Below are 57,671 nucleotides of genomic sequence, written 5' to 3'. Positions count from 1 at the left end.
ACGCCTAACGTGTCCCATCATGCCACTACAGTCGATTCCCTTCGTGCCGGCAAGCAAGTTCTCCTAGAGAAGCCGATGTCCGTAACCTTGGCAGAAGCTGTTGACATGGTGCAAACCGCCCGCGAAACAGACCGTATGCTGACAATCGGCTTTCAGCCGCGCTATGACCCTAACATGAAGCTGGTTCAGGACATCGTGCAATCCGGCAAGCTCGGCAACGTCTATTACGTCGAAACCGGCGGCGGACGCAGACGCGGCATGCCTGGCGGCACGTTCATCAGCAAAGCGCTCGCCGGTGCTGGCGCAATGGCGGATATCGGCTGCTACTCGCTTGATATGGCCTTGAACGCACTTGGCTACCCGCGCCCGCTTACCGTTTCGGCATTTACAAGCAATCATTTCGGTACCAATCCGCTCTATCATCCCGAAGCAAGCAAGTTTGAAGTGGAAGACTTCGGCGTTGCGATGGTCCGTTTCGAGAACGATCTCGTGCTTCAGTTCAAGATTTCTTGGGCGATGCATATGGATTCGCTCGGTTCCACGATCTTCCTTGGCACCGATGGCGGACTCAAAGTCAACCCTCACGGCTCGGGCAACTGGTCCGGCGTATGGGATGGCAAAGTCGGCAGCATGACTTTGTACCATGATTTCATGGGCCAACAAACGTCTACGCCTGTACCTGCCATTGAACACAATAAAGACCTGTTCTTCGAGAAAGTCCGTGACTTCGTGGATGCGATTCGCGAAGGCCGCCCTGCCCCGATTCCGGGCGAGCAAATTATGATTCAGCAAGCGATTATTGACGGCGTCATTCGTTCCGCGGAACTGCGCCGCGAAGTTGAAATCACACTGCCTTGGTAAGCTCATAAGCTGCCTGCGCATGACAAAAAAGCCTGCAAGCCAGGTACCCGCTCTACTTCAGAGCGTGCATCCAGCTTGCAGGCTTTTGTCTTACTTGCGGAATCCAGGCAATGGCAGGAACAGCATGGCAACAGGCAAGTTGCTGCCCGCAGCTAACGTGAATACCATCTCGACAGACTCTTCCGAATTGCCGGTGCGGTATAGAACGACCGCTTCCTTATTGTCCTTCAGAATCGTCTCGTTCGCGACGGTGACCACCTGACCATTAATCATAAAGGCTCCGGTATAGTACCCGCCTCTTGCATTCAAAGCAATTAGTGTATTAGGCGCTACATGCGGCAGACGCAGCTTATAAAGAACGCCGAAATTGCCGATGTTGTACTCTAATTGACCGCTTGTATCGTCAATGCCATCCAAATACGTATCCAGTTTCTTATCGCCGAGCATAATACGCTGCGGCGTTTCCCCTAGCGTATCATTCAGATCGATGTCGCGGTCTGCGTTGTAGAACGTCCCTCTGACATGCTTGCCGTCCCGCGGCATAATGGACAAGTTCGGCAGCTCTGCAATCGGGTTCTTGCCTGCGGCTACGACGACGATTTGGAATTTCAGCTCTTGGTCGGCGTAGATATCTGCATAAGCCGACAGAACTTCCATGATTTTCATCGGCGTTTTCGAAATTTCAGGAAGAATCTCTTTCGTTTCATGCGGTCTGATCGTCATCCATCTCGGAGAAGGATTCTCGCCGATTGACTTCAAGTAACGCACGGTAGAAAGCTTCCCGGTATTCACTACATACGGATCCGGACCGCCGATTCCGATCGAGCTGGTGTTTACATTAACCGGCGTGCCGTTGTTGTTTGTTGCAAGCAGATACATTTTGACCGGATAACCGATGTTGTTCACGTTGTGGAACATGAATCGTACTTGCCCCGTTAGCTGAGCCTCGTAAGCAATGCCCTCTTGAAGCAGCGTCTCCGGGCTGTTGCTGCGCACCATCTGAGCCGATTCCGATTGGAAAGTATACGTCAATGCCGGAATATTCAACACGGAATTGCTGTCTATACTGAATTTATCGCCAATTTTGGTGAACAATTTATTATATTCATCCCGTGTGTAGAGCACTTCCGACGTCACCGTGACCGTCTTCGTAACCGAATGAACCATGCCATGACGATCCTCTACCTCAAGCGTAACCTGCTTATCGCCTGCTTCGAAGAAGGCCTTGTCATTGCCTGTCCATGTACGACGAACAATATCGTTCTCGTCATCGGTACTTTGATCGATATAGGTGATATTCTCACCGATCCGATAGCTGGACCGCTCTGTGGTAAAGTCGGCAACGGGCGCCTCATTCGGCGGTCTGACATCGACGGTTACAGAGAATGGATCGCTCCATAAACCGTTAACATCTTGAACCTGTCTCGTAATGGTGTAGATCCCCGCTTCCGGGAATACATCCATGCGACCTTCATATCGATCATCGACGAATGGCGCGTCCGTATAGTTAATCGAACGATCGATATAAGCTACCGTTGTTTGTCCTGCGTAAATTTCAGTCGGCTGTACTTCGAAGAACGCTTTGGGCTTCTTCGGTACGACAACGGTGTTCCAAGATAATGTAATTTGCTTCCCTGCTGCTGCAATCGCGCTGTCCGTAAGTACGCCCCATGAACGAAGCGGTACCATGAGGGAACCATTCAGAATATACGGCTTCCCCGTTAACTTAACCGGCGTGCCGCCGCGATAAGCATACATGCTTCCAATCTTAAAACGAAGGACATTCGAAGAACCGGTTGCAATCGATTCCTTCTTCTTCGCATCATACGAAATGGTGTATCCGTAACGGGATGCGATGGAGCTAAACGGAATAAAAGTTGTATCTTTCACCGCGGTTACCGGTTGTGACGATTTGTATGACTTCCCATTATGCTTCATTACGTTACTTCCGATTTGCAAGATAAGCGTATCTGAAGCACCTTGAGCCGATGCCACTTCGCTAGTCAAGTTGGAGAAAGGGAATATCAGGAACGATAAGATCAGTATCCATTTCAACGATTTCATGCTGCGTCTCCTTTGTTCTCTCTTAGTTGCAGACAGCGTGTGTCGACGTGCGTGCTGCTGCTGTTTTGCCAGCCGCTCTTGTCACGTTAAACGTAACCCAGACTGGAAAAGTTGCGGGAGATTGGGAAGAGACAAGCTTTAGACACATCTGCGGAATCGTCGTTTAACCATTTACTCGCATGTTTATTAAGAAGAAAGTTGCCATTACTACAAATGCTATACTGGTAAATATAGCAACGATCATTCGGACTCTCTTGGCTTTGGCAAGCTTCATTTGATCCGATTGCTCCTTAGCTAACGTAACTGAACGATGAACAAATAAAAATACGATTGCGAGCGTTACAAATACCATGTTGGTTAAAAACCACAATTGCTGCCACATGCCTATACCTCTCCTAACCTTTCGCTTATGCATACTAGAGTAGACTAACGGAATCGGAGCGAGATTGCAAACATAGGCGGCTGCGATTATCATGAAGAAACGGCAATAATTGAAAAGGATGATGAATGAAATGGTGCTGCAAGCAACTTCAGAGACCGAGGTATTCCCAGGCTTTACCGCAACTGATTTTGATGTATTCGAGGTTCCGGGCTTAGAAGCCCGCATGTCGTTATTAATTGAACGGATCCGGCCGAAACTCCACGAGCTCGGCGAGCGGCTGTCGCCTTTCTTAACGGAGCTGTGCGGCGAGCCGATGTTCCCTCACGTTGCCAAACATGCCCGCAGAACGATCAATCCGCCGAATGATACATGGATTGCGTTCGCGCCGGGCAAGCGCGGTTACAAGATGTTCCCGCATTTCCAGATCGGACTGTTCGGCTCGCATCTCTTCGTGCAATTTGCCATTATTTACGAGTCGGATAACAAGTCAGTGTTTGCCGAGCACGCGCTGAACCAATTGGACGACATTGCCAAGCATATCCCCGCCCATTATGTCTGGTCCGGCAATCATATGGTGCCGGGCGGCGATACACAAGGTGAACTTGGCGCTGACGGCCTTGTACAGCTGCTCCAGCGTCTTCGCACGGTAAAAGCCTCCGAGGCGCTCTGCGGCGTCATTATCGACCGCAACGACCCTCTGCTGCTAGACGGCGAGGCGTTCATTAATAAAGTGAAGGAAACATTCACGACGGTACTGCCGCTTTATAAAATGTCCTTCTAAATCCGTTTAACTTCAACTTCAGGGCTGATTCCATCCTGTTCATCTCGATCGGGCCGGAGTCAGCCCTTCCCACTTCTCCTACGTCCCAGTCGGTATTCCTGCGGCGATAATGAGGTCCATCGCTTGAATTGCCTGCTGAATGCGCTTAATGAGGCAAAACCAAGCATTTCGCCGATCGTTTCCACAGCATGCCTGGATTGCACCAGCAGTTCCTCTGCTCTCCGCTGTTTCATCAGTCCCAAGAAGCGTTTGGGCGCAATGCCGTACACCTTCTTGAATACCTCGTTACAATGACTTCTGCTTATGAACAGTTGCTTCGCAATCTGATTTATTTCCAAGTCGGTGCCTATTGCCTCAAGCAGCTTCTGTTGAATCACATGGGCCAGCTCTACCTCGGAGGCGTGAAGCCGTTTGCGATTCGATTGAACGCCGTTGCCCGTCTGCATTGTTGTCAGTTGCAGCGCCTGCAGCACCAAGCGCTGAACAGAAAGTTGAATGCCGTACTTTGCGAGTACGCCGAAGCCATCTACATTCACGGGGAGTGCAGCGAGTTCAACGTCGGTTTCGGATGGGTCAATTCGCTTGATAAGGCCGAGAAGATCAGCGAACTCCTCCTGCAATCGCCCGAATCGCTGTGTCAGATGGACATAGTTCATATCTTTCAGCGCATGGGTCAGCTCCGGGTCTTCAATGCCGAAATGGACAGAGAAATACACGAACCCGCTGTTCGTTTCATTAATGGTACTGTGTTTGACCCCAGGACCGATCAGCAGCCAGTCCCCTGCAGACATCACCACAGACTCCCCGTGTATCCACTCCGAAAGCTGTCCGTTATAGCAATGCAGTAACTCATACCCGCTGTGCTCATGGAGCTGATAGGACCAACCGGCATCGACTTCCCTTAAATGGCAATCAGCCACCGCAATAACGCTGCGCAGCGTATGATAGTAAAATGGAATTACCATGGATGATCGACCCCTTTATCGTAAAATGATCAACTTAATGTATATCCGATGCATCGCACTCTATATTCTAACGACAAATGGTCAAATTGTAACGTGATATCGCCATAGTCTCCTCTCCTTCCATGACCGTACAATAGATGTATCAAGCACTAAGGGGAGAAGCCGCTATGAAGGTTCGTCTAAGTGAGGAACAGCTTCGATTTTATAAACGTCATCATTATGTTCATCTGAAGCATGTAGTTCCGGAGCCGGCTCTGGTGCTGGCAGAACGGATCATTAGCAAATGGGTCGATGAATTGGTGGAGTCCTGGTATGAACGCAAGCTGATTACCGATAAGAAACAAGAGCTGGACTTTCAGCATCGTCTCGTTCAGCTGTGGCATGATGCTGGCAAACCAAAGTACGGACGCAGCCCTCGTCGCGATCTTGTGGGCAGAGACATGTACGATTTCTTGAAAAATCCCGCGCTGCTCGATATTGCTGAGCAGCTGCTTGAAACGGATGAGGTATCCGTCCATGGCATTTTTAATGCCAGACCGAAGCTGCCCGATCAGAAGTGGACGGATACGCCGTGGCATCAGGACGCCCAATATTACCGTGACGCCGAGAATACCCATGTTGTGTCCATCTGGATGCCATTGCAGCGCGTAACCGAATATAACAGCTGTCTGCAGGTCGCGCCGGGATTCTTCGACCAAACGCTGCTGGATGGCGTTATCGACGAGGAGACGAACTTCCTGGGGCTTAAACGCGAGGATGCCGCGAAGCTTGTTGCGCTCTCCGTGGAAATGGAGCCTGGCGACGCCCTTTGTTTCACCCAGCTCCTCCCTCACCGGGCACTGCCGAACAAGTCGGATGCCGTGCGCTGGTCTATGGATATTCGCTATGAAGCAACTGCGTTGGCAACCGAGAGCGGCAAAGCGCAAGGTTTCATTGCCAGAAGTGCGGTGCAGCCTGAAAACGAAGCCTCTTATGAGCAGTGGTTGAGCCAGTGGACGGAAATTCCTGCGGGAAGCTATTGACCGAAACGTAAAAAAGCCTTACGTCTATGCAAGACGTAAGGCTTTTCCGGTTAATCGCTAATTAAGCAGCTTTCGTCATCTTAGCAGCCAAACGTTGGCGTTTCGCTTTGCGGAAGAAGAACAGCTCATAGATACATGGGATGATAAGCAGTGTAAGCAAGGTTGCAGCAGCCAAACCACCGATAACTACGATAGCCAAGCTTTGCGATACGATGCTTCCGCTCTCCGACGATCCGAATACGAGCGGCAGCATAGCCGAGATCGTAGCGATAGCCGTCATAAGAATCGGACGGGCACGCGTTACTGCGGCTTCTACCAATGCTTCGCGGATTCCCATCCGTTGTTCGTTCTGTTTCACGCGGTCGATCAGAACGATCGCGTTCGTGACTACGATACCGACGAGCATGAGCGCTCCGAACACCGCCGTGAAGTCAGGCGATACGTTGGATACGAGCAGGGCTACCACAGCGCCGATTGCCGCAAGCGGAAGCGAGCATAGAATAGCAAGCGGTGCACGCAAGGTTTTGAATGTGACTACCATGATCAAGTAAACGATACCGATCGCAACCAGCATAATGATACCCAGATCAGCGAAGTCTGCCGATTGGTCCGCAGAAGCGCCGCCAACCGTGAACGTTACGCCTTCAGGCGCTTTAAGAGCATTCACTTGCTTCGTGATTTCTTTGCCGACGATCGACAATTGACTTGGATCGACGTCAGCCGTTACGCGAACATAAGCTTTGCCGTCTTTATGATAGAACACGCTGGCCTGCTCGCTCTTCACAAGCTTCGCAACAGATGAAACCTTAGCAGGACCTTGCGCTGTCATCACGATCAGCTCATTCAGGTCATTCTCCGATTTCGGATCCGCAAGCGGCTGAAGAATCACGTTCGTTGTACGATTATCGATGTTCACGGTGCCAAGCGGAATTGGATTCATCATGCCTTGAAGCTGCTGGGCAACCTCTTGACCTTTCGATTTCAAAGGATCCAATTGGAACGTATACACAGGTTTCATTTGTTCTTGATTCGACTTCACTTTAATAACGTCTTTTACCGGTTTAACGGCAGCCATCACTTGCTCTGCACCTTTGGAGATCGCATCGAGATCATCGCCGGATACGTCAACCACAACCTGAGTGGAGCTTCCGCCGCCGGCAAAGTCCATGGCGCCGGCATTCAGATCGGCTCCCGGATAAGAGGCACGCTGACCTTTCACGTCGTTGATCAGCTTCTCAGCATCTGCGCCTTCCTTCATGTCAACCAAATATGTGACCAGCGTAGGGGAAGTTACCTCACCGTATTGCGCCCCGTCTGCGCTGTTGCCGTTCTGCATGAGAACCCAGTCGATATCGTTGCGATCGTTCAGGAATGCTTCCAGCTTGCGGCCTTCTGCGATTACTTTATCCGTCGGGGTATCGCTTGAATACTCCAAGGTCACGGATAAGTTGGCTGCGTTGGACGAATCGATGGCCCCTTTAGGCATCGACATGTAAGCACCGACGGAACCGACAAGCAACAATACGGCAATGACAAGCGGAACCCATTTATGCTGCAAGTTCCAGTTTAGGAAATTGGCGAAACGTTTGGAGCCTTCATGCTCTTTCATCTTCGTGTTGCGCAGCAGCACTGCGCTGAGAATCGGCACTACGGTCAGCGCAACAAGCAAGGATGCAAGAAGCGAGTAGGTTACGGTCAATGCGAATGGCAGCAGGAACGCTTGAAGCGAACCGCGCAGCAGGCCCATTGGCAGGAATACGGCAACCGTTACAAGCGTGGAAGACGTAATCGCTGTTGCGACTTCTTTCGTTGCGTCCATAACCAAGCCAACCGAGAACGTTTCTTTCTGCAAGCGGCGATAGATGTTCTCGATGACGACGATACTGTCATCCACGAGACGTCCGACCGCGACGGCCACACCGCCGAGCGTAATAATGTTAAGCGTTACGCCGGAAACTTGAAGCAGGTAAAGTGTAATACCGAGCGAGAGCGGGATCGATACGATCGTTACGAGCGTAGCTCTCAAATTACGCATGAATAGCAGAATTACGATAGTTGCGAATAGTGCGCCCATCAAGACTTCACGAAGCATCGAGTTTACGGAATGCACAACTTGCTCCGATGTGCTCGAAAGTACTTTGATTTCAACGCCTTTCATCTCTTTGTTTAAACGTTCAACTTCTTCTTGAACGCCATCGCCGACTTTAACCGCATTGGCATCCGCCGTTTTGGAAATCGTGAGCATGAGGACATTTTTGCCATCAAGGCTGCTGATGCTCTCTTGCTCGGTTTGCGCTTCCACTTTAGCGACATCGCCAAGCGTTACGCCTTCAGCGACCGGAAGCTTGCGAAGCGTATCCAGATCATTAATCGCCGCTTCAACATTGATGTTGCCGGATGCGCCGTCGATTGTTTTCTCGCCGATGGAAGCAGCAACGCCGCGGCCTTGAAGCACGCCCATCAGAGAAGCGAACGGAACGCCTTTCTCAGCCAGTTTAGCCGAATCCGGAATAACGGAAATGTTCGGGTTCGATTTGCCGCCGAGCGATACGTCGCCTGCGCCATCTACCTTCTTAAAGGCATTGATCAGATCTTTCTCCATTTTCTCGCGGTCTTGCGCGGCTACACCGTCTAAGTTAATGGAAACCCAAGAGATTGGGATCATGGATGTGTTGAATTGTACAACATACGGAGGCATAACACGTTCAGGCAATTGAACCGAGCGAATCGCTGCCTCAACCTCCGCTTTTGCTTCCTTCATGTTTGTCTTCGAATCGAAAGCTAAGTCGATTTTGGAAAATCCATTACCGGAAGACGACGTCATGAGGCTCTTGCCTTTCACGAACTGTACCGCTTCCTCCAGTTTGGCTGTTACGCCGGTCTCCATCGATTTGGCATCATAGCCAGGTCCGATTGCTGCAATGGTAACCATCGGATTATCAGCTTCAGGCAAGAACTCCATCGGAAGCCTGTAGTAACTGATTACCCCCATCACGAGTGCCATTAGCACTACGAGTTTCATTGCGGCCTTATTGTTAAAAGCCCATTTGGTAATAAACTGCATTTCTACCTTTTCCCCTTTCATATGGTTCTCCTCAGAACTCCTTGTTAAAGAATACCTTTTTCCGATAGGGGATGTAAACGTCTGTAGACCAGTATTTATCCCCGACCTAAGACGGAGGCGAACGTACGTCTTGGTACAAAATGAGTGATTACTCACTTTACAGCATGAGGTTCGAAACGGTAAAATAAATGTGAGTAATCACTCATTTTCTGACGAGGATGTGAGCCTAATTGACTAATTTATCAACCTCCGCTTCACCGGCTCCGGTTGTCGACGTGCGCTCCGTTACACGCCGCTTCGGCAGCAAGACCGTTCTGGACAACATTTCTTTGCAAGTAGAACGCGGCGAATTGTTCGGCCTGCTCGGTCCATCCGGCTCCGGCAAAACAACGCTGATCAAGCTCATCACCGGTATAGACAAAGCCGATGGCGGCTCTGTCTACATGTTGGGAGAGCAGATGCCGAAACTGTCGATGCTTCAGCGCTTCGGTTATATGGCGCAGTCCGATGCGCTGTATAACGAGCTTACGGCCAAAGAGAATCTGACGTTCTTCGCTTCCTTGTATGGACTTAAGGGCCAGCATATGATGCAGCGAATCGAAGCAGCGATGGCGATCGTCAATCTCCAAGATGATCTGAACAAGACGGTGGCTGCTTATTCCGGTGGCATGAAGCGGCGCTTATCGCTTGCTCTCTCCTTGCTGCATGAGCCGGAGCTGCTTGTACTCGACGAGCCCACGGTCGGCATCGACCCCGTCTTGCGGCAGTCCATCTGGAAGGAGCTCGGCGAAATGCGCAAACGAGGGACGACGATTGTCCTTACGACGCATGTCATGGATGAAGCCGACAAATGTGATCGCCTGGGCCTCATCCGAGACGGCAAGCTGACTGCACTCGGCACTCCGGAAGAGATCAAGACCAGCAGTGGAAGCGCGACGATTGAGGAAGCTTTTATTGTCTATGGCGGAGGTGTTCGCGAATGAGAATCAGAGCGCTTGCCATTCGGATCATCCGCCAATTTGTCCGCGACAAACGTACGCTGGCACTCCTGTTCCTAGCCCCGCTGCTTATTCTTACATTAATGAAGCTTGTATTCAACGGTAACACGGTAGAACCTCAGATCGGCGGTGTCCAGATCCCGGCCGCTCTCGTCGAGCAGCTTGAGAAAGCCGACGCAGACGTCATCAATTACGATAACGCCGCGGACGCCGAACAGGCGCTCCAAGACGGTGATTTGGACGCGGTGCTTTCCCTTGGCGGCGGAGGAAAACCTTCCATTACGTTGGAAGGAAGCGACCCTGCTTCAAGCAAAATGGTCCTGCTCCTGCTGCAGCGCATGATGGGTGCATCGGATATGCCTACTGTTCAGCCGTCGATTACGTATTTGCACGGCAGTGCGGATATGGCCTCCTTCGATTCCTTTGGACCTGTATTGATCGGCTTCTTCTCCTTCTTCTTCGTCTTCATGCTGGCCGGCGTTTCCTTCCTGAGAGAACGAACGAGCGGCACATTGGAACGGCTGCTGGCTACGCCGATTCGGCGCTCTGAAGTTGTATTCGGCTATTTATCCGGTTTTGGTTTGTTTACGCTGCTTCAAGCGGCTTTAATAGCTTGGTTTGCCATTAACGTCCTTGGCCTCTATATGGATGGGTCCATCTGGCTCGTGCTCCTGATGAACCTGCTGTTATCGTTAACCGCGCTGACGCTCGGAACGCTCCTCTCTTCTTTTGCAAGCAATGAGTTTCAAATCATCCAGTTCATTCCGCTTGTAGTCGTACCTCAAGTCTTCTTCTCGGGCTTGTTCAACTTGGATTCCATGGCCCCTTGGCTGCAGAAACTAAGCAACATCATGCCGCTCTATTACGGCGCCGACGCCATGCGAGGCATTATGATTCGTGGCGAGGGCTGGAGCGATATTCAGCTGGATGTCTATGTGCTGATAGGGTTCTCGGCTGTCTTCGCCTTGCTCAATGTCCTTGCACTTAAGAAACATCGTGCCATTTAATCGGATCGCACTTCTGTGATATCATCAAGATTAACGAAGCGAACGTGGTGGTGCTGGCATGAAGGAGTTGTCCGTGATGAATGGGAATGAAACGATGGAACAATGGATACAAGAGCTGCTGCGAAACGATAACGGCGTGGAGAAAATGACCGAGAAGCAGGCGAAAATCCTGCAATCCGCCATTGAAGTATTTGCCGAGAAAGGTTTCGCAGGCTCCTCCACCAGCGAAATCGCGCAGCGCGCCGGGGTCGCGGAAGGCACGATATTCCGCCATTACAAGACGAAGAAGGATTTATTGCTCTCCATTGTTGCGCCTGCGATGACGAAGCTTATTGCTCCCTTTGTGCTGCGCGGCTTCAATAGCGTGCTTGATGCCGATTACGAGAGCTACGAAGGCGTCATTCGCGCCATGATCGAGAATCGGATCGAGTTTATAACGAAGCATCGCAACATTTTGCGGATATTGATGCAGGAAATTCCGTTTCATCCGGAGCTGCAAGAACATTTTCAACGAGATGTGCTCGCAAAGGTGCTCACCCGCCTTCAGAAGCTCGTGACGCAATTTCAAGCGAAGGGACAGATGGTCGATCTGCCTTCGATGACTGTCGTACGGCTTAGTATTTCAACCATCATGGGCTATGTTGCCGTACGAACGTTCTATGGAGAACGCAAGGACGCCGTATGGGACGATGCCCGCGAACGCGAGGAAACGATTGCGTTCATCATGCGAGGTCTCGGAATATCCAAATAACTTGTTACACGGTAAAAAAGCACCTGCTTCAGTTATGCCGCTTCGGCGTCCTGATGCAGGTGCTTTCTATTTTATCGTTGCGATACCGATTTGGTTTGTTCTACCGCTGAGCTGTTTAGTAACCGGAATCGCAGCAGCAGCGTAAGTGCCGCTAGCGACAACAGACCGCCGGCTACATAGGGAAGCGTCAAGTTTACCGTAAAGAGAAACGCGCCAAACAGCGGGCCGATGATACGTCCCAAGCTGTCCATGGACGAGCTTAGACCGGATGCGACTCCTTGTCCGACGGTTGTCTTCTGCGTAATCAACGATGTTACGCACGGCCGGATCAGCGCATTGCCGATACCGAAGATCGCCAAGTAAATCGTTGAGCTAAGCAGCGAATGTGATGTAACCATGAGCAGAAAACCGGCAGCCGATATGATGAGTCCTGCCGTGATATACATCGGCTCTTGTCCTTTGCGAATCCGTCTGCGGACAATTCCGCCTTGGACCAGTGCACCGACGAGTCCGCAAACAAGGAACATCACGCCTACTTGAAGAGGAGTTACATCGAATCGCTTCATACCGAACAGCTGGAGCGTCGCTTCAAGACCTGCCAGCGATAACGATACGATCAGAGCGAGCACGTATAAATATTTCACCGAGCCGGTAAAAGCACTCCAGCGCGAAGGTTTCACTTCGGTCGACGCTTGCCTCATGTCCGGCGGCAGCGACTCCGGCAGCTTCGTGACCGCAATCAGGAACGTGACGAGCGCAAGCGCCGCTGCTGCGAAGAACGGCGTATTCTGCGAGACGAGGCTAAGCAAACCGCCGAAGCCCGGTCCAATCGTAAAACCAAGGCCGATCGACATGCCGACAAGCCCCATTCCGCGAGTCCGCTGCTCGGGCGGTGTTACATCGGCAACGTAAGCGACGATGACGGATGTGACGGCTCCGGAGAATAACCCTCCGAGCAAACGCGACGCATACATAATCGGCAGACTTCCGTCGGCGATACCGAATAATAGAAAACTGGCCGCAAAGCCGAGCACGCCGGTGAGAATGACCGGACGACGTCCGATCCGGTCGGACAGTCCGCCCCACAGCGGCGAGAGCAGAAAGGATACAGCCGAATACACGGAAAGCATCATGCCGGTATGAAATTCTACCGATCCCGGACTTGCTTTCTTAATAAGCTCCGGCAAAACCGGAATAATAATCCCAAACCCGATAAATGTCGTAATTAGCATAACCATTACTATGCCAAGTCGTTTGTCTTTGTTTTGTGTCATTTTGTTCCCTCCACCCCATCATCGTACCACATCTGCTTTATGTCTTGTTATGAACAAATGAAGAACAAACAAGAGAAGCAGAACGGCGCCGCTGACCAGAAAAGGAGAATGAGGACCGAGCATATCCCATAGCTTGCCGGACATAATGCTGCCAAACACCATACCAAGGCCTTCAATTGTTAGGAAGAAACCCCATACCGCGCCGCGTTCCGATTTGGGAATCGCTTGCGCAATCAGCGCGTTCCACGCCGGAATAATACAGGCGTAGCCTAGTCCGACAAAAGCCACAATGACCAGCACCAGCGGCAGAGAGCGTGTGTAACCAAGCACGGACAACGAAATGGCTGCCGTAATAAATCCGACATGGAGGAACCACTTCGTGCCGAAACGGTCTACCCATTTGCCGACCGGAATCAGACCGATAACCGTTATCGCACCGCCTGCAACGAGATACATGCTGTATTGCTGCGGCGTAAGGTGCAAGACCGTACGCGCATATTGCGTCAGAACAGGCGTAAGAAGCCCCAGCGCGAAGTTCTGTGTAAACATCGCCGGATACAACAGCTTGCTGGCATGCAAGGAACTGCTCACTTTGGCAAAATACCTGCGCACGCGTTCCCGCATCGATAAATGCTCATGTGCAGCTTCGGAAGCTGCAGCGACCGGTGTTTCTTCTCGATTTTCAAGCTCCATCGACCGTTTCTTCCCCGGAAGCAGCAGTGCGACGATGATGACTACAATCATCATCCCGATCAGAATCCGAAAGGCAGGTGCATACGTGTGCGTGATGAAGAAATTAATTACGATCGGGCCACAGCCGACCCCAGTCAGCCAAGCCATATAAACAACACTCATAATCGTGCCGCTCGACTCATTACCGGCCACAGTGGTTGCTCCGTTAATGACGCATGGCCATAGCGGTGAAGTCCCGATCCCGAGCAGCAGACATGCCACTACAATCCAGCCCATCCCATGAAGATAAGAAACGATCAGCACCGACGCACTAGTGAACAGCACGCCGAATAGCATGACATAGCGGTAGCCGATACGGTCGATGACCCAGCCAAGCGGACTGCGAAACGCATTATCGCCGATATATTGCAGAGCAAGCGCCCATCCTACCGCATAAGCAGATAAATGAAGCACTTCCCTCATATAAACAGGGAGAATCGAGACGAGTAAAGCACCCTTCACGAATTCAACCAAATACATAATAATGAGCAGCTGGACGACAAAAGGTGACGACAAAACCTTTTTCCCTGCCCAGCCTTTAACGATACTCATGTTCGCTCCCCTTTTCTACACATAAATCGTGTTGGCTATGTAGACTCTAGTCTCAACAAAAATGTTGCTTGCAATCCCCCCTAGTTTTGCTATACTCAACTTTGTTTGTTACAATCCACAATCCACACGAAAGGCTGGGATGAATGCTATGGATCATACCCGGACTCCGCTGTTTAGCGCATTGCGTACGCACGCGGCCAACAATCCTGTACAATTTCACATTCCCGGACACAAAAAAGGAGTAGGGAGCGACGCTGAGTTTCGCGAATTTATTGGAGACAACGCGTTGTCGATCGACCTTATAAATATTGCTCCGCTGGATGACCTGCACCAACCGACCGGCGTCATTCAAGAAGCCCAAAAACTGGCAGCTGATGCTTTCGGAGCTGATTATACCTTTTTTTCGGTACAAGGAACAAGCGGCGCGATCATGACGATGATCTTGACGGTCTGCAGCCCGGGCGACAAAATCATCGTACCGCGTAACGTTCACAAATCCATTATGTCGGCCATTATTTTTGCAGGCGCGCGTCCTGTCTTTATCTCGCCTGCCCGCGATGCCAATCTGGGGATCGATCACGGCATTACGACGCGTTCGGTGAAACGTGCGCTGGACCGTCACCATGATGCAAAGGCTGTACTCGTGATTAATCCGACTTACTATGGAATCTGCGCGGATCTGAAGGAAATCGTCGAGCTTGTACATAGCTACGACATTCCCGTGCTTGTTGACGAAGCCCATGGCGTGCTCATACATTTCCATGAGAAGCTGCCAATGTCCGCGATGCAGGCAGGCGCCGATATGGCAGCAACAAGCGTTCACAAACTGGGCGGCTCCATGACGCAAAGCTCGGTTCTGAATGTAAAAAGCGGCCGCATTAATCCACAGCGTGTGCAAACGATTATCAGTATGCTGACGACTACATCGACTTCATATATTCTGTTGTCGTCGCTGGATACATCGCGTCGCAACCTGGCTATTAACGGCCATGATATCGCTGAGAAGGCAATTTCCCTGGCGCAATTTGCGCGTACTGAGATTAACAAGATGCCGGGCCTCTATTGCATCGGCGAAGAAATCCTGGGTGACGAAGCAACCTATGACTACGATCCGACGAAGCTGGCTATCCATGTCCGCCACCTAGGCATTACCGGATACGAGACCGAGAACTGGCTGCGCGAGCATTACAACATTGAAGTCGAGCTTAGCGATATGTACAACATTTTAGCGCTGGTTACACCTGGCGATACGTCCGACTCCGTTGGCACGCTGCTTTCGGCGCTGCGCGACCTGGCCGAGCAGCATCAAGGTAACGAAGCCAATGAGCTCGTTGTGAAGATTCCGGAAATCCCGCATCTCTCTCTAACGCCGCGTGAAGCCTTCTACGGCCAGACGGAAGTTGTCCCGTTCAAGGAATCAGCAGGCCGCATCATAGCCGAATTTATTTATGTGTATCCGCCGGGTATTCCCATTCTTCTGCCGGGTGAAGTCATCTCCCAGACGAATATCGATTACATCACCGATCATGTGGAAGTCGGCCTGCCGGTGAAAGGTCCTGAGGATCGCAGTATTCAATTCGTCAAAGTTATTTTCGAAGAAGAAGCGATCTCTTAGTCCGCCGGTTGCTTCTTCTTATATGTAAGAATAACGGCAAGTCCCCAGTTCATGTTCTCCTTGCCGAGGAGCAGACTGGGGACTTTTCGTTTCTCTGAAGCCTCCTTATTGGCGGTTATTGTCAATCCTTTTTCATAATGCTATGATGTGGAAGGGGGTGGGCAATATGGGTCAAAGCGCTTACATTAAATTTGTGCAAGGTTCAGCAGTTGAACGTCTCAGCCTCGATGAGGTGAAGGAAAGGCTTGGCCGTTACCGGGAACAGACCTCGTTAACCGGCCGTCAGCTTGGATGGGACTACACCGAATCCGCTTTTCCCTATACGGTTGAAACGAAGCCGGGAGAAGAGAATCGTTGGTTTTACTTGAAAGGCACTTCGCCGCAGTACAACTACATCTTATTCGGAGTCGGCACTCAGGAATCCGGTGATCAGAGCATCTCGCATGTGCAGGTTGTGCTCCCGGATACCGCAACACACGGCGACAAATCCAAAGCTAACGAGCTTTGCAAATATTTTGCCAAGCACTTGAAGGCTGAACTGACGATGTTTAACGGCAGAACCATTTACTATAATCCGCGGAAATAACAAAAAAAACTCCGACGCCTTGGCGGCATCGGAGTTTTCTCTATTTGGGCTATATGCGATCTTATGCTTCGTTCTCGCTCTTCGCGATTTCTTCATAGATCTTCGTTACGCGTTCCCATTCTGCATCATCTTCGATACCGACCAGGAATGCTTCGCCGTCCTCTTCTTCAATACGGAAAATAACGCCGTCAGCTTCCGGATCGTTGCGGTCCAGCAATACGGAATAAACTTGCTCTTCGGATTCAAACGTAAATACCATGACCATTTCACGCTCAATGCCTTCCTCGTCCGTGACAAGGAATACGTGTTCTTCGTGATCATGATCGTGGTTGCAATTCTCGTCGTGCACGTGATCGCTCATTGTATACCCTCATTTCCATTAATGATTCATTTCCTTCGTATCGTAACATGGAACAATCTCAGGGTCAAACGAAAGCGCCGCATCCTGTGGGAATGCGGCGCTTAAGGGGAATCCTATTGCGCTTTCGCCGTAATTGTTTTCTCGGAAACTAATTTCCAATCATCGCTGCCGGCCACTTTCATGTAAAATCTAATCGTGTATTTGCCTGCATCGTCGAAGGAATAGTTGATGTCATCCGTACGATACCAGAAGTTATCCTTCTGAATCGTGATATTCTCGGATTGAATCAACGTGACATTATTCTTCGGATCTTCAATAGATACCTTTACGGCAGAAATGTCGGTCTGAAGGTTATCGATCTGGGCAAATACTTTGAACGCAAACTTATTCCCTTTAAGAACGTTACCGAAGATCGTATTATCCTTGAATAAGAACATGTGTACATTCGGCTTATACAAAGTAACCTTCTTCGACGCCTCATCCCAATACACAATGGATTGCAGCGTATTGGCTACTTGGCGAACTGATAAGTATGTTTTGCCGTCAGTAAAAATCCCCGCGTCGTCCAGCTCGTTTCCGTTCACGATAACCCGCACCCGTTGAGAAGCGGAATCCGCAAAGAGCATTGTACCGCCCCACAGTGACAATACCAACGTCAACAAGAGAAGTTTTCTGAACTTCATGGTAGCAAACCTCCGTCCCTAATCTGGATGTATGGTTATACTCACCAAGTCGTCCAAAGTTGCGCCAGTTCGCAAAAATTTTTCCTTACCAAAACCTGTCATATAATGTAGAAACATGCGCTTGCCTGGGAAATAATAAACGGGAAATCAGAGATGTCTTACACGTAAGTGCGCGTCAAAATACACGGTACGCCTTTCCCTACGGCTCCCGGCTGCTTCATGCTTTCATAATAACGCATCCCTCTCGCACAAGGGGTTTTACATACAGCACATGTGTCCGACAGTACAAGCTTCAGCACTGCCTGCTTCCGGTCTGAAGGGCTTTTCTTCTTCTTGACAACTTTACCTTTAGGAGCCATATCGATCCGCACCTGCCTATTTTCGCATTCCGTTCATAGCTATCGTATGAATGAATAGGCATCGGCGTGCATGGCGAAGAGCGCTCGTTTCCGAATCCGGATTAGCAAGGTTTTCCTTTTCATTTGTTGGCAGAAATGATAAATTGAATAGTAACGTACAGCTTAGGGAGGATGTCCCGATTGGATATTCAAATGCTCGGAACGGGTAGTGCATTTGCCAAGACCTACTTCAATACAAATGCACTATTTTATACAGATCGCCACACCCTATTGCTTGATTGCGGCACAACAGCGCTGCTCTCTATGCATCAGCTTGGAAAGTCCGTTAACGAGATCGATGCTGTACTCATCAGCCACATTCATGCCGATCACATCGGCGGCTTAGAAGAGTTCGCTTTTCAAATGAAGTTTGTATATAACCGGAAGCCGAAGCTGTTCATTCACGAATCCCTGGTCAACTCTTTATGGGAAAGCTCTCTCAAAGGCGGGCTGCTGCAGGATGAGTGCGCGGCGCTCGAGGATTATTTTGAAGTCCTCCCGCTTCAAACCGGAGTCAGCACAGAGCTTCTGCCCGGATTCGTCGTCCAAGCGATACATACCGAGCATATTCCGAATAAGCTTAGCTACTCTTTCCTCATTAATGAGAACTTCTTCTACTCGGCGGATATGAGGTTTAATCCTGACCTGCTGGAGCAATTGGTCCAGCAAGGGGTGCAAACGATCTTTCATGACTGCCAGCTGAAGCCTCCGGGAGTCGTTCATGCATCACTCCAAGAGCTGCAATCGCTGCCTGCGTATATTCAAGAGCGCATTTGGCTCATGCACTATGATGACAGTAAGCCGAAAGACCTCGATAAAGAAGGCGTCATGCGGTTTGTCGAGCAGCATAAGCGATACACCTTCTAAGAAAGTCATAACGATAATAAGCCCGCTGCGCTGCAGCGGGCTTTCCTTGCGTTATCTGAGACTGGCATGACTGCTAGAAGTTAGGCAGTTGATCCAGATTGTTCGTCGGATCTCCATCTGCATCGCCTCGGATGTAATGCTCGCCGTCTTTTCCTTTAAATACGTTGACTCCGGCAATTGTGCCGTTATTCGCCTCTGCCAGCGCCTGCTCGTAATTGAGCACGCGACCCGAGGAAGTCTTAAATGCCATTAAATCTCCGTCGCCATTCTTCTGCGCCGCAACGAACCTCTCAGAAACAGCACCGCTCGCTTGTACACTCTCGTTATCCGGACTATTCATGGTTATATTCTTCCTCCTCTGCGCTTGCTTTGCGCTCAAGTAGGATGGCTCATATACTCAGATATTATGCAGCTGCGAGAATCGAGAATCCAAAAAAATCCGGTGTGCCCAAGCAGGCACAACCGGATTTAAGGGTTGTTATCTTCACGTAGCGGGGGCTTCTGCTGGCGCGAATTCGCCGCACCCGGTAAAGCCGGTGTCATATCCTTTGGTTTATTAGGTGAATCATATACTTCACCAAACACGGATCGTGTTGTGGGATAAACCGTATCTAGCACGTTTTCCTGGTTGACGACCTTTACGGTCGGGACCGTGTCTGAAGCATGTTGCTGTAAGCACCCGGAACAAATCAATAAACTTAGAGCAGCTCCAATTGCTTTCCTCAACGATACCACTCCCTATGGCTGACTTTACCATTTTGGGAATAGTATACCCGTGCTGTCACCAAAGCAAACTTAACGTTTGGATTTCAGCTCCGGCGGCAGCTTTCTTCTCCACACGAACGCTTCATCATAAGCGACTGTATCATGGATCACCATCTTTGCCACGCACACGCAAACCGTAACGACGATACCGAACAAGCCTACCAACCACACCGCCAAATGGGCAGCTTCCGCCACTAGACAACCCGCCTCTCCAAAGATTAAGCTTGAGTACACCTTATGCGGGTTTACAGTAATTTAGACTATTTTTTTTCGAATACTTGTTGACATCTTATTTGCCGTTTGATATATTAATTCTTGTCACTAATGAAGCAACACTATATGATCTGGTAGCTCAGCTGGGAGAGCACTATCTTGACAGGGTAGGGGTCACAGGTTCGAACCCTGTCCAGATCACCATAATTCAAACGCCGAAACCTTGAGAAATCAAGGTTTTTTTGTGCATTTCTATCATCTTCGAATAAGCTGGATCCGGTCGAAGTCCGGCGCCCATCCGCTGGCATTTGAAAACTTGATCGTATTGTCCCCTGCTTTCAACTGAACCGTAGCTTGATAAGTGCCGACAGTGGACCAACTCCCTGTGGATGGGAAACTTAAATTAGCAATTGCACTATTCACACTTATTCGAGCTGCTCTTGCTGAAGCATCGCCGTTTACATAAGAAATGATCAACGTGTAGGTTCCGGCAGTTGCCGCGTTAATTCGGTTGAACTGAAGCGTACCGCGGTTGTTGCCGACATAACCGACTTTAGAGCCGCCTGAACAAGAGCTGCACGCCACTGCGACTGCGCCGCCCGCAAGCGTATTGGCAGAAGATTCTGCTTCAATCGTAACCGTCGTGCCGGTACTGGCAGCATTCGTCGTTACGCTAATAGCGTTGCTGTTACCCGAAACATTACCTATCGCATCTTTCGCACTAACGATATAGCTATAGCTCGTCGATGCTTTAAGTCCGGTATCGGTGTAGGAAGTGCTTGTCGTGCTGCCGACAAAACTGCTGTTCCGATAGACATCGTAACCAGCAACGCCAACGTTATCCGTCGATGCCGACCAGCTAAGGCTGATGCTGCTTGTCGTCTTAGCTGTCGAAGTTAGGCCCGCAGGAGCGGTCGGCGCTTGTGTGTCCGTACTTCCGACTGATCCGGTGTATGCACTGCTTTGCAGACTGTAACCAAGCGTCGTATCTGATTTCAAGCTTGCGAACGAACCGAGCGTTTGATTGGCTGGTTCCATGCCGATGCCAACCTTACCGATCGGCGTTCTTCCGCCGGTGTAATAGTTGGTATTGGCAAATCGTGCGCCGGGCTGCCAGCCAGCCGGATCCAGAATGGACAACGCCAGCGTATAGGTTCCGTTCGGCAGCGTTATCGGAAGTTTAAATGCACCGTTCACGGTGTTGACAGTTGGCGCTTGATTGTATGCGCGAGCCGCGCTATTCCAGTCTGAACCGGGCAGCCAAGAACGAATATCGGCTTGGAATACGCCCTTCCATGCCACAGTGCCGTCACTCCTAAGCAAATTCGCCTCTACCGGCCAGCTGTAATAGAATGGCGACGAGCCTTTATTCGTAACTTGGAACGACACGTTCATCGTCCCTCCCGACGGCACATTGCCGGTAAACGTTGCTTGATTCAACACGAAGCGATAGCCAAGCACCTTCTGCATGGCGGTTGCCCCGACTTCTACGGCGGGATTGCTTGCCGTATAATCCGAAATCCACCCTAAGCTCGAAGTATGCGTCTTCATAATCCAGTCAATGACATAATTCGTATTCGAAACGCTGCTCAGCGTTCCGTTTGGACTTCCGCCCAGATTAGACTGGTTTCCCCAGTTATACGCGACTTCTCCGCTGTTAATCTGCGTCCGCCAAGTATTCCGCGAAATTTCCCCATTTCCGGTGACGGCATCATCCGGTAATGCGAAGGAATCCCAATAAATCCCGAAATTATAAGCCGTGAACGTATCTGTATAGCGGACAAGTATTTTTTTGTTATGGAATGCTGCGTTGAACGCATCGCCAAGCGCCTTTTGGAAACTGAGCGGGATAATATGTGTCCCGTCAGGAAACTTATTGGGATAAATATGGTGTTCAGCCCATTTGCCGTACAAACCGAGCTCTACAAAAGCCACTCGTGGATCATTGTCCCAAGCTTGACCAAGCTTGGCGATAAACGCCACGAGCCGGGATTTCAGTGTATCTGTCAGCCACTGATTAACGGGATCGCCATGAGGGACCCCATTCGGCCAATACTCCCCGACATTAGGGTAAACAATGACGACTCGCGGAACAACCTTAATATTCTTCTTTTCAATGCCGACCCAAGCCTTGTTGCTCCAATCTTTGATCTTCTGAACGGAGTCCGTTGCATTCATTTCCAGATCGGTGTACTTGATGTAGTGTTTATAAATATCTGCATATTCCCGATTCGGGAAAGAAGAATCGTTAATGCCACGTGATGGTCTAAAGCCCATGATCGGATTATTGAATGCTTCCGGCGTTTCAGTCAATTTGACCGTGATGTTTCCCATTGCCACATTCGCCTCCTTAAAATGACTAGTACTCCCTCCGCTCCAGATTCATGTGAGTCATGCAGCAGTGTAGAGGGCTACTCTTAAACTTCATCTCTTCATCCTTTCCCTCCTTAGAAAAGAATCAGCTTATCTATTAGTATACGAGGACGAGCATGGGGGGTGATGAGAATAACGTCCAAATTTTAGAAATTATAAAGTTACTTTCCATTTTTTTGATCTTTAACATAAGAAAACCGCCCTTATTAAGGGGCGGTTATAATTTGATTATGTATTGTTAATGTCAAGCCTTCGTCTGCTTTTCCTAGTAACTTGATTCTACTTGGACCGGATGCAGCCAGTTATCCACTACGACTGCTCGTGATTCGGCTTGATTGGAGAGCGCTTCTGCCCAATGGCTGATTTTCACTTTCATGACATCGATCGAATACTGGAACGGGTACTCACGCAAATTAACGGCGACCCAATTTGCATTGTTCAAATTCGACCATTCCAAGCTAATCGTCGTGGTCAACTCGGAAAAACTTTGGATAAGTTTTACAAAATCTTGAAGTTGCTGCTGATTGTCTTGGGTCATCTATTAGCGCTCCATTCGAATGGTTTTGAGAACCTAGAAATATATTACCATTTATTAGGCGATGAATATGTCACTCTATGTTGTCTATTTGTTGGAATAATTGACGAGCTAATCGCAAATAAAATGCCCTAGAAGCAATGAAAATAGGGACTTTTGTCAGGTTATACGGCTTGTTGAGTTAAGCTTGTCCAAAAAAAAAAAACTGCATCTCATAAATGAGATACAGTTAGATAATTATTCAGTTGCTAGGTCTCTTCTATGTATGGCAGTCCATTCTTTAGATGTAGATTCCAAGCTTTTTCCGCGCCTAATCTGTTTTACGGCATGATAGTGGGCTCTTGAGACCGGTGCGCGAAAAGCGTTTCTTGAGATCGGTTCCGGTTCGAAGAAAACATGATGCATCTCTTCGTCGTAGAACTCGATTTTGCTTTCTTGTGCCATGAAACAGCGATCGAGCTTGATAAAACCTTGCATCTCGAAAAATCGCTCTTGTTCCTCCGGACTTTTAATGTAATAGAATGCGCCTTCGGGTGTCTGGAGATACTTTTCGCCATTGTATGAACCTACAAAGAGTACGTCGTCTAAATCAATCTCCACGATATCGAAATCTTTTTTTCGACGATTTACTACATGAAATGGGCGACGCATTCCTTCAACATCCCTTCAGTTTACTTTCTCAGCTCTGCAGGGATCTCAGGTTTGTTAATAAATACGTAAGATCCCATGAGAACGAATACCCCTGCCACTCCAACCAGTACAGCTGCCAATCCGCGATATAGTAAATTCTTCATCTGTGTGTTCACCCCCTCTCTTTAAACGGAAGTAGGACTGCTTGTACAGTAAAAGCAACTGCCAGTAAATCAGAAACGAACAATAGATTTGATGCAACTATACATGAAGAAATGATTTTAAGAAGGGGGTAGTGCTTTGGAGAAATCCTAGCATATTTGTCGTAATTCGCCGGAGCAAAAAGAAGAACCATGATGAGGGAAAAGACGGTACCTCCATACACCCAAAGCATATGATTATCCAAGTGTATGTGTGGTAACGAAGACATTGCTGCTGTGGAGACAATAATACAAAACGTCCCCGATTTAAGATGATAACCGCCGGTCAGAAATCTTATCGTTGCAAATATGATGATGAAAAGAAAGGTTCTAAATAACTCCCCGGTCAACCAGCCAAGTATCAAGGAAAAAAGAGTAATTGAAGTCGTGTTCCAAATAATGCTTAACGCATAAACAATCACATCAACGGAAGGAGCGTTAGCTACATTATTGGCTGTCATTCGTGCGTTTAGTGTAACCGCTACTTTTCGAAGCATCTTCAGTATCCTTTCTCAAAGTAAAATACAGGAAGACAGGTACGGTAAACAGAAAAATAATACTCGCAAATAGAACGTAATCATCGTAGTTGTTACGGAAGATGATCGCGGTGATCATAGCTGCAACAATGCAAAATGATATTATGGCCAGCAGAATTGCATTTGTTCCTTTAATTTCAACATTAGATCGGCGTGATGTAGGAACAAAATCAAATCCCCAATTCTTATCGTACACCAGTTTTGCTAAGGCTAAATGAGCAAGACAAGTAATAACTTGTATCCCTGCTGCCGAGACGTCATTGCCAGCCACTGCCCCGAAGGAAACATTACTGATAACGCTTACCAAAACAATAAGGATCCCTTGTAAACCGACAGCCAGTATCCCAGCTAAATTCATAATGGCGGAATGAAAGATGGGAACATTGAACAATACCCATAAGACGATGACGAACAATCCAAACTGTATGTAAGTAGAAAGATCACCCACGGCTGAGTCTAGTCGAGTGAAATACGAGACTTGACTCATCAATGTAGCTACGAGAAACACGTTAACTAGTAATCTTCGATAAATGCTGAATCTAAATAGAGTGAAAAGTAAAATGAACATGCCCGAGTACTCAAAAATGGAACCGATAAGAAATAACAGATATTTCATGACCCTGATGCTCCCTTTATTTAGCTGTCGACTTTCCTGCGAAGATCATCAGATTCATCTCTATATGCTCTGATGGTTTCTTCATCCCATAAAGGTCCACTCTTTAGTTCCATGATCGGCTCAGGAAAACCTTTGGTTTTGCGCTTATGATGTAAGTTTCTTCGATCTATCCCGAGTATTTCCGCTACCTCAGAACTCCCAATTAGTTTAGGAAAACAATAACGTTTATTGGCAACCTGTTCCCTCAAGTCTTGGATTTCACTTACTAATTCCAGGATGCAATCTCCTATTGTCCCTCCCACTTCATGCGCCAGATCGGTGCATTTCTCAATTGATATGTTCAAATGATCACCTACCTACTACTTTGTTCCTATATTTTACATCGTACGAAAAAAGTGTATATACGTCAATTGCATATATACGCCAAATACATAAAAGAAGCTCGCATTTTGCCTGAAATGCAAAAAAAGTCGACGGCACGATGGCCGATCGACTTCGAAGGTAATTTGGACAGGGTGGTTCACTACTCCGCTTTGATCACTCGAACCAATCTATGTTCTTCATTTAGAAGAAAGATAGCATATACCTTGTCGCCTTCATATAAGGGTGTTTCTTTACGGAAATTAGATTCGGTGAACAAACAATGATCTCCGGAGTCATTGGTCGCATCATAGCAATGCTCATGGGGGCATTCAATTATGGTATATTCGGAAACGTCAGTGGGAGTGTTGTTCATCAAGCCGACCAGTAACGCTAAGGTCTTTATTAGGGATAGCGTAGTCATCTAGACAAGTACTCCTTTCTTTAGCTTTCCTCACTAAACTACGCTCACCGATGTCGTTATATGCTCTCCAGGCCGGTGATCCAATTAACGATTACGGACAGATCTCCCGATAAAAAGAATGTCGGACGATCATGTAGCAAGGAGGAGCCTTATGGATATCGCAGCTTTATCAATGTCTTTATCCCAAATCAATTTATCCCAAGCTGTCGGAATCAGTGTTCTGAAATTAGCCAAAGATCAAACTACGGAACAATCGCAGCAAATGATTCAAATGATGGAACGAAGCGTGCAGCCAAACTTAGGCGGAAATCTGGATATACGCGGATAAACATTCGCGTAGAAAGCAAAAAGCCTTGATAATCAAGGCTTTTTTTGATGCCGATAATACGATGGTGTGCACTGGTATACCGCGCGAAACATTTTGCAAAAATAACTGAAGTTGTCGAAGCCTGATTCCAGCGCGGCTTCCCCGACGGAGGTGCTGCTGTCTGCAAGCAGAGCTGCTGCAATCCGAATGCGCAGCAGATTAATGTACTCGACCGGGGTTTTGCGCATGAAAGACTTGAAAACACGCGTGAAATGTCCCTCGCTCATGCCAGCTTCAGCCGCCAGCTCACTAATGGTCAGCTTGCGCGCATAATGAACATCAATATAAGTCAGCACTGTCTTAAGCCTCTCTTGGGTATGCATATCGAGGGATGACCTCGGCACTTTGTGAACGAATGCTTCGCGGGACACATATTCCGCGAACAGCTGATACAATCCTGCCTTTAGTCGAAATGCCTTCGCCGGCTCTTCCGAATTCTCCAATTCAAGGAGCGGCGTCAGCCCTCGGCGCAGAGCCGCAGCCAGCTCTGATTCGGCGACAGCATGCGGCTCGGGCACAAGCCGACCGCGTTTGATCGGCTCTATATACTGAATCGTCAAGCTGTCCCCTTGACTCATTAACCAATCCGGATCGAACACTAATGCCGAATAGGAACAAGCCCCTCCGGTAGGCGAATATCCGCCATGAAGCTCGCCGCCCGGGATGAACAATACTTCCCCTGCTCCAACGGTATACGTCGATAATCCGATTTGAAATACGGCTTCCCCGCTCTCCACGAGCAGAAATTCCGCTTCTTCATGCCAATGATTATCGAGGATCGGTTCTCCAGCCGCTTGCTCCATCCGGTAGATTCCGACCGGAAGTCCCGGGCTGCCGTGCCGCCGATTCTCGCGCAAATGATGGATATCCATTGAACCCACCTCGAATATCAGTATCGTACTAATATAAAGCATAATAATGCAAGATAATATATTTTTCAATCAGTATACTGTTAGTATGTTCGAACAATTCAAGTACGATTGAGAGGATGGTCCGCAAACATGAAATTCAGCGACGGCTATTGGATGACGCGCGAAGGCTATCAAGTCCTTACCCCTTACGAAGTGCATAACGTTGAGGTTTCAAGCAATAGCATCACCGTATACGCGACACACAGTCATTTGGAGCATCGCGGCAATACGCTAAATGCACCGCTAATGACGATGGAATTCTCTTCGCCGATGAAAGATATCATCCGGGCGAAATTTTATCATCACAAGGGAGCTCGCCGCCTCGGCCCATCTTCGTTCCCACTGCTCGAAGCGAGCCAAGCGCCTGTTGAGATTGCAGATACAGCAGAAGCCGTCACACTCAAGAGCGGCGATTCCGAGGTAACCATTACGAAAGCGCATCCGCTTTCCATTACCTACACCTACAAAGGGAAAAAGCTCACTGGCAGCGGCTTCCGTTCGACCGGCTACGTGAAAGCAAGCAACGGCAACCATCATTTCCGCGAGCAGCTTGACCTTGGCATCGGCGAAACGGTGTACGGACTAGGCGAGCGGTTCACCCCATTCGTGAAGAATGGTCAAGTCGTTGACATCTGGAATCAAGATGGCGGCACGGCTACCGAACAATCCTACAAAAACATTCCTTTCTATGTGACGAACCGCGGCTATGGTGTTTTCGTTAACCATCCCGAGCTCGTTTCCTATGAAGTGGCTTCGGAGAAAGTATCCAAGGCTCAATTCAGCGTCGCCGGCGAATCGCTCGAATATTATGTGGTCGGCGGCGATACGCTGAAGGATGTGCTGTCCAATTACACATCACTGACCGGCAAGCCTGCACTTCCGCCTGCTTGGTCATTCGGCTTATGGCTCACCACTTCGTTTACCACCAACTACGATGAAGCAACGGTTACAAGCTTCGTAGACGGCATGGCTGAGCGCGATCTTCCGCTTGCAGTATTCCACTTCGACTGCTTCTGGATGAAAGAATATGAGTGGTGTAACTTCGAGTGGGACGAGCGTGTCTTCCCGGATCCGAAGGGGATGCTGGAGCGGCTGAAAGCGAAAGGCCTTCATATTTGCGTCTGGATCAACAGCTACATCGCTCAGCGCTCTCCATTGTTCGATGAAGCTGCAGAGCTCGGCTACCTGTTGAAACGGCCGGATGGCAGCGTATGGCAAACCGATATGTGGCAATACGGCATGGGCATTGTAGACTTCACAAACCCGGCCGCTTGCGACTGGTTCAAGAGCAAACTGGCCGTTCTGCTTGACATGGGTGTGGACAGCTTCAAAACCGACTTCGGCGAACGTATCCCGACGGATGTCGTCTACTTCGACGGCTCCGATCCACAGCAAATGCATAACTACTATACGCAGCTGTATAACAAAGTCGTCTTCGAACTGCTGGAAGAGAAACGCGGCAAAGGCGAAGCAGCGTTGTTCGCCCGTTCCGCAACGGCCGGCGGCCAGCAGTTCCCTGTACACTGGGGCGGCGACTGCGAAGCGACGTACGAATCGATGGCGGAAAGTTTGCGCGGCGGTCTGTCGCTCGGTTTGTCCGGCTTCAGCTTCTGGAGCCATGATATCGGCGGCTTCGAACAAAGCTCCCCGCCGGATCTGTACAAACGTTGGGTGGCATTCGGCCTGCTCTCCAGCCACAGCCGTCTGCACGGCAGCACATCGTACCGTGTGCCTTGGCTGTATGACGAAGAAGCAGTCGATGTGCTGCGCCACTATACGAAGCTTAAGCTGCGCTTAATGCCGTATTTGTTTGGCCAGTCCGTCCAATCCGTGAAGATCGGACTGCCGGTCATGCGCGCCATGGTGCTTGAATTTGGCGACGATCCAACCTGCGATTACATTGACCGTCAATATATGCTTGGCGATTCCATTCTTGTTGCTCCGATCTTCAACGCTGACGGCGAATCCACGTACTACTTACCTAAAGGTACCTGGACGCACTACTTGAGCGGTGAGCAAGTCGAAGGCGGCGTTTGGCGCAAGGAATCATTCGATTACTTCAGCATGCCGCTGTTTGTCCGCGAGAACTCGCTGATCGCGGTAGGCGCGGAAGACAGCCGTCCGGATTACGATTATGCGGCAGGCGTTACCCTTTCGTTGTACGCGCTTCAAGATGGCGCAACCGCTACTTCTGTAGTGACGACCGTTACCGGTGAAACTGCCTTTACGGCTACAGCAAGCCGCAAAGGTTCCACGATCACGATCGATACAGAAGGCAAGTCCGAAGGCTGGAGTATCATCCTCCACGGCGAACATGCAGTAGCTTCCGTTCAAGGCGGACAAACCGATTCCGGTTCGGAAGACGCTCGGATCATCCCCTTGTCCGGAGCATCCAAACTGGTTATCGAACTAGCTTAATTCAGCAACTATCGAAGCTGCTTCAAAAGTGCATCCAATGACTTTTGAAGCAGCTTTACTGTTATACGCTGCACATACAAAAAGCCCGCTTCCACCGAATTTCCGGTAGAGACGGGCTTTATCCGTTTTCGAATTCGCTTAACCTTTAACCGCTCCGGCAACCATTCCTTTGATGATGTACTTCTGCAGGAACAAGAAGACCGCAATCGGCGGAATCGAGGTGTACACGACAGCCGTTAAGGCATACTGCCACTCACTCTTATACTGACCAAAGAACTTGTAGGATGCCAACTGCAGCGTTGACTGCTGGCCATTGAGCATAAGCAGCGGCAGCAGGAAGTCATTCCAAATCCACATCACATTCAAGATGATGACCGTGCTGATAACCGGAACCATAACCGGAAATACAATGCGAATGAATACGCCGTACCGCGATGCGCCATCGATAGCGCCGCTTTCTTCCAGCTCGATCGGCAGCGACTTCACGAACCCGTGGAACATGAATACCGCAAGCGGAGCGCCAAGACCCCAGTAAATAACGCCTAATCCGCCAAGCGAATTGATAAGGTGGAACGTCTTAGCCAGCTTCGTCAACGTAATCATGAAGGATTGGAACGGAATCATCATTGGCGAGATCGCCAGGAAGAACAGAACCGTGCTCAATCTTGATTTGGTCCGTGACAGCTTGTAGCCGGCCATAGAACCAAAGATTACGATGCCTGTAACGCTTAACAATGTAAGTAAGAAGGTATTAACGAACAGCTTCGGATACCCCATAAGGCCCCAAACGGCCTGATAATTGTCGAACATCAGTGTCTTCGGCAGCGCCAAGATGTTTGTCAGAACCTGCTCATAGGTCTTGAAGGAGTTGAACACAACAAGAAAGAGCGGATACAAGAACAATAGAGCCAAGATCGCAATGACAATCTCCAGAATAAAGTTAAATCTTTTCTGACTGCGGTGTGTCATGCCTCCACCTCCCTGCTTTTCGTAAAGCGAACTTGAATGATCGTAATGAGCAGGATGAGCACAACGAACACCAGCGATTTGGCGGTTGCATAACCAAAGCGATTATTTACGAAGGCTTCGTTATAAATATCTATTGTGATGCTGTTCGTAGCGCCGCCAGGTCCGCCAAAGGTTAACGTATAAATGATATCAAATACTTTCAACGAGTTCGCCAAGGACAGGAACAACGCGACGGTGATCGAAGGCATGAGCAGCGGCAGCGTGATTTTGAAAAACCGACTGATCCCGACACAGCCGTCAATGGATGCTGCCTCCAGCAAATCGCCGGGTACGGACTGCAAACCTGTAATATAGATCATCATGTAAAAGCCGACCGACTGCCAAATCCCTACGAACAAGATCGACCAGAACGCCAAATGCGCGTTGCCCAGCCAGCTCCACTGAAACAATTCCCAGCCTGTTGCCGAGTACAACACGTCGAAGCCTTTCGTGAACATAAACCGCCAGATAAAGCCGATAATAATCAAGCTGATGATGTAGGGCACGAAGAACGCTGTCCGATATAAGCCGCGTAATTTGAGCGCTTTCGTCAGGACAACCGCGAGCAAGATTGCAATGACATTCGTCAGCACAACTGCCAGCAATGTGTATTCTAGCGTGAAGACGAGCGCCTTCAGCGCGTTTGTGTCCGAAGTTAGAAGTTCCTTGAAGTTCTTAAGCCCAATAAACTTAATATGTTTTCCAACGCCATTCCACTTGGTTAACGAATAGTACATGGACATCATAAAAGGGATGATTGCCGATATTAAAATGCATACCATGGCCGGTACGACGAAAACGCCAAACTCGATTCTGCTTCCCCATTTATTTCGTGTATTCATCATCTCACTCCACCCGAATGCTGTAATGACAGCCTTAGCCGGAAGGAGCACTTCCGGCCGGACTGCCTACTAGATGTTTGCCTGCTGTCAAACGAATGTTATTCCGCAGCTTCCGCTAGTGTACGGTACGTTTTGTTCATTTCTGCTTTCGCGTCGTCTGCATTTGCGCCGCCTGCAATGTACTTCTGCAGAATTTCGCCGGCTTTCTGTTCGAAGCCATCCGGCCAGTACCCTTTTACCCAAGGATAAGTTACGCCGTTTTTAAGGATCGTTTGCGTTTCTTTGGACAGCTGAGCATCCGGGAACGGTGCAGCGGCCACTGTCGAGATCTGTTTTGTCCCTACCGGAATGAATGCTTTACCCGCTTCGGATGTTGTCATCCAATCGAGGAACTTCAGCACTTCTTTCAAGTTCTCGGAATCCTTGTTCACGCGCCATACGATATTGGAGTCAACCATAAGTCCCGCTTTGGAACCGTCATCGCCGACCGGTCCGGGCATAAAGCCCATATCGATGCTCGGGTTCAGCTTACGAACGGAATCCTCGACCCAAGTACCTTGATGCATCATCGCGGCTTTGCCTTCTGCGAACAGGGCAACCTGCGAATTCAAATCGGTTTCAAGCGGCTTCGGATTGCCATATTTGGTAGTCAGATCGATCAGTTTGAAAATATTCGAGGCTGCCGGAATGTCAAACAGCTTCTTGTCGCCCGCATTCAATTCGTCAAACGTCTTCGCGTAATCGCCGCCCATGGATGCGAGCACTTGCGTGAACGTTTGCTCCAATACCCACCACTCTTTGTAGCCGTTCGAGAATGGGATAATGCCTTTGGCTTGCAATTTCTTAGCCGCATCTTCAAGCTCTGCGAATGTTTTCGGCAATTCGGTAATGCCCGCATTCGCGAATAGCTTCTTGTTATAAACGAAAGAATGCGCTTGTAGGACGAGCGGGAAACCGAGTACTTTGTTATCGAGCGTAACGCCCGGAAGCGCCGTAGGAACGATGTTCTTCATGAACGGCTCATTGGTCAGGTCGTATACATAATCTTGATAGGTTTTGTTCTCGTTATAAGCGCCCGTCATGAAGATATCAGGAATGTCGCCTGAGTTAATGCGGGATTTCAACAATGTCGGATAGTCATCCTGATGAATCGTAGCGGTAATCGTTACGTTCGGATGCTCTTTCTTGTAATCGGCAGCGAGCTTATTGATCGCTTCCGTCATCTCCGGCGCATACTGGAGAATGTTGATCTCGACCGGTTCCGTGCTGTTGCCGCTGTTTTCATTCGTGCTTGTGTTGTTGCCTGTATTGTTACTGTTCGCATTGCTTCCGCATGCCGTTAATAGTGCTGGCACGAGCGCTGCGGTCGCCGCCAGTGTTACCCATCTTTTTGCTGCCATTATCGTAAGCCTCCCCTGGTTGTTTAACGCTTACAAACTAGTATGTTTTCCTTGGTGCTTCCTTATTTTCGTCTGAATCGCCTTCGCGAACAATGTAAAAAACAAGCGCCTTATGGGTAAAAAAATGACGAGTGGACAATTGATGTCCACTCGCTCTTCTCATTCCATCTTCGCCCTGAACTCTTGAGGGGTCAGACCCGTATATTTTTTGAACGCTTTGCTAAAATAATTCTGATCGCGAAAGCCGACCTTCTCGCTGACCGTTTGGATTTTGAGCGATTTGTCGCTCAGCCATTCCTTCGCTTTCGCCATCCGAATGTGCAGCTGATATTCATGAATGCCAATCCCGTATTTCTGCTTATAGATTCGGGTGAGATGCTCCTTGCTCATATGAAACCGTTCGGCAAAGAACGAAACGGGCAATTCCTCATAATAATGCAGCTCAATGTAGCTTTTAATGCGCTCCTGCACGGACAAGGATCCGCTCTCAGATCGCCGTAATTCCGCAAGCGCCGCAAAGAGTGGATGAAAATACGCCAGCACTGCGGCCTTGAAGGCTGTAAATTCGAGCACTCTGCCGCGGAGCGTACGGTCAAACTGTTCCATTGCCGATGCAGATTCAGACGAATCGCCATCTTTAAGCTGCGCAGCTAACATCTCCGCGAACATTCGCAATTCATCTTCCATCGCGATCATGCCGCTCATCGTGACGACACCGGATGCTTCAATCTCCTCCAGCCATTTGCGCAGCTCTTGCATCGCTTGCCGCTCGCTGCCCGATTCAATCGTTTGTTCGAATAAACTCCCTCGCTCCAGGAGCGACGGACGCTCCCCTTCCGCATCTTTCAAGGCCGGCCGCAGATCGATCATATTGAGCGCCATCAGCGATCGTAATGCCGCAGCATACGATTCTCCGAGCGCATCGATGCCGACAAGATGTCCCTCTGAAGCGACAAGCTTGATCGTAAACAATGCTGTCAGCTTGTCGATCATCCCCCGGATCCCAATACTCTGGTTAGCTCCTGCGTCCGATAAATTCACAACGGCAACGATCTCCATTGCGTCTCGATTGTTTTTGAAGCTGAACGACTTCCCGAAACGCCCGAGAAGCTCATCTACGGCGTTCGTTAAGGCAAAATAGAACGTATGGGAATCGCCGTAGAACTTGCGTTCAATAACCTCCGCCGCATTCAGCAGCTTGAAGACGACAACTCGGCAAAGCGCCTCGCCTGCATCGGTACCCAGAACGGCTTCCAGCTCCTGAATATGATGGAACCGGCCGTTACCGTCAATGATGGATGAATAGATCTTCTCTTTGACAAGAGGCGCCGACAAGTTGCGGTAAATGCGAGAGCTGCTGTCAACGAGCAGCTGCTCGCGCCGTTTGTTAATCAAGGTGACGGCACGTTCAATTACATCATTGAGCTCCGCTTTGCGAATCGGCTTCAGCAAATAGTCGATGGAACCGGCCTGCATGGCGCTTCGGGCATATGCAAAATCATCAAATCCGCTGATGACAATGTAGCATGCATCCGGATGCGCAGTGCGGGCTTGCTGCAGAAACTCTTCTCCGCCCATCAGTGGCATTTTCATATCGACAAATACGATATCCGGCTTCTGTTCCGCGAGCAGTCGAATCCCTTCCTGCCCGTTACCCGCTTCCGCGACAATTTCGATCTTATGGTTGTCCCATTCCCCAAGAGCCCGAATCGCAAGGCGGGCCGGCTGCTCGTCGTCAATGATGATAGCCTTGTACATAGGGTCTCTCCTCCTTTAAGGGCAGTGTCACGATGACTTCCGTTCCAGCCCCGTGCTGGCTGTCAATATACAGTCCGTACTCCGGACCAAACAACAGCTTGATTCTCGCATTCACATTGTTAAGTCCGATTCCTTCTCGATATTCGAGCAGATGGCTGTCCAGAAAAGCACGAATCTCGGTTAATCGTTCGGCGGATATGCCCGGGCCGTTGTCCGACACGGTTAACGCTAACAGCCCGTCTCGGCTTGTCGCGCTCACGATTACATCCATATCACCTGTCATCTGCTCAAGTCCGTGCTTGATCGTGTTTTCCACTAAGATCTGTACGATCATCTTCGGAATCCATGCTTCTTTCACGGCTTCCTCGACCTCAACATGAAGCCTCAGTCTCGTTCCGAAGCGAGCCTGCTGTAGCAGCATATAGTTGCCGATGTGGGCAAGCTCCTCTTTGACCCGTACCGTTTCTGCTTCCTTAATGGAATAGCGCAGCGACGAAGCAAGCGCATCCACCATATCCTGAATGCGATCCATCCCGCTGATGATCGCTTCGGTAGAAATCGCTTGGAGCGAATTGTATAGAAAATGAGGATTAATTTGCGCCTCCAGAGCAATCAGCCGCGCATTGCGCTCATTTAACTGCATTTCGTACCGTTCGCCAATGAGATCATTGATTTTGACAATCATTTGATTGTACTTGCGCGACAAGTGAGCAATCTCATCGCTCCCCTTAATTTCTCCTTGCACCTCGAAAATCCCATCTCCGAGCATCACGATTTGACGGGACAGCTGCATAAGCCTTCTCGTTATCGCGTTAGCCGCTATGACAATAACCGAGATCAGCAGCACAACAGCCGCCGAGCCTACAATGAGATTAATCCAGCGCGCATTCGCGGCTTCCTTATTAAGCACGCTATACGGCGTCAATGTAACCAGCTTCCAGCCGTTATGAGGGGAGACATTATAAATCGCCAAGTAGCGCGTATCACGGATGGTCCAGCTTCGCTGCTCGGTATCTACGGCATCTACCGGAATGGAACGCAATAGCTGCGCTGTTGAATCGATCGTAAGATTAGGCCCTTCCGCATAGAACAGTTCGTTAGCTTCATTGAAAATCCCGATATATTCACCGGACTCGCCGGTGATGTCCTGCAGGATCCGTTTGATTTCTTTCAAATTATAGGTGATGGATATCGCCGCAAGCGGCTTCTTGTCCGCAATATTGATCAAGATGCGATGAAAGATCAGAAAGTTGCCGTGGTCCGTTTCACTGAGGCCGTAGCCTGACTCAATGCTTCGAAATTTATGACTTTGCGCCGCTTCCCTGTACCAACGTTCTCCCTCGGGCGCAATCGTTGCCTCCTGACGAAGGTTGATGAAGGTTTTCGACATGGTGTATTGCAAGCCGGTCTTCGGAGTATAGATGGACAACGCTTCTATATCGTCACTGGAGTAGTATAAGTTCTTCAACTGATTCTGGATATACAGCTGACTGCCATATTCTTTCGAAATAATCGCATCCATGAACTGCGAATCTTTGCGAAGCGAGATCGAGAGCTCATCGATACGGTCCAAATAACCGTCCAGATTCTGATTGACCAGCTTAAGAATTTTACGATTGCTTTCAATAAAATGATCCCGATTCATACCCGCCGATTGCAGGTAGGACAAGTAAGACAGAAGAATAACGATACATGCCGCAATGGCTGAAAACAGCATGATCAATTGATTGCGAAGCTTACTTGCGATGTAGCCGCGAAACGTTTTCCACAAATTAACAATCACATCAGGTCCTCCAAAGCAGAATAGTACCATTATAGCGCTTACCCGAAAATAAACAATTTACGGATTAGACTCCTTCGCTTATTGGTTCTCATATGCTGACGAAGAGGAGTGATTCAAGCATGCCAAATTACAGAATTATCGTGGATTTATCGGATCGACATCTCTACCTGCTTGACGATAATATCGTCGTTCGAGGGTTCCCTGTTGGCATTGGCAAAATGCTCACTCGCACTCCGACCGGGGAATTTACAATCATCAATAAGCAGGAGAATCCGGGAGGTCCTTTCGGCGTGTTGTGGATGGGTTTATCGAAGCCGCATTATGGCATTCACGGCACCAATGACCCCGGCTCCATTGGAAGAGAAGTCTCTCATGGCTGTATTCGCATGTATAATAATGACGTGCTTGCTTTATCCGCGCTTGTTCCGATTAATACCCGGGTTACGATTCGACCATAATTCCGCATGATTTGCACCTTCCGTTGCAACTTTAATGATAGAAGGTGCGTCTACATAATTAAGACAATCCATCCTTTAAGAGGTGAATTCACTCATGTTGAAACGGTTTGCACTGTTTACGATGATGCTGCTGTTATTTCTGTCGGCCTCACAATCGGTTTGGGCATTCTCGGATATTAAGAACGACCCGAATGAAGCGAAGATCGCGGAGCTTCAGAAGATGGGCATTCTATCCGGAAGCGGGAAGAACGATGTGTTCCAGCCGAAAGGCAAGCTCACTTATGCGGCAGGCATTACAATGATTGTGAAGGGACTCGGACTGAATATTGACAACATCCGTTTTATTAAGGAACCGAAAGTAACGGATAGTTTCCCGAAAATGAAGGATGATGCTTGGTATGCCAATTCCTTTATCATCGCTTCGTTGAACGGACTTGAAATTCCAAGAGACACCGATCCCTCCGCTCTGATGACGCGAGAGCAATTTGCCCACCATCTGATGAAGGGAATCCTCCGTCAAGGCGACTTTGCCTTCATTGATTTGTATGTCGTCATGAAGGATGAAGCCGATGTCGAGCAAACCTATATGGACAGCATTCAGAAGCTTCTGATTCTCAAAATCGCCCAGCTGGACAAAGAGCAAAAATTCTCGCCTAAATCAGCTGTGACGCGCAGCGATGCGGCAGGCTGGTTACATGGCGCCATTCAATTCGTGAAGAATACGCCGCCTGTTCCGCCGGTTGAAGAACCGGTCCCGTTCCCGCTCTACGATTTGCAGCTTTCCTCGAAGGCCGTTAACAGTGAGATCACGGAGGTGACGGTATCTGCTCAAGCGCCTAATCCGGGTTACGGGCTGCGTATTTCGTCGATCTCGTTCGAGGGCGATCAAGCGATTATCCATGTCGAGCCGATCTATCCGGATAAAGACAAATTTTACGCACAGGTGATTACGAATGTCAAAGCCGTCACCTATATCGCTTCCGGCTTCAAACCGGTTCTCGGCGAGGCCGGAGCATCGGTTGGCGGTTCTACCGGCATCATTGGCGGTAACGGAACGTCTTCCGGCTCCCCGGCGCCGGATATGGCAGTTGGCCAATAATTCGCATTGAATCCAATGAAACGAGAAACCCCTCAAAGCAGTGATGCTTTGAGGGGTTTCGTCATGGTTTAGGGCAGAAATCCTTGCTGGCCAAAATAAACCTTCCCCTGCGGCATCAGTTCGCTCAGCTGCTGCAGGAAGAGATCCGCTGTCTGAGGCGTATATAACGCTTCATGGCCCAGCTCCCGATAGCGATCAGCCATCTTTAACTGTGCCGTTCGTTTCCCTCCGCTGCCGTCCCCGCGGAAGAAATCATCGACAACGACTCTCTCCACGGTAGCTGCGATGACTCCGGCAAACCGGTCGCTGCATGGAAGCAGCGGCGATACGGCTGCCTGCACCGGAATGCCCGCTTCCCGCAGCTCTCGGATCGCCCGCAGCCTCGCAGCGAGAGGCGGTGCGTCCGGAGTCAGCTTCTTCCGAACCGTCTCCAGATCCGTCTCGAGCGTCACACTGATTCTCACCCGATCGCCGAGTAGTTTAAACAACTCGATATCCCTTAGCACCAGCGGGCTTCGAGTCTGAACGAGCAGAAACTGCGGCGGCTCTTCGGCCATGATTTCGAGCAGCTGCCTCGTTACGCCTTCCTTGAATTCTGCCGGCTGATAGGGATCGGTAGCTGACGACATAAATACCGTCACCTCACCTTTGGCGAGCGCCTTGCGCCATTCCTTGCGGAAAGCATCCGCCTCAAACCGTTTCGGCTCCACCCATTCTCCCCATGGTTCACTGCGAAACATCGCGATTGGCATCCGTCTGACATAACAGTAGGAGCAGCCAAACGAGCAGCCCGCATACGGATTGAGCGTATAGGCATATCCCGTTAAATAGCCGGAAGCCGGATTGAGGAAGCGCACGGCCGCCGGCTTCTTCTTTGCAGGTTCAGATGCGGATGCATTCATATCGCTTCCACCTTTAATTGGCCTCACCCTGCAGCTCGGCAAGCATGGGGATGCGCCATTCGATTTCACTTCGGCCAAGCTCCCGCAAATATTGATTCGCGCGCGTGAACGGGCGACTGCCGAAGAAGCCGCGGCGCGCCGCAAATGGACTGGGATGCGCGGAGGAGATAATGAAATGGCGATCCTGATTAATGGATGCCGCTTTCTCCTGCGCATGTTTCCCCCACAGAACAAATACCACAGGCTGCTCTCGATCATTTAACGCTGCAATAACCGCATCTGTGAAGCGTTCCCACCCTAAGCCTTTATGGGATGCCGGCAATCCGGCTTTTACCGTCAGCACATTGTTAAGCAGCAGCACGCCTTGTTTCGCCCAAGCTTCCAGAAATCCGTGGTCCGGGATTGGAAGGCCAAGGTCCGTCTGCATTTCTTTATAAATATTTTGCAACGATGGCGGCGTCTTCACGCCCGGCAGCACGGAGAAGCTTAGCCCATGCGCCTGCCCCGGTCCGTGATAAGGGTCCTGCCCGATAATGACTACTTGCGTGCCTTCATACGAGGTGTAGTGAAGTGCATTAAAGACCGCTCCTTGATCCGGGTAAACCAGTTCTGTCTCATACTGCTCTGCTAATTGCCTGTTCAAATCGTGAAAATAGGGCTTTTCCAGTTCCCCGCTCAACACTTCTGCCCAATCATTGCTAAGTACGAATGTCATGTTGTCCCCCATAGGTTGAAATAAAAAACTCCTCTGCCGTCATTCTGAGTTCAGTCAGAAGTGGTGCAAAGGAGGTTGTCTGTTGTGATTCGTTTACCGTTATTTTAGCATATTGCGGGGATGATTACAAAAAGTTCTGCACGCTTAAGAATAGAAAAAGGAGCCTTTGCAGGCTCCTTCCCGACGGTGATCGATCGTTGAATTCTTCCATTCTCACACTTAACTTCGTCTGAAAAACTTGGGCACCGCTTATTACTCTCCGGTTTTAGCGGATCGTTATCAGCGCGTGTGTTCAGATCTGCTCTGCGACACAACCCCTCGCTTCCATTTATCGTGAAGTGATTAAATAAATTCCTCCAGTAGCCCTAGCACCAAAAGGTCCAACGGAACCACACCTCTCTTCACACCGTCAAAAATTATAATGCACCAAATGTGCCCGCTTTATTCACCGCATATTAAAAATGTTGAACTGCCGCACGATTCACCAGTTCGACCTCATGATAAAATTGTTTGTTACTATTCGATTGAAAGTAAAACCTGTGATCTGTGAAATCCACATAAAAAACAGGAACTTTCGGCTTTCTCGAATGTTTGGCACCATCGCCGGGGGTTGTTGCTTTGGCCTCAGCCGTACAGATAAAGTCGTATCCGTAATTGCTGGTTTCATGATGAGGCAAATAAAATACGGACCCCTTCTGGGGGACAAAATAAATCGATTCTTTCGTTACCGATAAGAATCCATAACCGGCATCTCCCCACGCCTCAACCGACAGGATGGGCGTTTCCTTGTATTCTTTTCGAATTAGCCGCTCACATCTCTGTCTCTTCAGGTTCTCCATGGCGTTATATAGAATGGGCAACACCACACACCATAAAGGGCTTAGCTTGATGTATAATTGATTCCCCCAAAACAGCCATGTAACCAGTCCAACGGTGAAGACCAGTAAAAATATAGAGAGCCTCAAAAAACTTCTGCCAGCAAATCTACTTCTCACTGTTCATAACTCCTTTAGTTATTTTTATACCATTTCTCGCTGGATACAATAAAATAATAACGAGATTCAAACGGCCCGTCTGTTGACTTTAAGTCACATTGCCTTTATTCTCATTATGTATGTATGGGAAATAATAGGGGGTTAATAGGTAGCAATGGATATATGTCTGGAGTTTGGACAAAGAGTGAAAGAACTCCGAGCCAGAAGCGGAATGTCGCAAGAACAGCTGGCATACAGATCTGGACTAGACCGTACGTATATAAGCGGAGTTGAACGGGGAGAACGAAATATTAGTCTGGTAAATATTCAGAAGATTACCTCTGCACTTCAAGTCACCATGTCTTATATGTTCTCCGTTGAGCGATTCTCCTTAACGCCTACATACCTTCCGAAAGACTTCAAAATCCCCTTTAAAGAGCGATTTAAATACAACCTGGATCCGGAAAAGAAAGTGCTGGCCTTCTCGGTTAGCGGGTTATTCTCAGGCAAACAGGATGTAGATTATTTGACTTCGGTCATCCTAGGCATCTGTTCGGCTTATGGGCCCAATGAGCTTGATATATTGGTCGATCATCGGGAAATGAAAGCGTCAGACGGTGAAGCCGTTGTCTATTCACCCGGTATCGCGGAACAAGCAACTATCTTCCAACAGGAATTAACCAAGTATAGCAATCGCGTGGTTGCCCTCTGCAATTCGGAGTTTATGGTCCAACAATTAAATCATGTGGCCAAGACGAGCGGCATCTTCGACAAAGCAACGCATCTCTACGATAAAGATAAAGATATGATCGGACGGGCCTTCTCGCTGCTCGACATTCACAGTAACGCACTCATAAAACCGGCAAAATAAAAAACCTCCGTTGCAAGTACCTGATTCAATCAGATACCGCGATGGAGGTTTGTATTTTTCTTCAACCACTGAGTCGCCTCTTCCAGAATGATTCGATCTCGGAGCATCATGTACCGCGTTGAATAATCGCTGACGGCGCTGTTCATGAACACGATGGCCTGATTAATATGAACCCACTTCACTTGCATGCCGAGCATGATCTCGTTGTCAGTAAGAGATGTAGCACCGGGCAGGTCTACCACTTTCGCTATGTAACTGTACGATCGCTGGAAAAACTGATTCCTGTTCTTATGTTCATCGATATACCCCAGTTCATGCAGAATGGTTGCCATGCAGCCCGTTTCTTCTCTTATTTCACGCAAAAATGCATCCGCGACGTCCTCTCCCTCTTCTACTCCACCCCCCGGCAGCTTATAAAGCTTAAGCTTCGTCATATACATCATCGCGACTTGTAAGTGGTCATTAACCAGCACACCTCTGGAAGCGTGCCTGGACACGCGCTGCATGAGCTCTGGGTTACCCCCATCGAAGTCACTGTCTGTGATTGTTCGAAGTAGTTGCACTTGCTTCACCTCGCTGTTGTTTGGGGAATCCATACAAACTTTCATTACAGTAAATTATATTTCCAGTAGATGGGATATGGCAATACCATAAGCAGCTAATATCCGTTGGATATAAAGTCCTTACAGGACGGCTACTTCCACGCAGCTTGCTTTCCCTATAATGTTCAGCTTGGGCTAAATAAAAAACCGACCTGCTCTCGCAAGTCGGTTTTTTATTTATTCTTTTACTTATTCTTACAGAGAACTCTTCAGAGCTTCGATGCTTTGCAGCAACTGATCCGCAAAGGCGGCGTCGATCTTTTTCCCTTTCTCCTTGTTGATATTCTTTTCTAGCTGTTTGAAATCATTCGCGTCCAGTTTGCCTTTCGCTTGTTCCTTTTGGATTTTTTCAATATCCGATTGAAGAGACTTCGCGGTTTTGGCGTCCGCGATCAAACTGCCGGTTTCCCCTAGAGTTATCAGTTCGTCTAGTTGAGCGACTTCGATTGTGATTTCCAAACTGAACGTCAGCGTCGCTTGATGACCGAAGTTATCCGTCGCCGTAACAACGATCGGATACGTTCCAACCGCGAGGCCGAGCGGATTAACGGAAACCGTTCCGGATGTCGTCTTGCCGTTAAAGGATACGGTCAACGATTGCAAGCCGCTTCCGCTGTCGATTGCGGAGAACGCGATCGATACGGCTTCCGTTTGGAGGAACGACAGATCGCTCGGAGCAACGATTTTCGGCGGCATTGTATCAATGGTGACGAGGCTTTCGCCCGTTACGCCCGATCCATCCTTCGCCGTAGCAACGACTTTGACTACTCCCTCAGCAACCGCCGTCAGTAGGCCGTTCTGGTCGATCGTCGCTTTGTTCGTTGCGTCGCCATCCGCGCCGACGACCGTCCAGGAGACGGATTTATCGGTCGCGTTCTCAGGCGTTACGGTCGCGGACATTTGCGCCGTTTCTCCCAGAGCGTCGATCGACGATGCACCCGTTACGATGATACCGGTAACCGCTATATCTGCTGGGGTTTCCGCCTCCACCAGATCGGATATCGCCGCTTGCAGTGCCGTAGCCGCCGCATCAATCTGCGCTTGGGTCGCGGCAATGTTTGTCACAATAACCTTCGCATTGTCTAAGGCTGTTTCCAAAGCAGCCCAACTCGCCTCCGTGTACTCGGCTTCAACGAGCGCTTCGCCCTCAGCTATCAGCTGTTGCAGCGCGGAAGTATCTACCGAGACGTTGCCCGGCTTATCGTCCGGGTTCCCAATGTCGACAGGAATATAAGTACTTTCGCTTGGTGCTGATATCGTCATTGGCTCGGTGTAGCCGCAGATGCCCAAATACCCTTCGTTCGGAAGATAATTGTTCTCGTCAATCCAACTTGCGACGATCGTGTCTCCCGCCTTGACGCGAATCCACACGCCATAGTCGGTGTTCACGATACTAATTTTGACGAGCGTGTTTGTATACGCAGGTACAAAGCCTTTGTTGTCCGCCAGGGCCGATCTGCCGTCATCCGACAGAATGCTTGCACCGGGCTTCCACAGTTCCGGCCAGTGCTGAATCTCAAAGGAACCTTCCTTGAAGATAACACTGTATTTTGTGCCGCTCCAAGGGTTGTTTAGAAGATCTACGTCAGTTGGAGCCCGCAGGGTAAAGTTGGGGAACGCCCCGGTGTTCATGCCGGACTCAAAGCCCACCACGAACTCGGCATCGCCGAATTTTCTGCCGGTGTAACCTGCAGTTCCAGCCCCGACGGGGGTCAACTCTTTATTATTATTCGCCCAGTTAATTGAAGTCCCTCTGGATTGCCAGTTGTCCTTATCTGCGATGACCGCGCCCATATCCACATATTCGGTCACGCGTCCGAGTTTGATGGACGATTCGGTCGCAAGGCCGAAGTAGCCGGGGGCGGAGACGTTTAAGTTATTTTCATCTCGAACGGAGAACAGCGTTTCGTTTCCGCTCTTGAGCGTCACGGTCACGCCGCCGTAGCCGCTTTCGTTGACGTCATCCCATACTGCGCCGGCCTTTAAGAGCCGGTCGTTAATGTCTACCGTCCACTGTCCCAATTGGAGATCCGAGCCGTTGTAATAACGGGTCAGTGTGGCTGTCGTGCCTTGAATATCGATCTCATATCTGTTGGCTGTCCGCGTCGCCGCGGTTGCACGGAGTATGATGTTCAGGTCGAGCGCGTCAAGATCTTCACTCTCGTCCAGTTTCAAATAGAAGTCCTTGTTACTGTACTTTTCCTGGGTGTAGAACGCGACGGCTGATTGGCCGGCCTGAGCTGCCAGGGTAAGACCGGACGTTTCGTCTTTCACAAACGACGATTGGTTGGCTGCAGTCCACTCGGAATCCTCATACAGCATATCGTCCAGCAATGCCACTGGGGAATTGAGCATCGGGTACAGATCGTCGCTGACGGGTCCACCGTCAGGCGTAACGTCGGCACGCACAACCGAGAAGTCGTCCACCAGTGCTCGTGATCCGGATGTTGTTTTTTTGGCATAAACCGTGGCTGCTCCGGTTTCATCTGCAGTAAATTTGATCGATACCGATCGCCATGCCGGCCGGTCCAATTCATCTTTGAGAGTAGTTGCACCGACATTCACGCCTATTTCCACCTTTTGCCCTTCGGCGCTGCTGCCGTTGCCCATCCGTGCAAAGCCGCGCAGCACGTATTCCACTCCAGGCTCCAGACCCGTAATCTCCTGCTCGAGTCCGATATTCTGACCGGTCAGCTCCACTGCGTTCTGATCGCGGGCATGAGCGTTATCGGCAGATGAGCCGGCTTTGACGATAGATGCGCTTCCTGTGCCTGTCTTTGCCCAATAAGGCATCGAGCCCATGCTCGGGAAGTCCACGCGCGGCCACTCAAAACCGCTGTTGAACAGCAGGTTACGGTTCGCATAAGGCAGGAATTGCGGGCCGCTGCTAACTTCTTCGGCCGTTACCGGAGTGCCCTTCAGACCGGCAGTCCAGGTATCTCCCGGCTGGTAAGCGCCCATACCGACCGCGCCGGAACCGGATTTCAAGGTAAAGTCTAACGCCGATGGGTTGTTAAAGGTTGCGGTTCCATCGAGGTCGTCATTCGGTCTGCTGTAGTTGTCCAGCACAACCGCGCCGACGTTGACGTTGTCCGTACCCACGCCGCGGGAATCCACGACGTTGTTCATAAAGACGTCCATGTACGCGTCGCCGGGCGAGTTCGTATAAATTTCAGGGTTCGAGTGGCTGGTTGCTCCGTTGTATACCGTATTGTTGACCACGGATATAAACTCGGAGCTCGAGTTAATGAACACAGCCGCCCATGGCAAATTCCAGAATACATTGCCGTATACCAGGGCGTTTTTGCAGCCCAGATCAAAGTACACGCCATTGGAAAATTCGCTGTGGGAATCATGGATTTTGTTGTGGTGAATTTGGCTGTTACCAAAATCGTTATAAGCGAAATACATCAGCCCTGCGTCGGTGCTGTGCCAGTTGCCGTCATGGATGTCATTGTAGGAGATTTCGCTGGCGTAGAAGCTGCCGCCGATCAGAGTGCCGCTGGCGTTATAGATCTGGTTGTGGCTGATCAAGTGGTTTATTCCCGAAATGGTGATCGAGAAGGTAAACAAGGTAGGACCGGTAGTAGCGTCATGCAGCTTGCTGTTGACGATCTTGTTGCCCTCGCCCTCGACGGTGACCAATGCACCGGCAGAATAGGCGATCTCGCTGTTGATCAAGGTGTTGTTCTTTCCGCCCACGATGATGCCGCCCCGCTCATTGTCCGGGGACAGGAACTCGGTGACATATTTGGCCGTCATGTGATCGACTACATTGCTCACGCCGTTACGCATGGTCAGACTGCAGCCGTTCAAATCGATGCCTTCGATGTGGATGTACTTACGGCTGGACAGATCCAAGCCCCATTCACGTGCTTTGTAACGAACATCCAGATCGTTAGGATTCATGCCGTTCGGGAGCTGTAAATACAAGGTTTCGCTATTCTGGTTATAGTACCACTCATATGGCGCGTCCAGAGCGGCAATCGCGTTTTGGATATAGTAATGGAAATCGTTTCCTGAGGCGTAGCCCGTTGGGCCCAGCTCGTAGAAATTCATGTTTGCAAGATTAAGCCAGCCAGGCGTGGACGAGACGACTTCCGCGCCGGATAAGTTCCATCCGCGGTTGTCCATACCCACGATGGCCGCGCCGTCCCATGTACCGGCGGGTTGATTCATCTCGGGGTCGCGCAGCTTGCCCGTCGGGGTTGACCATCCGCCGGTGCTGCCGTTCTCGCCGTCGAACACATAAGTCAGCCAGTTCGGACGATAGTACGCGTCTTCCTTCGCAACGTTCGGATACCTTGACGGCAGCATGGCTTCGCCGTCCACAAAAATTTGATTGCGGTAATTGCCCATCGGCAAGCTAACGTCTACTTTCCAGAGGTTGGCGTCATTTGCGTTAAATTGCACCGCGCTCGGGTTTGACGCCGTCTGCCATGGCTCGGTAATCAGGTTCGCGCCGGAGATAACCACGTTCTCGCCATCTACAGTTTTATAGGTAATGGGGTGATCAGCCGTGCCATTGTATTTCGGACGTACGGATTCCTCATATACGCCCTCGTGAACGATTACAGTTTCGCCGGGCAGGAGAACATCGGCTGCCTTCTGAATCGTAAGGAAAGGTTCAGCCTCGGTTCCGGGGTTGCTGTCGCTGCCGGTCTTGGCCACATGATAGGTTTTATCGCCTACCTGATCAGTGTCGGCCGGATCAGTCTGCTGGCCCGTGCCGTCTGTATTGGGCGCTCTGTTATAAAGCGCAGCATGCTTGGTGTCGTCTAGTACGGAGGTGAATACGGACAGCTCATCCAGTACACCGGTGTACGCGCTTTCATTATAGCCGCCACCGCCGAACCATTTGTAGGCTTGCAGATTAACAGGGAACGTGGATGTGTAGGTCTTTCCACCGATCAGACTGCCGTCCGCATACAGAGCGACTGTTTTCGCCGTCGCGCTGAAGGAGAACGACAGGTAATGCCAGTTGCCGTCGGCCAAATTCCCCGCCGGCGCGGAAATGCTGCTATCCCAAGCGGAGCCATCCGATCCGTAAGATAGGAAATTTATCTTGGTGTCGGTGTAATTGTTTTCACTGGTGCCCCAACCGATGCTCCACCAGACTTCTCCATTATGTAACCCCCAACTGCCATCGGAGCCGCCATATGGTGGGGCCATTAAAGAGCTGGATGTTCCGGGGCTGGGAGCGGAGGGTTTTACCCAAACACCCATCGTAAGATCGTTTACATTCGCGAACCGAGCACCGTAGTCGATTGTGAGCCCACTCGCACCTCTGCTGTCCGTGGAGATCGCGGAAGTATCCCCCCGGCCGCTGTGATCGATATCCCATATATAGTTGGTCAATGTGGCCGTCAGACCGTCCGAAAGGGCGCTGGAGGTCGAACCATTACCCTCATTGAAGGGAAACAGGATCTCGCCTTGGAAAGGATCGCCTGAATTGCCGCCATCGCTCGTATTAGGCGCTCTGTTAAATAGCGCTGCATGAGCGGTGTCGCCCAAAACGGACGGGAAAACGGAAAGCTCATCCAGAAGGCCGGTGTACGCGCTTCCATTATAGCCAGCACCGCCGAACCATTTGTAGGCTTGCAGATTAACCGGGAATGTGGAAGTGTAGGTCTTCTCACCGATTTGACTTCCATCCAGATACAGAGCGACTGTTTTCGCTGTCGCGCTGAAGGAGAACGCCACATAGTGCCAGTTGCCGTCGGCCAAATTCCCCGCTGGCGCCGAAAGGCTGCTCCCCCACTCCGAACCATCCGATCCGTAAGAGGTGAAGTTTAACGTTGTGTCGTCGTAATTGTTTTCACTGGTTCCCCAGCCGATATTCCACCAGATTTCTCCGGCGTTTAACCCCCAATTGCCCGTGGTACCGGCATAAGGCGGGGCCATTAAATAACTGGATGATCCCGGAGTGGGAGCTGAGGGCTTCACCCAAACGCCCATCGTTAGATCATTTACATTCGCGAACTCGGTACCGTAGTCGATTGCGAGCCCGTTTTGGCCTGTCTGATCATTGGAGATTGCGGAAGTATCGCCCCGACCGTTGTGATCGATATCCCACTCATAGTTGTTCAATGTGGCCGTAAGATCACCCGAAATGGCGCTGGAGGTTGAACCATTACCCTCATTGAAGGGGAATAGAATCTCGCCCTGAAAAGGATCGCCGGGATCGCTCGGATTGCCGCCGCTGCTCGTATTAGGCGCTCTGTTATATAACGCTGCATGCGAGGTGTCGTCGAGAACAGAGGGAAAAACGGAAAGCTCATCCAGAAGGCCGGTATACGACTTATCCTGGTACCCATTCCCTCCGAACCATTTGTACGCTTGCAGATTGACAGGATATAGGGAACTATAATCTTTTTCCCCGATCTGATTGCCGTCCACATAGAGTGCAATTGTTTTCGCCGTCGCACTTAAGGAAAACGCCACATAGTGCCAATTGCCGTCGGCCAGATTCCCTGCCGGCGCTGAAATGCCGCCATTCCATTCGGAACCATCCGATCCGTAAGATAGTAAGCTTATACTTGTGTCAGCGAAGTTGTTTGCACTGGTCCCCCAGTTGATACTCCACCAGATTTCTCCATTGCTGAAGCCCCAATTGCCTGTCGTGCCGCCATAAGGGGGAGCCATCAAAGAACTGGTTTGTCCGGAATTGGGAGCTGAGGGCTTGACCCAAACGCCCATCGTAAGATCATTTACATTCGCGAACGGAGTGCCGTAATCGATCGTAATCCCGTTTTTGCCTGTTTGATCATTGGAGATTGCGGGAGTAGCGCCCCGGCCGTTTTGATCCCACACATAGTTGTCTAATGTAGCCGTTAGATCGCCCGAAAGGGCACTGGAGGTCGAACCGTTCCCCTCATTGAAGGGGAAAAGGATCTCGCCTTGGAAGGGATCGCTGCCGGTAGTGGTTTCTGCGAAAGCTGTCGCCGGCAGCAGAGTAAGTACCGCCAGCAAAATGCTGAGAACCAAAGATGTCAGACGTGAAGCCAAACGTGATGTCCGTTTATGCTTGTTCATTTTATCATTCCTTCTATGGTATATTTTGCGAAACGATCCATAGTTCTTCATAATGGCAAAGGTAACTTCACCTCATCTCCCATTTGTAGCGACAAAAAACGGCTGCAATCTCCTAAATCTCGTGTCAAGATGCAGGCGCTTAATCATCGTCAACTTGTATTTTAGAGTCATCATGAAAATCAGAAAATGAACATCTCTACGATTTTTGGACAAATCTTGTTGAAGCTTCCTATTACGCCTCTTTATTTATTTCGATGGGAAGCAAGCTGGCAAAAATAAAACGGCTGCCTTATCCGGCAGCCGTTCGGTCCATCATCGATATTTCTATTCCAAGCCACAAAAAAACTCCTCCTCATCACTTTAGCGGCATGTGATGAAAAAGAGTATTATCTTCGCTTTTATTTGGTATGCTGCAAATCCCCTATAAAAATGGAAAAAACCTTGATTCATCAAGGTTTCTTGTTGGATGCCGAGGACGGGAATCGAACCCGTACGGTGGTCACCCACCGCAGGATTTTAAGTCCTGTGCGTCTGCCAGTTCCGCCACCCCGGCATGTTTATGATTGTGGAATGGTGGGCCCTGAGGGACTCGAACCCCCGACCAATCGGTTATGAGCCGACCGCTCTAACCAACTGAGCTAAGGGCCCTTACGATAATAATCGAAAGGTTGGTTGCGGGGGCAGGATTTGAACCTGCGGCCTTCGGGTTATGAGCCCGACGAGCTACCGAGCTGCTCCACCCCGCGTTAACACTCATTCACTACAAATCATTCAATGGCGACAAGAAATAATATACTATATGATCCATGAATAAGTCAAGCAAATTTTTATGGAAGGAATCGAACGCCGAATCTTCCTTTCCGCGAACGAAATACTTCGATCTCTTGCGGACATTCATATCCGTATACCCACCAGTCGTTTTCCATCCGTCTAACCAGACATCCGGCTTGAAATTTGGTCTCGTACAGACGCCCCCAATACACCCATTTCATGTCACTTACTCCCTTCTTCGCCGTTTCGCTTAGAATGCCCCATTTTCGGAAAAAACAAGCATCGGCTCTTAACGGTCTCGACAAAAAAACCGCATCGACGCGAAATGCGCCAATGCGGTTCCTTCATGATGATTTAGCCTTTACCGCCGTAAACATCGATGCCTACGCCGCCTCCGCCTTCAACCGGCTCAAGCGGACCATTCGGATTGTCCTTAATCTTCTGCAGCATGGCATCCCCTTTGGTCTGCCATTCCTTAAGCGCCTCTTCGACGGATTTCTTCTTCTGAATGACTTCCTGGAAGAGCGGCTGCGCAAATTGCTGAACCTGATAGAGGTTCGGCTTCTCACGGTATAGCTTCTCAAGATTAATATCCTGAGGCGGAATCGGCTTGAGGGAGTAGAATGCCTGGATGTTATAGTTCATGCCGTCCTTCGGCTTCAGGAATGATTTACGCGCTACCATCTCATAAGTGCTGCGGGATTTCAGCTTCGCCCATTCCTTGCTGTTGTTGAACTGGATGAAGTCCCACGCATCTTCGCTGTTTTGTGCATTGGCGCTGATCGCCATAAGATTATTCAAGTAGATATTGCCGCCAATGCCCGGAGCTTCCTCGAAAGTCGGAATCGTTACGACATCCCAATCCGGGGATGGGATCTTAGGGTTCTTAGCGGAATAATCTTTGGCTCTGGCCAGCTCATTCACGTAATCATAGCCGCCGATCATCATCGCAATCCGGCCGCTGATGAACAGATCGCCTTGGAACGGGTTGAATACAGCTTTCTCATCCCGCGCAATGCCGCCTCCGCCGCCGTTGTTCATATCTTCTTGGGTAGGCACGATTTTCTCTTGGTACAGTGCGGCTACTTCACTCCACACTTTGCGCCATTGCGGCGTATCCACGGTCATCTTCTCTGCTTTATTATCAAACATCTTCAGCTGCAGAGGAGCCGAGTAGGTTTGGGAATCCCAGAACGGGTCTCCGCTCCAACGATTGAACGAGAAGCCGAACTTACGCTCCGCGCCTTCGCCCTTCGCTACCTGTTTCGCTTTCGTCAGGATATCCGTCCATGTCATACCGTCTGTCGGCGGCGTTACGCCCGCATCGGTAAATAGCTTCTTGTTATAGTAGAGAGCCGATGCATTGAAGGTCGGCGTAAGCGCGTAGATGCTGCCGCCTCCCGCGTCCTTGATCCCGTCAATAACCGTCGGAACGAAATCCTCGATATCAAATTCGCTCTCTTGAATAAGCGGATCCAGCTGTTTAAGCAGATTGTCTTCTACAAGACGCTTCAGATAGGAAGATTCCAATACCACGACATCAACCGGATTCTTGCCGTTGATCATCTCTTTCAGCTTCTCGTAAGGATCCGGCTGCTTCTTGTTCGGATCGGGCTCTTCGAAACGCTGATCGTCATAGTTGATCGCTGCTGCGATTTCGATGTCGATATTCGGATGCGTCAGTTCATAACCATCCGTGAACTGTTGGCGCAGGTAGGGTTCATTATCGGAATTGGAATACATAAAGCCGATTCTCAGTACATGTCGTTCTGCTTCGTTACCGCTGTCTCCCTTGCTGCAAGCTGCAAGACTTGATGCCAGCAGGCCAGCTGTAACCGCCAAAGCAGAAGTCCTCATAATTAGTTTTCCCCGTGAACGTCTTACCTTCTTCTCCATTCGTTCTACCCCTCCAGTGATTTAGGCGGCGATATAATGATGCGCTCACCGTCAAATTCCATTGATGCTTTATCTGTAATTTGTAACGCCGTTAAATAAGATTTCGGAATTTGAAGCCTGCCCACGCGGTCTACGACAACATATTCTTCATGGATGGCTTGGTCGCCGCCGAGCGTCGAACGGTTCCCTGTCTGATCGTTATCGTCCAAATTCGGGTTCCGCTTAATAAATTCGGTACTGGTCAGTCCGTCCCGAATCGCCACGACGCGATCAACCTTGCCGGCTAACGATAAGTCATGCGTAACGATAACAATCGTAATGCCGATCTCGCGGTTAAGCCTGCGGAAGATATCCATGATGAGATCGGAAGTGCGCGTATCGACGGAGCCTGTCGGCTCATCGGCAAGCAGCAGCTTCGGCCGGTTCGACAGCGATATTGCGATTGCAACCCGCTGCTGCTCGCCGCCGGAGAGCTGATGCAGCTTATTGTGCATGCGCTCCTTCAGACCCACCCACTCCAGCAGCTGCTTCGCATAAGCGCGATCCAATTTGGAGGATAACATCATCGGCATTTCCACGTTCTCGAGCGCCGTTAAATACGGGAGCAAATTGCGTGCATTGCTCTGCCAGATAAAACCGACGGTATCGCGTTTATAGGAAACGAGCTGCTCATCGGTAATCTTCAGCAAATCCCACGGCCCTACACTTACTTGGCCGGCAGAAGGGCGGTCAAGACCGCCCAGTATATTGAGCAGCGTCGATTTCCCGCTGCCGCTGTTACCGATAATCGCCATCATTTCTCCTTCACGTACATGAAGGTTCAGCCCTTGCAGTGCAACGACCTCAAGATCATCTGATTTGTAAATTTTAACGAGTCCCTCGCAAGTAATCATGAGGTCTTAACGCTCCTCTCCCATCTTAACGGCTTGATGTACGCGCAATCTGCGGATATGAATGAGCAGAAGCGCTGCACCCATCAGCATCATGCATCCGACCACGATGTAGAGCTGCGTCGTATCCTTGGAATCGAATACGACCCTAAATGGCGGTACAGAGTTCGCGACATTGTCGGTCGTCTGCAGGAACGGCAAGAATAGCAAGCTCGCAATTTTGCCGATTAGTATACCAAGTCCGATAGACAGCCCCGCCGTAAACACCTGCTCAAGGAGCAGCATTCCGGTCAACTGCTTCCTGGAGAGCCCCATCGCGCGAAGAACGCCAAATTGCACAATCCGCCCCGATAGATTAAAGAACCAGAACAGAATGTAACCCGTAAGCGACACGATGATGGAAACGAGGAAGCCGAGACTTAGAATCCCGAATACGCCTCCGCGCGTCGGATGCTTCGATTGCACGGCTAGCTCGATGCGCACGTCCTGCACATTCGCAAGCTCGATGCCTTCGTCCTGCAGCTGCTTCATGATTGGAGCGGTAAGCGCGCCCGGTTTCATTTTCAGCCATACATCGTAAGGAATGATCGGCACTTGGTCATAGATATAATCCAAATTCGCAATGATGAACGGCGATGAATCCGGATATTGACTCGGCCAGTACGGTACGATACCGACAACGACGAAATCGATCATTCCTTCCTGTAAGCCGGCAGAAACCGTATCCCCCAGCTTCAGCTGATATTTCTCGGCTACATTGGAAGGAATAATAGCAGCTTGCTCATAGAGCCCCAAGTAATTTAAGTAGTTGAACGGATGTGAAGGATACAGATCGTCGCGGAACCAGGCAACCTTGGAAAAGTCGACATTATCGATGCCCATCACGGTTCCTTGTCCGGCCGACCGTCCCGAAACGACGATATTGGCTTTGGTCTGCAGCACTCGCGCCGCCGCTTCTACCCCATCCAGCTTGCGGAACACTTCAAATGGCGGCTCCGAATAGTTGATCCGAGTCGGAACCGTAGAGCCGCCGCCGTTACCGCCGCCACCTCCACCGTTACCGCCTCCTCCATTACCTCCACCGCTGCCGCCATTGCCGCCGCCGGATCCTTCTCCTCCGCCTTGTCCGCCACCGCCGGCATCGCCGCCCCCGGTGTCTATCACTTCGGCGGTTCCTTCCCATACCGTCTGCATCACGACGTCAGTTCCGAATTTGTAGAGCGTCCGCTCCGTGGAGTTCAGATCGATCGTTCGCGCAGCAGAGGCATTATATACCCCAAGTCCCAGCGTTAAGATAAGCAAAATCATCAGCGGGTAATACCCCTTCGACGATCTCGACAGCTGAGTCAGTGTTAAGTAGAGCGGCACAGGCAGCACCTTCTTGCCGATCCAGTTAAAGAGCTTCAGCAGCCACGGGAATACACGAAGGAAGAACAATCCCATCGCGAAGATGGCGAGCGCCGGAACAAAGAACAGGAATGGCTGTACATTCAGCTGATCCGTCGTCATTTTGCTCTTAAACGAAATGAGCTGGCGTTCATTAAATAAGTACCAGCCGTACGCTGCGATGCCAAGCATCAGCACATCGCCATACCATCTCTGCCAGAGCGGCTTGCGATCCGAACGGGCAATCTGTTTCTTATAATCCACGATCGATGCCCGGGCATAAATGACCGCAGGGATGATCGTAGCAAGCAGGGCAAGCACCACGGAGCCAATACCTGCGAGGATCGACTCTGTCCCGAAGCCAATCGGGATCGATTTCCGATTCACGAACTCCAGGAATCCATTGGCCGAACCGATGCTCTTCGCCATAAACCAACCTATTAAAGGACCTATAATAAGAGCGATTATTCCGAGCAGCAATCCTTCCAGCGTATAGATGCCGATGATCTGCCTTGTTCCCGCTCCCCGGCTGCGCAATACGGCAATGTCGCTGCGCTGCTTGTCGAGCGATTGCCGTGCATTCATTGCAATGAAGTAGAACACCATCGCCAGCATCGGCGCAGCCAATGTAAAGAGCAGCAGCTGCAGCTGGAGACTCGACTTACGGAACTCATTGAGCAGCTTCGCGAATGAGATCTCTACCCTTGTGTCCTTCAAACGCTGATACAGCTCGATATTCAATCGTTCAAGCGTATCATTAAGCGGCGACAATTGACTTGTCTTGATATCTTTCAAATCGAACGCATAATACCAGTTGGCCGTATGAACCGGAATCTTCCGATCCTTCATCAGCCCTTTCTGGAAGGCGTTCTCGCCGATTTGCAGCGTACTCATCAAGCCCTCAAGCCCTTGGTACCAATACGGATCCGTATCGCTCAGCGGCTTGAACGCCCCAACGATCTTAACGCGAAGCGTCAGATTCAACCCGCTGTAGATCGGGTATTCAAACACATCGCCAATATGAATATCGCTGCGGTACATCGCTTCTTCCAGAATGACCGCTTCGATCGTGTCATCATCGCCGACCGTGTCCGTAAACCAGCGACCCTGCGTCAGCTCGGTTTTCTTATCGAGGCCGCTCATCGACGTAAGACCCATCTGACGAACACGGCTCGCATCGACGGTCGTCGGATCCTCCGGCGTCAGCTCTGCATTTCGAATAGCCAGACTTTGTACATAGGTGCCGAAAGGAAAACCAACTTCACTCGGGACATCCTCGCGGATATAACGAGACACCTCGGTCAACGCATTCAAATCCGTCTTGCCTGTCGTTTCCTGGTAACGCATCAGAAGCGATCCCGCCGGCAGCCCGCTGCTCTCTTCCTTGAGCGATTGTGCCACAACCCGCTTCAGCGCTCCATCCGCGTACATCGGGATACTGGTCGCAAAGGCGACGGCAATGATCAAGCCGGCCAGCGAGCTGAGCGTCATCCATCGCGTGTTCCACATTTTGCGAAGCAGAAAGCGAAATAGCGGCATCCCCATAGCTTATCGACCTACGACTTTCTGCCCCGGTGTCAATCCTTTGAGGATTTCAACTTGCGTTGCCGTTTGCTGCCCTACTTCAACATCCACCTCGCGTTTGCCGTTCTCATCGATGACTTGCACATAAGTACGGGACCCGATCGAACGTAATGCAGATGGCGGAATCACGATTGCATTTTCTTTGCGGTCCATAATAATGGAGATCGACAGCGGCGTTCCGCGTGTCACGCCTGCAGGCATTTTATCCAGCTTCACGGTTAGAAAATCCTCCGGCCGCTCCGGTTTATTGCCGCCGGCGCCTCCATTACCACCGCCCCCGCCTTCACCATTGCCACCGTCATCCTTCTGAATCGGTAGCTGGGCAATCTTGCCTTTGACCTGTCCGGCACCGTTGATGTCAACGACAACCGGCATGCCTACGGAAATACCTTGCAGCTCGTCGGCGGTCATTTTCGCTGCTGCGGTTAACTGTCCGGTATCCGCGATGATGCACACAGGATCATAAGCTTTGATCAAATCGCCTTTCATGACGTTCATCGAAACCACCGTACCGCTGAACGGCGCTTTCAGAATCGCTTTGTCAATTTCCAACTGCGATTCAACCAGCTTCTGGCGTTTCTCTTCGAAAGTGATCTTCGCAAGCTCAAACTCTACCGGATCCATCTCATCCTTCTTGCGCAGCGTTTCCTTCATTTGCAGCTCATCTCGTGAAAATTGCAGCTTATCGGAGCGCAATTGCTTCTTCATATCGTCCACATCGAGGGAACCAATCACTTGGCCTGCCGTTACTTTCTGGCCGACTTTAATATGAAGTTCCTTCAATCGTTTGCCGTCGAGAGTGAAATAAAGCGTTTCTTCCTGAAGCGAAATCAGCTTCCCGATTCCCGTCTTCTTCGTTTCGAGCGTAGCTGTCGTTACCTCGTACTCCGGCTTCTTCGAAATTTGCGGCGGCGCAATAGCAGGCAATGCTTCTTCGTTATCCTCGTTTGGCAGCAATGAGCATCCGCTCGTGAAAACAAGAGAAGCTCCAAGAACTACAACAGCTGCAGTCTTAAATGAACTTCCCGTCAACCATTTCGTAAACATGATCGGCAACCTCCAGAATCGTGGGATCGTGCGTTGTCATACAAATTGTAACTTGTTCCGTGCGAATGATCGTCTGGAATACCGACATAATTTGGGCGGCCATTTGTGAATCAAGCTCAGCGGTCGGCTCATCGGCAAGCAGCATGCTGGGACGATGTGCGATAGCCTTCGCGATCGCAACACGCTGCTGTTCACCCCCGGATAGCTCGAACGGACGGTGATGCATCCTCTTCGCAAGACCGACAAGATCCAAGCAATGCTCTACCCGCTTCTTCCACTCCTGAGACGGAATACCCGCCATACGCAGCGACAGCTCGACGTTCTCATAAGCAGATAAGAGCGGCATTAAGGCATACGCCTGAAAAATAAACCCGATGTGCTTGCGCCGTACCTTCGTGCGTTCGTCATCATTCATGCTATGGAAGGGCAAATCTTGAAAGAAAATATGGCCCTTCGTAGGTTGGTCGAGCCCGCCGATCATATTGAGCAGCGTTGTTTTGCCGGAGCCGGAACGCCCGCGGAGCATCACGAGCTGCCGGGGACGAAGCTCCATCGCAATTCCTTTCAACACATGCAGCGGTTGCCCGCCTACTTGGAATGTACGTTCAACCGACTCTACGGTGAGAAGCGGTTTGGTCTCGATTGTTGGTATGTACGGAGCCTCGGATTCCCTTGTTGCGTCGGATTCTACAGCTTCCTTTGTTGCTTGTTTGCTTCTCCACCATCCCATCGCGGCTGCAGAGACCCCCCTTCCTATTAAAAAACTTTAATCTCAATAACGTTTAGACGGAGCGAGCAATCAAAAAGTTACGCGCTCAGATACCAAATTCGTTAAATATTTGCTAAAAAAGCTTCTGAGCCGCAAAAACGGACATGATCCGCTTTATGGCGCAGAAGCTCTCTCTTAAGACTAACACATTATGGCTGCTTCCAATTGTAAAATTTCGAACCAATGATGACCGAAACAAGGCCCCACGCCAGCATAATGCCGATATTCATCCAGAATGTGGCATTCATCATGCCAAGATCATATACCATGCTGTCCCGGATCCCGTTAGCGAAATAAGTCAGCGGCATGACGTTCGCAAGCGGCTTAATATAGCTCGGCAATACGTTGATATCGAAGAAAACGCCGCTGATAAACATCATGATAAAGCTGGTTAAATTCGCCATGCCGAAATAACTTTCCATCGTCTTGCTAAACCCTGCGAGCATAAATCCGATCCCTGCAAAGGACAACGTGCCAACGATGAAGACGATCAAGAATGCGGGCACATTCATATTGATATGTGCTCCGAATGCAAGAACGCCGATCAGCGTCAGAAGGACAATCTGGATC

50 protein-coding genes and 4 tRNA genes (2 of these 54 cut by a window edge) are annotated in these 57,671 nt (G+C 50.0%); 15 read left to right on the top strand and 39 right to left on the bottom strand.

What is annotated here, in order from left to right:
• Nucleotides 1–861, top strand: the 3' portion of a protein-coding gene (locus I8J30_RS16605) for a Gfo/Idh/MocA family protein (RefSeq protein ID WP_210659564.1). Its footprint begins 228 nt before the window's first position; the window shows 861 of its 1,089 coding nt (coding positions 229–1,089); its start codon lies off the left edge, out of view; its stop codon occupies nt 859–861.
• A gap of 90 nt (nt 862–951) precedes the next feature.
• On the opposite strand, the gene I8J30_RS16600 is transcribed toward I8J30_RS16605, so the two are convergent.
• Complete coding sequence (locus I8J30_RS16600) at nt 952–2,925, bottom strand: stalk domain-containing protein (RefSeq protein WP_210659562.1); 1,974 nt, start codon at nt 2,923–2,925, stop codon at nt 952–954.
• Nucleotides 2,926–3,088: 163 nt separating this feature from the next.
• The gene (locus tag I8J30_RS16595; RefSeq protein ID WP_091219305.1) at nt 3,089–3,307 is read right to left on the bottom strand and encodes a hypothetical protein; all 219 of its coding nucleotides are present in this window, start codon (nt 3,305–3,307) and stop codon (nt 3,089–3,091) included.
• Nucleotides 3,308–3,437: 130 nt separating this feature from the next.
• On the opposite strand from I8J30_RS16595, the gene I8J30_RS16590 reads away from it, so the two are divergent.
• Nucleotides 3,438–4,088, top strand: coding sequence for a YktB family protein (locus I8J30_RS16590; protein WP_210659560.1), 651 nt, complete (start codon nt 3,438–3,440; stop codon nt 4,086–4,088).
• Nucleotides 4,089–4,147: 59 nt separating this feature from the next.
• Here the strand turns inward: I8J30_RS16590 and I8J30_RS16585 are convergent, their stop codons facing one another.
• Nucleotides 4,148–5,053 (bottom strand): helix-turn-helix domain-containing protein, encoded by a 906-nt coding sequence (locus I8J30_RS16585; RefSeq protein ID WP_210659557.1) that lies wholly within the window; start codon nt 5,051–5,053, stop codon nt 4,148–4,150.
• 167 nt (nt 5,054–5,220) lie between these two features.
• Between I8J30_RS16585 and I8J30_RS16580 the strand changes: the two genes are divergently transcribed.
• The gene (locus tag I8J30_RS16580) at nt 5,221–6,075 is read left to right on the top strand and encodes a phytanoyl-CoA dioxygenase family protein (RefSeq protein WP_210659555.1); all 855 of its coding nucleotides are present in this window, start codon (nt 5,221–5,223) and stop codon (nt 6,073–6,075) included.
• 61 nt (nt 6,076–6,136) lie between these two features.
• Here I8J30_RS16580 and I8J30_RS16575 read toward each other — a convergent pair whose 3' ends face one another.
• Entirely contained in the window at nt 6,137–9,160 is a 3,024-nt protein-coding gene (locus I8J30_RS16575) for an efflux RND transporter permease subunit (protein ID WP_338044876.1), read from the bottom strand.
• 209 nt (nt 9,161–9,369) lie between these two features.
• On the opposite strand from I8J30_RS16575, the gene I8J30_RS16570 reads away from it, so the two are divergent.
• From I8J30_RS16570 to I8J30_RS16560, 3 genes are all read left to right on the top strand, one after another.
• Nucleotides 9,370–10,122, top strand: a complete 753-nt coding sequence (locus I8J30_RS16570; protein ID WP_210659553.1) for an ABC transporter ATP-binding protein — start codon at nt 9,370–9,372, stop codon at nt 10,120–10,122.
• On the top strand, nt 10,119–11,144 hold the full coding sequence (locus tag I8J30_RS16565; RefSeq protein WP_210659551.1) for an ABC transporter permease: 1,026 nt from the start codon (nt 10,119–10,121) through the stop codon (nt 11,142–11,144). The genes I8J30_RS16570 and I8J30_RS16565 overlap by 4 nt, the downstream gene beginning before the upstream one ends.
• 76 nt (nt 11,145–11,220) lie before the next feature.
• Entirely contained in the window at nt 11,221–11,895 is a 675-nt protein-coding gene (locus I8J30_RS16560) for a TetR/AcrR family transcriptional regulator (RefSeq protein WP_210659550.1), read from the top strand.
• A 71-nt stretch (nt 11,896–11,966) separates the two neighbouring features.
• Here the strand turns inward: I8J30_RS16560 and I8J30_RS16555 are convergent, their stop codons facing one another.
• The gene (locus I8J30_RS16555; RefSeq protein ID WP_210659548.1) at nt 11,967–13,169 is read right to left on the bottom strand and encodes an MFS transporter; all 1,203 of its coding nucleotides are present in this window, start codon (nt 13,167–13,169) and stop codon (nt 11,967–11,969) included.
• A gap of 18 nt (nt 13,170–13,187) precedes the next feature.
• Entirely contained in the window at nt 13,188–14,453 is a 1,266-nt protein-coding gene (locus I8J30_RS16550) for an MFS transporter (protein WP_210659546.1), read from the bottom strand.
• Nucleotides 14,454–14,601: 148 nt separating this feature from the next.
• On the opposite strand from I8J30_RS16550, the gene I8J30_RS16545 reads away from it, so the two are divergent.
• Nucleotides 14,602–16,068 (top strand): aminotransferase class I/II-fold pyridoxal phosphate-dependent enzyme, encoded by a 1,467-nt coding sequence (locus I8J30_RS16545; protein ID WP_210659544.1) that lies wholly within the window; start codon nt 14,602–14,604, stop codon nt 16,066–16,068.
• 166 nt (nt 16,069–16,234) lie between these two features.
• Entirely contained in the window at nt 16,235–16,654 is a 420-nt protein-coding gene (locus I8J30_RS16540; RefSeq protein ID WP_091219330.1) for a DUF1885 family protein, read from the top strand.
• A gap of 61 nt (nt 16,655–16,715) precedes the next feature.
• On the opposite strand, the gene I8J30_RS16535 is transcribed toward I8J30_RS16540, so the two are convergent.
• The 3 genes from I8J30_RS16535 to I8J30_RS33155 form a co-directional block, all read right to left on the bottom strand.
• Nucleotides 16,716–17,015, bottom strand: a complete 300-nt coding sequence (locus tag I8J30_RS16535) for a DUF1292 domain-containing protein (protein WP_090976987.1) — start codon at nt 17,013–17,015, stop codon at nt 16,716–16,718.
• A 113-nt stretch (nt 17,016–17,128) separates the two neighbouring features.
• Complete coding sequence (locus I8J30_RS16530) at nt 17,129–17,698, bottom strand: stalk domain-containing protein (RefSeq protein ID WP_091219333.1); 570 nt, start codon at nt 17,696–17,698, stop codon at nt 17,129–17,131.
• Between the two features lie 158 nt (nt 17,699–17,856).
• Nucleotides 17,857–18,057 (bottom strand): hypothetical protein, encoded by a 201-nt coding sequence (locus tag I8J30_RS33155; RefSeq protein ID WP_091219335.1) that lies wholly within the window; start codon nt 18,055–18,057, stop codon nt 17,857–17,859.
• Nucleotides 18,058–18,228: 171 nt separating this feature from the next.
• On the opposite strand from I8J30_RS33155, the gene I8J30_RS16525 reads away from it, so the two are divergent.
• The gene (locus I8J30_RS16525; RefSeq protein ID WP_210659542.1) at nt 18,229–18,963 is read left to right on the top strand and encodes an MBL fold metallo-hydrolase; all 735 of its coding nucleotides are present in this window, start codon (nt 18,229–18,231) and stop codon (nt 18,961–18,963) included.
• Between the two features lie 73 nt (nt 18,964–19,036).
• Here I8J30_RS16525 and I8J30_RS16520 read toward each other — a convergent pair whose 3' ends face one another.
• Entirely contained in the window at nt 19,037–19,303 is a 267-nt protein-coding gene (locus I8J30_RS16520; RefSeq protein ID WP_210659540.1) for a DUF3892 domain-containing protein, read from the bottom strand.
• A 455-nt stretch (nt 19,304–19,758) separates the two neighbouring features.
• Entirely contained in the window at nt 19,759–19,923 is a 165-nt protein-coding gene (locus I8J30_RS16515; protein WP_240548163.1) for a hypothetical protein, read from the bottom strand.
• 146 nt (nt 19,924–20,069) lie between these two features.
• On the opposite strand from I8J30_RS16515, the gene I8J30_RS16510 reads away from it, so the two are divergent.
• Nucleotides 20,070–20,145: transfer RNA gene (locus I8J30_RS16510), tRNA-Val, on the top strand.
• A gap of 51 nt (nt 20,146–20,196) precedes the next feature.
• Here the strand turns inward: I8J30_RS16510 and I8J30_RS16505 are convergent.
• The 7 genes from I8J30_RS16505 to I8J30_RS16475 form a co-directional block, all read right to left on the bottom strand.
• Complete coding sequence (locus I8J30_RS16505) at nt 20,197–22,275, bottom strand: DUF4832 domain-containing protein (protein WP_210659538.1); 2,079 nt, start codon at nt 22,273–22,275, stop codon at nt 20,197–20,199.
• 304 nt (nt 22,276–22,579) lie between these two features.
• Nucleotides 22,580–22,852, bottom strand: coding sequence for a hypothetical protein (locus I8J30_RS16500; protein WP_210659536.1), 273 nt, complete (start codon nt 22,850–22,852; stop codon nt 22,580–22,582).
• 234 nt (nt 22,853–23,086) lie between these two features.
• Nucleotides 23,087–23,500 carry a hypothetical protein gene (locus I8J30_RS16495; protein WP_210659528.1) on the bottom strand — a complete coding sequence of 138 codons (414 nt, stop codon included), beginning with the start codon at nt 23,498–23,500 and terminating at the stop codon, nt 23,087–23,089.
• A 20-nt stretch (nt 23,501–23,520) separates the two neighbouring features.
• The gene (locus I8J30_RS16490; RefSeq protein WP_143111631.1) at nt 23,521–23,643 is read right to left on the bottom strand and encodes a cyclic lactone autoinducer peptide; all 123 of its coding nucleotides are present in this window, start codon (nt 23,641–23,643) and stop codon (nt 23,521–23,523) included.
• 8 nt (nt 23,644–23,651) lie between these two features.
• Nucleotides 23,652–24,176, bottom strand: a complete 525-nt coding sequence (locus I8J30_RS16485; RefSeq protein ID WP_210659526.1) for an accessory gene regulator B family protein — start codon at nt 24,174–24,176, stop codon at nt 23,652–23,654.
• Nucleotides 24,127–24,831: a hypothetical protein gene (locus tag I8J30_RS16480; RefSeq protein WP_210659524.1), complete on the bottom strand. Its 705-nt coding sequence runs from the start codon at nt 24,829–24,831 to the stop codon at nt 24,127–24,129. The genes I8J30_RS16485 and I8J30_RS16480 overlap by 50 nt, the downstream gene beginning before the upstream one ends.
• 20 nt (nt 24,832–24,851) lie before the next feature.
• A complete protein-coding gene (locus tag I8J30_RS16475) occupies nt 24,852–25,175 on the bottom strand; it encodes a helix-turn-helix transcriptional regulator (protein WP_210659522.1) in 324 nt (107 codons plus the stop codon).
• Between the two features lie 591 nt (nt 25,176–25,766).
• Here I8J30_RS16475 and I8J30_RS16470 point away from each other — a divergent pair.
• Nucleotides 25,767–25,943, top strand: a complete 177-nt coding sequence (locus I8J30_RS16470; protein WP_210659521.1) for a YjfB family protein — start codon at nt 25,767–25,769, stop codon at nt 25,941–25,943.
• A 32-nt stretch (nt 25,944–25,975) separates the two neighbouring features.
• Here I8J30_RS16470 and I8J30_RS16465 read toward each other — a convergent pair whose 3' ends face one another.
• Nucleotides 25,976–26,854 carry an AraC family transcriptional regulator gene (locus I8J30_RS16465; protein WP_210659512.1) on the bottom strand — a complete coding sequence of 293 codons (879 nt, stop codon included), beginning with the start codon at nt 26,852–26,854 and terminating at the stop codon, nt 25,976–25,978.
• Between the two features lie 129 nt (nt 26,855–26,983).
• Between I8J30_RS16465 and yicI the strand changes: the two genes are divergently transcribed.
• Nucleotides 26,984–29,311 carry an alpha-xylosidase gene (gene yicI, locus I8J30_RS16460; RefSeq protein WP_210659510.1) on the top strand — a complete coding sequence of 776 codons (2,328 nt, stop codon included), beginning with the start codon at nt 26,984–26,986 and terminating at the stop codon, nt 29,309–29,311.
• Nucleotides 29,312–29,449: 138 nt separating this feature from the next.
• Here yicI and I8J30_RS16455 read toward each other — a convergent pair whose 3' ends face one another.
• From I8J30_RS16455 to I8J30_RS33735, 5 genes are all read right to left on the bottom strand, one after another.
• Nucleotides 29,450–30,280 (bottom strand): carbohydrate ABC transporter permease, encoded by an 831-nt coding sequence (locus I8J30_RS16455; RefSeq protein WP_210659508.1) that lies wholly within the window; start codon nt 30,278–30,280, stop codon nt 29,450–29,452.
• Nucleotides 30,277–31,164 (bottom strand): carbohydrate ABC transporter permease, encoded by an 888-nt coding sequence (locus I8J30_RS16450; RefSeq protein ID WP_210659506.1) that lies wholly within the window; start codon nt 31,162–31,164, stop codon nt 30,277–30,279. The genes I8J30_RS16455 and I8J30_RS16450 overlap by 4 nt, the downstream gene beginning before the upstream one ends.
• 95 nt (nt 31,165–31,259) lie before the next feature.
• Complete coding sequence (locus tag I8J30_RS16445) at nt 31,260–32,561, bottom strand: ABC transporter substrate-binding protein (RefSeq protein ID WP_210659504.1); 1,302 nt, start codon at nt 32,559–32,561, stop codon at nt 31,260–31,262.
• A 159-nt stretch (nt 32,562–32,720) separates the two neighbouring features.
• Nucleotides 32,721–34,319, bottom strand: coding sequence for a response regulator transcription factor (locus tag I8J30_RS16440; protein WP_210659502.1), 1,599 nt, complete (start codon nt 34,317–34,319; stop codon nt 32,721–32,723).
• Complete coding sequence (locus tag I8J30_RS33735) at nt 34,297–36,102, bottom strand: cache domain-containing sensor histidine kinase (RefSeq protein WP_210659500.1); 1,806 nt, start codon at nt 36,100–36,102, stop codon at nt 34,297–34,299. Before I8J30_RS33735 ends, I8J30_RS16440 begins: the two co-directional genes overlap by 23 nt.
• Nucleotides 36,103–36,221: 119 nt before the next feature.
• Between I8J30_RS33735 and I8J30_RS16430 the strand changes: the two genes are divergently transcribed.
• Both I8J30_RS16430 and I8J30_RS16425 read left to right on the top strand, forming a co-directional pair.
• Nucleotides 36,222–36,560, top strand: coding sequence for a L,D-transpeptidase (locus I8J30_RS16430; RefSeq protein WP_091219395.1), 339 nt, complete (start codon nt 36,222–36,224; stop codon nt 36,558–36,560).
• Nucleotides 36,561–36,654: 94 nt separating this feature from the next.
• Complete coding sequence (locus I8J30_RS16425) at nt 36,655–37,659, top strand: S-layer homology domain-containing protein (protein ID WP_210659498.1); 1,005 nt, start codon at nt 36,655–36,657, stop codon at nt 37,657–37,659.
• A 68-nt stretch (nt 37,660–37,727) separates the two neighbouring features.
• Here the strand turns inward: I8J30_RS16425 and I8J30_RS16420 are convergent, their stop codons facing one another.
• The 3 genes from I8J30_RS16420 to I8J30_RS16410 all read right to left on the bottom strand — a co-directional run bounded on the left by I8J30_RS16420 (nt 37,728) and on the right by I8J30_RS16410 (nt 40,271).
• Nucleotides 37,728–38,561 (bottom strand): SPL family radical SAM protein, encoded by an 834-nt coding sequence (locus I8J30_RS16420; RefSeq protein ID WP_210659496.1) that lies wholly within the window; start codon nt 38,559–38,561, stop codon nt 37,728–37,730.
• A gap of 13 nt (nt 38,562–38,574) precedes the next feature.
• A complete protein-coding gene (locus I8J30_RS16415) occupies nt 38,575–39,276 on the bottom strand; it encodes a uracil-DNA glycosylase (protein ID WP_210659479.1) in 702 nt (233 codons plus the stop codon).
• Between the two features lie 455 nt (nt 39,277–39,731).
• Nucleotides 39,732–40,271 (bottom strand): hypothetical protein, encoded by a 540-nt coding sequence (locus I8J30_RS16410; RefSeq protein WP_210659477.1) that lies wholly within the window; start codon nt 40,269–40,271, stop codon nt 39,732–39,734.
• Between the two features lie 154 nt (nt 40,272–40,425).
• Between I8J30_RS16410 and I8J30_RS16405 the strand changes: the two genes are divergently transcribed.
• The gene (locus I8J30_RS16405) at nt 40,426–41,121 is read left to right on the top strand and encodes a helix-turn-helix domain-containing protein (protein WP_210659475.1); all 696 of its coding nucleotides are present in this window, start codon (nt 40,426–40,428) and stop codon (nt 41,119–41,121) included.
• Between the two features lie 29 nt (nt 41,122–41,150).
• Here I8J30_RS16405 and I8J30_RS16400 read toward each other — a convergent pair whose 3' ends face one another.
• From I8J30_RS16400 to I8J30_RS16345, 12 genes are all read right to left on the bottom strand, one after another.
• Nucleotides 41,151–41,684 (bottom strand): NUDIX hydrolase, encoded by a 534-nt coding sequence (locus I8J30_RS16400; RefSeq protein WP_210659473.1) that lies wholly within the window; start codon nt 41,682–41,684, stop codon nt 41,151–41,153.
• Between the two features lie 234 nt (nt 41,685–41,918).
• Nucleotides 41,919–48,758, bottom strand: coding sequence for a LamG-like jellyroll fold domain-containing protein (locus I8J30_RS16395; RefSeq protein WP_210659472.1), 6,840 nt, complete (start codon nt 48,756–48,758; stop codon nt 41,919–41,921).
• 467 nt (nt 48,759–49,225) lie between these two features.
• A tRNA-Leu gene (locus I8J30_RS16390) sits at nt 49,226–49,311 on the bottom strand.
• 18 nt (nt 49,312–49,329) lie between these two features.
• Nucleotides 49,330–49,406: transfer RNA gene (locus I8J30_RS16385), tRNA-Ile, on the bottom strand.
• Between the two features lie 21 nt (nt 49,407–49,427).
• Nucleotides 49,428–49,504, bottom strand: a tRNA-Met gene (locus I8J30_RS16380).
• A gap of 81 nt (nt 49,505–49,585) precedes the next feature.
• Nucleotides 49,586–49,750: a hypothetical protein gene (locus I8J30_RS16375; RefSeq protein ID WP_177245843.1), complete on the bottom strand. Its 165-nt coding sequence runs from the start codon at nt 49,748–49,750 to the stop codon at nt 49,586–49,588.
• 133 nt (nt 49,751–49,883) lie between these two features.
• The gene (locus I8J30_RS16370) at nt 49,884–51,425 is read right to left on the bottom strand and encodes an ABC transporter substrate-binding protein (protein ID WP_091219419.1); all 1,542 of its coding nucleotides are present in this window, start codon (nt 51,423–51,425) and stop codon (nt 49,884–49,886) included.
• Nucleotides 51,426–51,430: 5 nt separating this feature from the next.
• A complete protein-coding gene (locus I8J30_RS16365) occupies nt 51,431–52,318 on the bottom strand; it encodes an ABC transporter ATP-binding protein (protein ID WP_210659470.1) in 888 nt (295 codons plus the stop codon).
• A 6-nt stretch (nt 52,319–52,324) separates the two neighbouring features.
• Nucleotides 52,325–55,246, bottom strand: a complete 2,922-nt coding sequence (locus I8J30_RS16360; protein ID WP_210659467.1) for an ABC transporter permease — start codon at nt 55,244–55,246, stop codon at nt 52,325–52,327.
• 3 nt (nt 55,247–55,249) lie between these two features.
• Nucleotides 55,250–56,332 carry an efflux RND transporter periplasmic adaptor subunit gene (locus tag I8J30_RS16355; RefSeq protein ID WP_210659466.1) on the bottom strand — a complete coding sequence of 361 codons (1,083 nt, stop codon included), beginning with the start codon at nt 56,330–56,332 and terminating at the stop codon, nt 55,250–55,252.
• Nucleotides 56,298–57,062: an ABC transporter ATP-binding protein gene (locus I8J30_RS16350; RefSeq protein ID WP_210659464.1), complete on the bottom strand. Its 765-nt coding sequence runs from the start codon at nt 57,060–57,062 to the stop codon at nt 56,298–56,300. Before I8J30_RS16350 ends, I8J30_RS16355 begins: the two co-directional genes overlap by 35 nt.
• Nucleotides 57,063–57,250: 188 nt before the next feature.
• Nucleotides 57,251–57,671, bottom strand: partial view of an ABC transporter permease gene (locus I8J30_RS16345; RefSeq protein WP_240548125.1) — the end only. 695 nt of this gene lie beyond the right edge of the window; the window shows 421 of its 1,116 coding nt (coding positions 696–1,116); the start codon falls outside the window, past its right edge — the gene reads right to left on this strand; it ends in the stop codon at nt 57,251–57,253.

The sequence above is a fragment of the Paenibacillus lignilyticus genome (assembly GCF_017942085.1).
Taxonomy (GTDB): Bacteria; Bacillota; Bacilli; order Paenibacillales; family Paenibacillaceae; genus Paenibacillus_Z; species Paenibacillus_Z lignilyticus.
Note: the sequence above shows the minus strand (reverse complement) of the source record. Positions and strands in the feature narration are given on the sequence as shown.

Bases quoted from the DNA above. Each gene is read 5' to 3' on its own strand.
- I8J30_RS16550 (WP_210659546.1), bottom strand. From the start codon at position 14,453: ATGAGTATCGTTAAAGGCTGGGCAGGGAAAAAGGTTTTGTCGTCACCT.
- I8J30_RS16540 (WP_091219330.1), top strand. From the start codon at position 16,235: ATGGGTCAAAGCGCTTACATTAAATTTGTGCAAGGTTCAGCAGTTGAA.
- I8J30_RS16590 (WP_210659560.1), top strand. From the start codon at position 3,438: ATGGTGCTGCAAGCAACTTCAGAGACCGAGGTATTCCCAGGCTTTACC.
- I8J30_RS16490 (WP_143111631.1), bottom strand. From the start codon at position 23,643: ATGAAGAATTTACTATATCGCGGATTGGCAGCTGTACTGGTTGGAGTG.
- I8J30_RS16545 (WP_210659544.1), top strand. From the start codon at position 14,602: ATGGATCATACCCGGACTCCGCTGTTTAGCGCATTGCGTACGCACGCG.
- I8J30_RS16505 (WP_210659538.1), bottom strand. From the start codon at position 22,275: ATGGGAAACATCACGGTCAAATTGACTGAAACGCCGGAAGCATTCAAT.
- I8J30_RS16585 (WP_210659557.1), bottom strand. From the start codon at position 5,053: ATGGTAATTCCATTTTACTATCATACGCTGCGCAGCGTTATTGCGGTG.
- I8J30_RS16480 (WP_210659524.1), bottom strand. From the start codon at position 24,831: ATGAAATATCTGTTATTTCTTATCGGTTCCATTTTTGAGTACTCGGGC.
- I8J30_RS16600 (WP_210659562.1), bottom strand. From the start codon at position 2,925: ATGAAATCGTTGAAATGGATACTGATCTTATCGTTCCTGATATTCCCT.
- I8J30_RS16555 (WP_210659548.1), bottom strand. From the start codon at position 13,169: ATGACACAAAACAAAGACAAACGACTTGGCATAGTAATGGTTATGCTA.
- I8J30_RS16500 (WP_210659536.1), bottom strand. From the start codon at position 22,852: ATGACCCAAGACAATCAGCAGCAACTTCAAGATTTTGTAAAACTTATC.
- I8J30_RS16350 (WP_210659464.1), bottom strand. From the start codon at position 57,062: ATGGGATGGTGGAGAAGCAAACAAGCAACAAAGGAAGCTGTAGAATCC.
- I8J30_RS16465 (WP_210659512.1), bottom strand. From the start codon at position 26,854: ATGGATATCCATCATTTGCGCGAGAATCGGCGGCACGGCAGCCCGGGA.
- I8J30_RS16445 (WP_210659504.1), bottom strand. From the start codon at position 32,561: ATGGCAGCAAAAAGATGGGTAACACTGGCGGCGACCGCAGCGCTCGTG.
- I8J30_RS16405 (WP_210659475.1), top strand. From the start codon at position 40,426: ATGGATATATGTCTGGAGTTTGGACAAAGAGTGAAAGAACTCCGAGCC.
- yicI (WP_210659510.1), top strand. From the start codon at position 26,984: ATGAAATTCAGCGACGGCTATTGGATGACGCGCGAAGGCTATCAAGTC.
- I8J30_RS16575 (WP_338044876.1), bottom strand. From the start codon at position 9,160: ATGAAAGGGGAAAAGGTAGAAATGCAGTTTATTACCAAATGGGCTTTT.
- I8J30_RS16375 (WP_177245843.1), bottom strand. From the start codon at position 49,750: ATGAAATGGGTGTATTGGGGGCGTCTGTACGAGACCAAATTTCAAGCC.
- I8J30_RS16530 (WP_091219333.1), bottom strand. From the start codon at position 17,698: ATGAAGTTCAGAAAACTTCTCTTGTTGACGTTGGTATTGTCACTGTGG.
- I8J30_RS16470 (WP_210659521.1), top strand. From the start codon at position 25,767: ATGGATATCGCAGCTTTATCAATGTCTTTATCCCAAATCAATTTATCC.
- I8J30_RS16370 (WP_091219419.1), bottom strand. From the start codon at position 51,425: ATGGAGAAGAAGGTAAGACGTTCACGGGGAAAACTAATTATGAGGACT.
- I8J30_RS16440 (WP_210659502.1), bottom strand. From the start codon at position 34,319: ATGTACAAGGCTATCATCATTGACGACGAGCAGCCGGCCCGCCTTGCG.
- I8J30_RS33155 (WP_091219335.1), bottom strand. From the start codon at position 18,057: ATGGCTCCTAAAGGTAAAGTTGTCAAGAAGAAGAAAAGCCCTTCAGAC.
- I8J30_RS16425 (WP_210659498.1), top strand. From the start codon at position 36,655: ATGTTGAAACGGTTTGCACTGTTTACGATGATGCTGCTGTTATTTCTG.
- I8J30_RS16520 (WP_210659540.1), bottom strand. From the start codon at position 19,303: ATGAATAGTCCGGATAACGAGAGTGTACAAGCGAGCGGTGCTGTTTCT.
- I8J30_RS16565 (WP_210659551.1), top strand. From the start codon at position 10,119: ATGAGAATCAGAGCGCTTGCCATTCGGATCATCCGCCAATTTGTCCGC.
- I8J30_RS16525 (WP_210659542.1), top strand. From the start codon at position 18,229: ATGTCCCGATTGGATATTCAAATGCTCGGAACGGGTAGTGCATTTGCC.
- I8J30_RS16360 (WP_210659467.1), bottom strand. From the start codon at position 55,246: ATGGGGATGCCGCTATTTCGCTTTCTGCTTCGCAAAATGTGGAACACG.
- I8J30_RS16495 (WP_210659528.1), bottom strand. From the start codon at position 23,500: ATGCGTCGCCCATTTCATGTAGTAAATCGTCGAAAAAAAGATTTCGAT.
- I8J30_RS16365 (WP_210659470.1), bottom strand. From the start codon at position 52,318: ATGATTACTTGCGAGGGACTCGTTAAAATTTACAAATCAGATGATCTT.
- I8J30_RS16595 (WP_091219305.1), bottom strand. From the start codon at position 3,307: ATGTGGCAGCAATTGTGGTTTTTAACCAACATGGTATTTGTAACGCTC.
- I8J30_RS16430 (WP_091219395.1), top strand. From the start codon at position 36,222: ATGCCAAATTACAGAATTATCGTGGATTTATCGGATCGACATCTCTAC.
- I8J30_RS16415 (WP_210659479.1), bottom strand. From the start codon at position 39,276: ATGACATTCGTACTTAGCAATGATTGGGCAGAAGTGTTGAGCGGGGAA.
- I8J30_RS16455 (WP_210659508.1), bottom strand. From the start codon at position 30,280: ATGACACACCGCAGTCAGAAAAGATTTAACTTTATTCTGGAGATTGTC.
- I8J30_RS16485 (WP_210659526.1), bottom strand. From the start codon at position 24,176: ATGCTTCGAAAAGTAGCGGTTACACTAAACGCACGAATGACAGCCAAT.
- I8J30_RS16395 (WP_210659472.1), bottom strand. From the start codon at position 48,758: ATGAACAAGCATAAACGGACATCACGTTTGGCTTCACGTCTGACATCT.
- I8J30_RS16560 (WP_210659550.1), top strand. From the start codon at position 11,221: ATGAATGGGAATGAAACGATGGAACAATGGATACAAGAGCTGCTGCGA.
- I8J30_RS16535 (WP_090976987.1), bottom strand. From the start codon at position 17,015: ATGAGCGATCACGTGCACGACGAGAATTGCAACCACGATCATGATCAC.
- I8J30_RS16420 (WP_210659496.1), bottom strand. From the start codon at position 38,561: ATGAATGCATCCGCATCTGAACCTGCAAAGAAGAAGCCGGCGGCCGTG.
- I8J30_RS16450 (WP_210659506.1), bottom strand. From the start codon at position 31,164: ATGATGAATACACGAAATAAATGGGGAAGCAGAATCGAGTTTGGCGTT.
- I8J30_RS16355 (WP_210659466.1), bottom strand. From the start codon at position 56,332: ATGTTTACGAAATGGTTGACGGGAAGTTCATTTAAGACTGCAGCTGTT.
- I8J30_RS16580 (WP_210659555.1), top strand. From the start codon at position 5,221: ATGAAGGTTCGTCTAAGTGAGGAACAGCTTCGATTTTATAAACGTCAT.